Origin of the sequence: Janthinobacterium aestuarii, assembly GCF_046113285.1 — a bacterium.
Lineage (GTDB): Bacteria > Pseudomonadota > Gammaproteobacteria > Burkholderiales > Burkholderiaceae_D > Janthinobacterium.
Genome location: NZ_CP142524.1, coordinates 402,371 through 460,041 on the forward strand (window position 1 = coordinate 402,371; position 57,671 = coordinate 460,041).

Genomic DNA, 57,671 nt, shown 5'->3' on the forward strand with positions numbered 1-57,671 from the left:
GGTGCGCTTCCACGGTGGCTGCGGCGGCCGCCGTGGTGGCGTGCAGCAGGTCGTGCGCCACGTCGCGGGCCTGGTCTACCAGCCATTGGTCCGTTTCCAGGTCGGCGAAGCGCAGCATGGCCTGGCCGGACTGGCGCGCGCCGAGAAATTCCCCGGGACCGCGGATTTCCAGGTCGCGGCGGGCGATTTCAAAACCGTCCGTCGTCTCGCGCATGGTCATCAAGCGCTGGCGCGCCACGCCGCCCAGCGGTCCCTGGTACAGCAGCAGGCAGACGCTGGCTGCCGAGCCGCGGCCCACGCGGCCGCGCAGCTGGTGCAGCTGCGACAGGCCGAAGCGCTCGGCGTGCTCGATCACCATCAGCGAAGCGTTCGGCACGTCGACGCCCACCTCGATGACGGTGGTGGCCACCAGCACGTGGATATGGCCGGCGATGAAAGCGTCCATCACTTCCTGCTTTTCCGCCGGTTTCAGGCGGCCGTGCACGAGGCCCACCTGCAGTGCGGGCAGGGCTTCGGCCAGCATCATGTAGGTGTCGGTGGCCGTCTGCAGCTGCAGCGCTTCCGATTCCTCGATCAGCGGGCAGACCCAGTACACCTGCCGGCCTTCCAGCGCGGCCGCGTAGACGCGGGCGATGACTTCGTCGCGCCGGTTCTGGTCGATGGCGCGCGTGACGATGGGGCTGCGGCCGGGCGGCAGCTCGTCGATCACCGACACTTCCAGGTCGGCGTAATACGTCATGGCCAGGGTGCGCGGGATGGGCGTGGCCGACATCATCAGCTGGTGCGGCACGGCCGCGCTGTCGCCCTTGTTGCGCAGGGTCAGGCGCTGGCCCACGCCGAAGCGGTGCTGCTCGTCGACGATCACCAGGCCCAGTTTCGCAAACAGCACGTTATCCTGGATCAGCGCATGCGTGCCGATCACCAGCTGCGCTTCGCCTGATTCGATCAGGGCCAGCGCCGCCGTCTTTTCCTTTTTCTTCAGGCTGCCCGTCAGCCACGCCACCTTCACGCCCAGCGGTTCCATCCAGGCGGCGATCTTGCGGAAGTGCTGCTCGGCCAGAATCTCCGTGGGCGCCATCAGCGCGGCCTGGTAGCCGCTGTCGATCGCCTGCGTGGCGGACAGGGCCGCCACGACCGTCTTGCCGCTGCCGACGTCGCCCTGCAGCAAGCGCTGCATCGGATAGGGCTGGCGCAGGTCGGCGCGGATTTCCTCGAGCACGCGCGCCTGCGCGCCCGTCAGCTTGAAGGGCAGGGCGGCGCCGAAGGCTTCCGACAGGGGGCCGACGATGGGCAGGGACGCCGCGCCTTTCGAGCGGCGCGCGCGCTGGGCGCGTTTGAGCGACAGTTGCTGCGCCAGCAGTTCATCGAACTTCATGCGCACCCAGGCCGGGTGCGAGCGGTCCATCAAGGCGCTTTCATCGATGTCCTGCGGCGGATAGTGCAGCAGGTGCACGGCGGCGCGGAATGGCGACAGCTGCATCTCGCGCAGCAACTGGTCCGGTAAGGTGTCCTGCCAGTCGATGCGGCGCATGGCGTCGGCGATCTCGCGGCGCAGCACGTGCTGCGACAGGCCTTCGCCGGACGGATACACGGGCGTGAGCGCCGTGGGCAGGGGCGCGCCCTCGTTGACCACCTTATACGTCGGGTGCACCATCTCGGCGCCGAAAAAGCCGTGTTTGAGTTCGGCGCGCGCGCGCACCCGCGTGCCTTCGGCCAGCTGCTTGACCTGGCTGCCGTAGAAATTCATGAAGCGCAGCAGCAAATTGCCCGTTTCGTCGGCGATCGTCACCAGCAGCTGCTTGCGCGGCTTGAAATTGACTTCGCACTTGGTGACGATGCCTTCCACTTGCCACGACTCGCCGCCGCGCAGGCAGGCGTCGCGTATCGTGTAGACCTTGGTTTCGTCCTCGTAGCGCATCGGCAGGTGCAGCACCAGGTCCATATCCGTGCGCAAGCCCAGTTTGGCCAGCCGGCTTTCCGTGCTGACCACTTTTTTGGCGGCTTTCTGCTTCGCGGCAGGCTTGGCTGAGGGCGGAAGATCGGGCTTGGGATCGGACATATGCAAGGTTTTGGTGCCGCTAGCGTAAAATAGAGGGTTGTCCGGCACACCCTGTGCGTACCGCAGTCGTAGTTGTTGCGGCGGATTATTGTAATGCCTGTATAGGCGCACAGTATAGTGCCAGATGTTCCATTGCGCACTCCTAATCATTTTTGACGTACTTTTGAAGCAAAACGCATGTATTCGCTTTCCGATTTCGATTTTAATTTGCCGCAAGAAAACATTGCGCAAACTCCGTTGGCCGAGCGCAGCGCCTCGCGCCTGTTGCATCTGGACGGCGAGACCGTGGTCGACCGCCAGTTCGCCGACATCGTAGGACAGCTAGCCGCGGGCGACCTGCTGGTAATGAACGATACGCGCGTGCTCAAGGCGCGCTTTTTTGGCGTCAAGGAAAGCGGCGGCAAGATCGAGGCGCTGGTCGAGCGCGTGCTCGACGACCGCACCGTGCTGGCCCAGGTGCGCGCGTCGAAGTCGCCGCCGCCCGGTTGCCGCATCCGCCTGGCCGACGCCTTCGACGTGACGGTCGGCCAGCGCGCCGGCGAATTCTTTACCTTGCACTTCGAGGCCGACGTGTTCGAACTGATCGAGGCGCATGGCCGTTTGCCGCTGCCGCCCTACATCGAGCACGATGCGGACGAATTCGACGAAACGCGCTACCAGACGGTCTTCAACAAGGTGCCGGGCGCTGTCGCCGCGCCGACGGCGGGCCTGCATTTCGACCAGGCCCTGCTCGACCAGTTGAAGGCCAAGGGCGTCAACTTTGCCTATGTGACCCTGCACGTGGGCGCCGGCACCTTCCAGCCCGTGCGCACGGAAGTGCTGGCCGAACACAAGATGCATACCGAGTGGTACACCATGCCGCAGGAAACCGTCGACGCCGTGCGCGCCGCACAGCAGGCCGGGCGCGACGTGGTCGCCGTCGGCACGACCAGCCTGCGCGCGCTGGAATCGGCCTCGCAAAGCGGCCAGCTGGTGGCGGGCAGCGCCGATACGGCCCTGTTCATCACGCCCGGCTATGCCTTTAAAACGGTGACGCGCCTGATCACCAACTTCCATTTGCCGAAGTCGACCCTGCTGATGCTGGTGTCGGCCTTTGCCGGCTATGAGCCGATCCGCAACGCCTACGCGCATGCGATCGCGCAGAACTACCGTTTCTTCAGCTATGGCGATGCGATGCTGCTCACCACGCAATCGCGCGCCGCACTGAACCTTGATACTCCCGTGAAAGACTGACCATGCTGGAATTTACATTACTCAAGACCGACACGAGCGGCCTGACCAAGGCACGCCGCGGCACCTTGAAACTCAACCATGGTGTCGTGCAGACGCCGATCTTCATGCCAGTGGGCACTTACGGCTCGGTGAAAGCCATGTCGCCGCTGGAACTCAACGAGATCGACGCGCAGATTATCCTGGGCAACACTTTTCATCTGTGGTTGCGTCCAGGAAACACCGTCATGGAAAAATTCGGCGGCTTGCACGGTTTCATGGGCTGGAACAAGCCCATCCTGACGGACTCGGGCGGCTTCCAGGTGTTTTCGCTGGGCGCCATGCGCAAGATCACGGAAGAGGGCGTGCATTTCAATTCGCCCATCAACGGCGATAAGCTGTTCCTCTCGCCGGAAGTGTCGATGCAGGTGCAGCGCGTCCTGAATTCCGACATCGTCATGCAGTTCGACGAATGCACGCCGTACGAAATTCAGGGCCGCCCGGCCACCATCGAGGAAGCGGCCAAGTCCATGCGCATGTCCTTGCGCTGGGCGCAGCGCTCGAAGGATGAGTTCCACCGCGGCGAAAACCCGAATGCGCTGTTCGGCATCGTGCAGGGCGGCATGTTCGAAATGCTGCGCGACGAGTCGCTGGCCAAGCTCGAAGAGATCGACTTCCCCGGCATCGCCATCGGCGGCCTGTCCGTCGGCGAGCCGAAGGAAGACATGATGCGCATGCTGGCCCACGTGGGTCCGCGCCTGCCGGCCAACAAGCCCCATTACCTGATGGGCGTGGGCACGCCGGAAGACCTGGTGGCGGGCGTGTCGAACGGCATCGACATGTTCGACTGCGTCATGCCGACGCGTAACGCCCGCAATGGCTGGCTGTTCACCCGTTTTGGCGACATCAAGATCAAGAATGCCAAGTACAAGGAAGACCAGGCGCCGCTGGACGAAACGTGCAGCTGCTACGCTTGCCGCAACTTCTCGCGCGCCTACCTGCACCATCTGCACCGCTCCAAGGAAATCCTCGGCGCGCGCCTCAATACCATCCACAACCTGCATTACTACCTGGACCTGATGCGCCAGATGCGCGAAGCGCTGGACGAAGACCGTTTCCACGCGTTTACGCTGCAATTCCATGCGGAACGCGCACGCGGAACTTAAGAAAACCTTAGCTTGCGCTCTGGCGGCAGCATGGCCGGAAGTTTTGTGTATTGGTGCTTGGACGGGGGCGAGAAAGCATTGCATAATGCCTTTTTAGCCCCATTTGAAGCTGCCATGCCTGCAATTGGGGGCTTGGCGGATTGCCAATGCTAGAATACAGCGCTATTTTTTCAAACTGATTAGAACTGGAGTCACCGTGTTTTTCATTTCCAACGCTTATGCGCAAGCCCCAACCGAAGCCCTGGGCCTCGGCGGCAACCTGACCAGCTTCCTGCCGCTGGTATTGATGTTCGTGGTCATGTATTTCCTGATGATCCGTCCACAGCAAAAACGCGCCAAAGAACAACGGGCGATGATGGACGCGCTGGCCAAGGGTGACGAAGTCGTCACCGCTGGCGGCATGCTGGGCCGTGTTGTCAAGGTAGTGGACGCTTACGTCACCATCGAAGTGGCGACCGGCACCGAAATCACGGTGCAAAAGAGCTCCATTACCACCTTGCTGCCTAAAGGCACCCTGAAGGCGCTGTAATTCCTCGCTGTCATTGCCCCGGCAATGATTGAACGGGGCGGCTATCGGCCGCCCCTCGCGACGCCTCCGACGCTCAACACTGAACGCTGAATCAATATGAATCGCTATCCTGCCTGGAAATACATCATCATCGTCGTCGCCTTATTGCTGGGCGCACTTTATACGGCACCCAATTATTTCGGTGAGTCACCGGCGCTGCAAGTAACCAGCGGCAAGTCGACCGTCAAGGTGACGGGCGAGCTGATGACGCAAGTCGAGCAAATATTGACGAAAGAGAACGTCAAGTCGGAAGGTGTCACCATGGATGGCGCCGGCAACCTCGCCTCCGTGCGCGTGCGTTTCGCCGATCCCGATACCCAGTTCAAGGCGAAACTGGTGCTGGAAAAGGACCTGAATCCCGATGCCAGCGATCCCGCGTACATCGTGACGGTCAACCTGCAAGCCAATACCCCGATGTGGATGCAAAAATTGCATGCCTTGCCCATGTTCCTGGGCCTGGACTTGCGCGGCGGCGTGCACTTCCTGATGCAGGTCGATGCAAAAGCAGTATTGAACAAGAAAGTCCAGGGCGTCCAGTCCGCCGCGCGTAGCGTGTTGCGCGACAAAAATATCCGCCATGCGGGCATCGAGCGCGTGGGCGACAGCGTGCAGATCAACTTCCGCGACGCGGAAACGCGCTTGAAGGCAAAAAATGTGCTGTCCGACCAGATGTCGGAACTGGCGTTCGCCGATGCGGGCGAAGGCAGCGATTTGAAATTGAACATCACCCTGAAGCCGGCCGCCCTGAAAGCGACCATCGACGAAGGCGTAAAACAGAATATCTCCACCCTGTCCAAGCGCGTCAACGAGCTGGGCGTGGCCGAGCCGCTGATCCAGCAGCAAGGTCCCGACCGCATCGTGGTGCAATTGCCTGGCGTGCAGGACGTGGCCCGCGCGAAAGCCATCATCGGCCGCACGGCGACGCTGGAAGTGCGCCTGGTCGATGAAACCATCGTGCCTGGCACCGAACTGTCGAGCGCCATCCCGTTCAACTCGGAACTGTTCACCGTCGGCAAGGGCGTCCCTGTCGTGCTGGCGAAAGACGTGATCCTGACGGGCGACTATATCTCCAGCGCCACGGCCAGCTTCGACCAGAACCAGCAAGCGGCCGTGTCGATCGACCTGAACGGCGACGGCGGACGCAAGATGCGCGAAGCGACGCGCGAACGCGTGGGCAAGCGCATGGCCATCGTGCTGTTTGAAAAGGGCAAGCCGGAAGTGCTGTCGGTGGCGACCATCCAGCAGGAACTCGGTTCGCGCTTCCAGATCACGGGCATGGGCGGCGCGGAAAACGCGAATGAACTGGCGCTGCTGCTGCGCTCGGGAGCCCTGTCCGCACCGATGACCGTCATCGAAGAACGCACGATCGGACCGCAGCTGGGCGCGGAAAACATCGCCAAGGGCTTCCACTCGACCTTGTACGGCTTCATCGCCATCGCCATCTTCATGATCGCCTACTACATGCTGTTCGGCGCCTTCAGCGTGCTGGCCCTGGCCACCAACCTGCTGTTGCTGGTCGGCTTGCTGTCGATGATCCAGGTGACCTTGACACTGCCAGGTATCGCCGCTATCGCGCTGGCGCTGGGCATGGCGATCGACGCCAACGTGCTGATCAATGAACGTATCCGCGAAGAGCTGCGTGCCGGCAATACGCCGCAAGCGGCGATCGCCGCCGGCTTCGACCGTGCCTGGGCCACGATTCTGGACTCGAACGTGACCACCCTGATCGTCGGCCTGGCACTGCTGGCTTTCGGCAGCGGTCCCGTGCGCGGCTTCGCTGTCGTGCATTGCCTGGGCATCCTGACCTCGATGTTCTCCTCCGTGTTCGTGTCGCGCGGCGTGGTCAACCTCTGGTATGGCCGCAAGAAAAAGCTGACGACCTTGTCGATCGGCACGGTGTGGGTGCCGGGCACCAGCAAATAAGCGACGGCCCAGCCTTACCCAATAGCGACAACAGCGATCGCGTCCGGTGGCACAGCCGCCGGACGCACAGAATAGAACTCAGAGGATTTCATGGAATTTTTCCGGATCAAAAAAGATATTCCCTTCATGCGCCATGCGTTGATTTTCAACGTGATTTCGGCCGTGACCTTCCTTGCCGCCGTCTTCTTCCTGGTGCACAAGGGCTTGCACCTGTCCGTCGAATTCAAGGGCGGCACGCTGATGGAGGTGAAATACCCGAAGGCGGCCAATCTTGAAGGCATACGCGGCACCCTGATCGCCATGGGCTATGAAGAGCCGGGCGTGACCAGCTTCGATACGGCGCGCGACGTGATGATCCGCCTGCCGGTGGAAAATGGCGTCAGCGCCGCGAACACCTCGCAGCGCGTGTTCGAATCGCTGTGCAAGGCCGAGCAAGGCACGACCAAGGCCATCGACACCGTCACCGCCAAGGGCGAACATGTGCTCAAGAGCGCGTGCATGGACACCGCCGGCAATGAAGCGGTGGTACTGCAGAAGGTTGAATTCGTCGGCCCGCAAGTGGGCGAGGAACTGGCGCAGAACGGCTTGAACGCGCTGGTGGTGGTGATTATCGGCGTGATGATCTACCTGGCCATCCGCTTCGAATGGAAATACGCTGTCTCGGCCATTATCGCCAACTTGCATGACGTGGTGATCATCCTGGGTTTCTTCGCCTTCTTTGAATGGGAATTCTCGCTGACGGTGCTGGCGGCGATCCTGGCGGTGCTCGGCTATTCCGTCAACGAATCGGTGGTGATCTTTGACCGTATCCGCGAAAACTTCCGCAAGCAGCGCAAGGCTTCCGTGCATGAAGTGATCGACAACGCGATCACCAGCACCATTTCGCGTACCATCATCACCCACGGCTCGACCCAGATGATGGTGCTGTCGATGCTGGTCTTCGGCGGCCAGACCCTGCACCACTTCGCCCTGGCGCTGACCATCGGTATCTGCTTCGGTATTTACTCGTCCGTGTTCGTCGCTGCCTCGATCGCCATGTGGCTGGGCGTCAAGCGCGAAGACTTGATCAAGCCGATCAAGGAAAAAGACGAAACCGACGGCGCCGTGGTGTAAGCGCAGGTTTTTTGCTGGTCGAATGAGGAACGATCACCGTTTGCGGTGGTCGTTTTTTTTATGGTGGATGACAATGAAGCGTTTGATAGTGATGGGCATCATGGCAGGCATCGGCACCTTGGCCAGTGCCGCGCAATTGAGCCGCGCGGATAGCGGCGCCATCGCCCTGCGCGGCCCGATTGCCGAGGGCGACGTGGACAAGCTGCGGCTGCTGGCCGTGCCGGGGACGACGCTGTTGCGCGTCAATAGCGACGCAGGCGAGCCGCGGTCGGCCATGCTGCTGGGACGCCTGGTGCGCCAGCTACGGCTCGATATCGCCATCGACACGGTGTGCGCGGGCAGCTGCGCCCTGTATGTCTTCCCGGCCGCGCGGCACAAGCGCATTCCCGCCGATGCCGTGCTGGCGCTGCAGGAATCGGCATTCCAGCGCGCGCAGGCGAGCCCGGTGCAATTGCGCCGCACCCTGGCCGAGGCTGGCGTGGCGGCCGAGGACCTGGAGCGCGAAACGGCGGCACTGGCGGCCCGATTGGCCGACACGGCGGCGCAGGAAGCGGCGTTTGCCGCGGAACTGGGCATTGCTCCCGCCTTTTACCGCGATTTTCCGCAAGTGGCGGCGCAGGCCGAGAGCGTGCGCCGGCGCTTTCCCGACCAGGAGGCCGCCGTCCACTGGTGGCCGGCCGCCGCCCGCCTGCAGCGCTGCTACGGCATCGCCGGCGTGGACGAGGGGCCGCGCGCGGTTCGCCTGGCGCCCGACGGTTATCTGTACGTGCCGGCCCTGTCGGCCCTCGTCATGGGCGACCAGGCCTTGCAGGACTGTCCATGAGCCGCAGCGGCCGCTTGTTCCTGCTGATGGACGCCATGCGCGCCAGGCGCGTGCCCGTCACGGCGGCCCAGCTGGCGCAGCAGCTGGGCGTATCCGAGCGCACGATCTACCGCGATATCCAGACCCTGGCCGAACTGGGCGCGCCCCTGCAGGGCGAAGCTGGCATCGGCTATGTGCTGCGCCGCGGCGCCTTCCTGCCGCCGCTGATGTTCGGGCCCGATGAACTGGAAGCGCTGGTGCTGGGCGCGCGCTGGGTGCGCCGGCAGGGCGACGCGGGCCTGGCGCAGGCGGCCAGCAATGCCCTGGCGAAGATCGCGGCCGCCTCGCCGCGCGATTTGCGCGACAGCATGGCCGAGACCAGCCTGTGGGTGCCGCTGGGCCGTCCCGCCGATGGCACGCAGCCGGCCGACCCGGCCGACCGGTATGTGCAGCCGGTGCGCGAGGCGATCCGCTACGAACAGAAACTCACGCTCGCCTATCAGGATGAGTATGGCAGCGCCACCTCGCGCACGGTGTGGCCGTTTGCCCTGGCCTTTTTCGAAGGCAAGCGTCTGCTGGCCGCCTGGTGCGAGCTGCGCGGCGATTACCGGCATTTCCGCATCGACCGCATCGCCAGCGTGCAGCAGCATGAGGAGCGCTATCCCACGCGCCGCCACGCCTTGCTCGACACCTGGCGCAAGGCCCACGATATCGATCCCGAATCCTGATATTCGCTCCTGACAAAAACTGTCAGTGCCCGGCTCTACGATGGTGGCTTCTTCACTCACCGGAGCCATTTATCATGCGCCTGTACCACCACCCCATGTCCTCGAATGCCCGCCGTGCCCTGATGACGGCGATCCACCTCGGCCTGTCTCTGGAGCTGGCCGAAGTCGACCTGATGAATGCGGACGACCGCCGCCGCCTGGCCGAACTGAACCCCAACGGCAAGGTGCCCGTGCTGGCCGACGGCGCTTTCCTGCTGTGGGAATCGTGCGCCATCATGCAATACCTGGCCGAGCAGGTGCCGGGCCAGACGCTTTATCCGCAGGCGCCGCAAGCGCGCGCCGACGTCAACCGCTGGCTGTTCTGGGCCGCGCAGCACTTCGCGCCCGCCATCAGCGTGCTGGCCTGGGAGCGCGCCTGGAAAGGCATGACGGGCAATGGTCCGGCGGACCCGCTGGAAGAGGCGCGCGGCGAGCGTGATCTGCATGAATGCGCCGTCGTGCTGGACGCGCATCTGGCGGCGCGCAATTGGCTCAGCGGAGACGACGTGACCCTGGCCGATTTCGCCGTGGCCGCGCCCCTGATGTACAGCGAGGCCGTGCGGCTGCCGCTGGCGCAGTACCGGCATATCGAGGCGTGGTTCGCCCGCGTGCGGCAGCTGCGCGCCTGGCAGGAAACGGAGGTGGAACTGGTGCCGGGATAATGTGCGCGCTAAGTGTGTCAACGCACGGAGCCGGCGCGGCATACCGCATAAGATAGGGCTGTCTCTTTCAGGACATCCCTAGCTTTGGACTTTACCCGCTTTCGAGCGGGTTTTTTTTTTTGAATAGCGGCTTGATAAATTGATAATCGCTGCACAGATGGGACACATCCCACTTCCAGCAGGTACGCCATGTTCATGCCACGCCATCCGAAACCCCTGTTGAGTACGAAGGCGGTTGCCACGCAGGTCGTCCAGCAGAAGCAGGGGACGCAGCCCATGGACAAGCATGTGCTGATCGTCGAGACGGTCAAGCCGGCGGCACCGCCGCCAGCGGGCAAGAAGCCTGCAGGCTAGTGCACGAGCACCTTCAGCAGCGACTGCACTTCATCGTCCGATTCTTCCATGATGCTCGACAAGGTCGCATCGTCGCCGATCAGGCAATCGATGCTGCGCGCGGCGCGCGCTGCCCGTACGGCAATGGCGGCCGGGCTTTCGTTGAGGGGCGACGAGACGGGCGCCAGATCATTTGCCAGCAGCAGGGTGTCGCCCAATGATTCGGGCGGGATGGCGCGCAAGCCCTCCCACAGCGCATCGATGGCGCCCCGCACCGCTTCCGGCACCTTCAGTTTGGCCAGGACGCCGTGGCCGATGGCCTGTTCGCCATGTTCGACCCAGTCCTCGGGTTCGCCATCGAGGATGCCGGGGAATTCGGCCGCGCGCGACAGCAGATAAAACCCGCCCACTTCATGCATGATGCCGGCAAACAGGGCCGTATCGGGATCGACCCTGGTGACGCGGCGGGCCAGCACCTGCGACAGGGCCGCCACATGGGCCGTATGTTCCCATAGCTGGTTGGCCTTCGCCTGCAGCGCGGGATCGGTGATGGTGCTGCCCAGCTGGCGCACGATCAGCGATGCCACCACCGATTGCAAGGTACGCACGCCGAGCCGCTGCACGGCGTTGCGCACGCTGGTGATTTCATTGCCGGAACGGTTGAACGCCGCCGAATTGGCAATGGCCACCGTGCGCGCGGCCAGCAGCGGGTCTGCCTGCACCAGCTTGGCGGCGGCCTCGATATGGCAGTCGGGATCGGACAGCGCCTCTTGCAGCTTGAGCGAAGCGTCCACATTGGCAGGAAAGGTCAGCTCGCCACGAGCGGCTTGTGCGGCGATGCTTTTAAAGGCGTCGAGTCTGTTCATTGAAAAAATTATACTCGCAATATTTCCGTACGGAACTTTTTAACCATGATCTTTTCGCAAACAGCTTAGCAAAAGGCAAGCAAAGCCCCGTAAACGGAAAAAGGCATGCCTATATTGTTGACATGCCTTTTTTTAACGACAGCGATCGTCACAGCGCTGGACAGGATCATTGCGAGCGGATGGGATTTGTGGCTAAGAAGCGCAACCGTACTTTAGTACGGGGGCGCCGAGCCGGTGAGCATCGCAGGCCGCAAAGCGCACCGCGCAGCAGGTCCTGTTCAGCGCTACTACAGAGCTTCGCTGAAGATCGCGTCGCAGCCTTCCACCAGTTCGTCGCTGTCTTCCAGTTCATCGGTCAAGCCCAGGTCGAACAGTTCTTCGACGGCATTCATGAAGCTGTTGTGCTTGGTGGCGCCGATCAGGCGGTAGATTTCGCCGTCTTCGTTGCGCACGCCGATGATCAGTTTTTCCTGGCGCACCAGTTCCGGCGTGCTGGCGTTGAGCAGCAGGTTGCCGATGATGTGTTTATCGAAATGTGCGGGCTTTTTGCCTTCGAGCAGTGTGGTTTTCAACTTGGTTTCCTTTGTCTTGTTTGAATGTCTGTGCTTGGTGAATGGTCAGCCGTGGCCGTTGGCGATGGCGTGCTTCAAGCCCGCCAGGGTAGTTTCCAACTGCATGAAATCGTCTTCGGTATAGCCGTCGAACAGCTGTTGGCCCTGCTTGGTCAGCTTGGGGAACACGTCATGGAACACCTGTTCGCCCTCGCAGCTCAGGCGCACATAATAGGAACGCTTGTCGCGTGGACAACGTTCGCGTATCACCAGCCCCTTTTGTTCCAGCCGGTCCACCACGCCCGTCAAAGTCCCCTTGGTAATCAGGGTTTTCTGGCCCAGTTCCTTATAGGACATGCCGCAGGTGTTGCCGAGCGTGGCAATGATGTCGAATTGCGCATGCGTCAAGCCGTACTGGCGCACGAAGTCGCTAGAAAACCGCTCGAAGCCTTGCATGCATTCGGCCAGCAGCCGGATACTTTTTAAATATCGTTCACCCATGGCAGTGATTATATCCTTCCGCTCCGCTTTTTTCCGCCGCGCCAGGATCGCCCTTGCATGAGGGGCTCGATGGGGCGGAAGTCCGGTATCATGTGGGCAACTCAGCCCTTGCCCCGATCCCGCCCGCCGATGTCCTTCGCTAATCTTTCCCGTATCGGCCTCGACAAACCGTTGCGTTTGCTGCTGGTGCATGCCGGCGATGCCGAGTCGATCACCTGGGCCGGCCTGGTGCAGCCGCTGCGCCTGTGCGCGCGGGCGCTGGGGCCGCAGGCGTTCCAGCTGGACGTGCGCACGCCGGAACAGGTGGCCGCGCAGGGCGGCCACTGGCATATCGCGCTGCTGGTGGCCGATGAAACGCAGGCGCCGCTGCGCAACGAGCTGTGCCGGGCCGTGATCGAGCGCTGCCGCTCGGCGCCGTTCTGGGGCGGCGTGGGGGCGGCCGTGCTGTGGCTGGCCGACGCGGGCGTCATGGATGGCGTGCGCATCGCCTTGCCGTGGGCCTTGTATGCCGATGCGGAAGCGAAGGCGGAACGGGCCATCCTGACGCCGCATTTGTTCGACATCGACGGCCCGCACCTCACCTGCTGCGGCGGCGCGGCCAGCATCGACTTTTCGCTGACCCTGATCGAAACCATCTTTGGCGCCGACGTGCAGGCGCTCGTCAAGGAAGCCTTGTGCGTGGACAAGGTGCGCGGCAAGGAAGAACGCCAGCGCGTTGCCCTGCAGGCGCGCTTCGGCGTGTTGCAGCCGAAACTGTCCGAAGCGGTGACCTTGATGGAAGCCAATATCGAGGAGCCGCTGTCGACGGACGACATCGCCAGCCTGGTGGGCCTGTCGCGGCGCCAGCTGGAGCGGCTGTTCAAGCAATACCTGGGCAGCCTGCCGTCGCGCTACTACCTGGAACTGCGCCTGCAGCGCTCACGGCAACTGTTGCTTGATACACATTATTCCATCGTGCAAGTAGGCCTGATGTGCGGCTTTTCCTCCGGTTCGCACTTTTCCACGGCGTTCGGCACCCTGTTTGGCAATACACCGCGCGAAGAGCGGCAAAGAAAGCTCATGCCCCCGGTTTGATTAAGGCAAGCCCGGCTGTGATGAATTGTGAAAATCCTTGTCGCAGATTCAAAAGAGTTTTAGCATCCCGCTTTTTATAATGCAGTACACACGTAGCTGTCGTAGCTGCGGAGTACCTAACATATTGATGGGGAAATGCTATGAATGCCAAGCTTGATTCGACCGTAACGGCTCGTCCAGTCACCCGGGAAACCTTTGACCAGGTCCTCGTTCCTACCTACGCTCCTGCAGCCATGGTGCCCGTGCGCGGTTCCGGACTGGATCTGTGGGACCAGTCAGGCAAGCATTACCTCGATTTCACCTCCGGCATCGCCGTCAACAGCCTGGGCCACTGCCATCCGGCCCTGGTCGACGTGCTGACCAAGCAAATCAATAATTTGTGGCATTTGGGCAACGGCTATACGAACGAGCCTGTGCTGCGCCTGGCGCTGGCCCTGACGGAAGCGACCTTCGCCGACCGCGCCTTCTTCTGTAACTCGGGCGCGGAAGCCAACGAAGCGGCCCTGAAACTGGCGCGCAAGTACGCGCACACCAAGTTCGGCGCGCACAAGTCGCGCATCATCTCGTGCTTCAGCTCTTTCCACGGCCGCACCCTGTTTACGGTGTCCGTCGGCGGCCAGGCCAAGTACACGGAAGGCTTCGAGCCGCTGCCGCCGTCGATCGACCACATCGCCTACAACGACATCGAAGCGGCGCGCGCCGCCATCGGCGATGACGTGTGCGCCGTGATCGTCGAGCCGGTACAAGGCGAAGGCGGCGTGGTGCCTGGCAATCCGGAATTCCTCAAGGAGCTGCGCGCCCTGTGCGACAAGACCGGCGCCCTCTTGATTTTCGACGAAGTCCAGAGCGGCATGGGCCGCACTGGCGCGTTGTTCGCCTACATGGGCTACGGCGTCACGCCGGATATTCTGACGGCCGCCAAGGCGCTGGGCAACGGCTATCCGATCGGCGCCATGCTGACCACGAATGAACTGGCGCAAACGCTGGCCGTCGGCACCCACGGCACCACCTACGGCGGCAATCCGCTGGCCGCCACCGTGGCACTGACCGTGCTCGACACGATCAACACGCCAGCGTTCCTGGCGCGCGTGAAAGAAGCGAGCGTCAACACCATCGCCATGCTGCAAGGCTTGATTACGGATTACCCGCAAGTGTTCTCCATCGTGCGCGGCAGCGGCTTGCTGCTGGGCCTGGTCGTCAGCGATGCCTTCAAGGGCCGCGCGAAAGACATCCAGAAAGCGGCCGAAGCGCAAGGCTTGATGGTGCTGATCGCCGGCATGGACGTGGTGCGCCTGGCACCGGCCCTGATCGTCTCGGACGAGCAGATTGCCGAAGCGGGCCGCTTGCTGCGCGCCGCCATCGACGGCATGCTGAAAGCCTGAGGCTAGCCTCGCTCCCTGTTTGATCACCGGCCCGCCGCTTTGCTGCGGGCCGGCTTGGTTCTGCCCCCAGCATCGTCAGCATTGAAGGAGTACCCATGTATGTTGTCCGTCCGGTAGAAATTGCGGATATTGCAGCCCTCGAAGCGCTGGCCGCGGTAACCATGCCGGGTGTCCATACCCTGCCGAAGACGCGCGAGAAAATCGCCGCCTCCGTCGAGCGCTCCATCGCCTCGTTTGCCGCCCATGTCGACATCCCCAGCGAAGAGTCGTACCTCTTCGTGCTTGAATCCCTGCTCGACAAGAGCATAGCCGGCACGGCCGCCATCTTCGCCTCGGCCGGCTCGAACGGCACCTATTTTTCCTTTCGCAACGACGTCATCCAGCAAGTCTCGCGCGACCTGAACATCAGCCACAGCGTGCATGCGCTGACCCTGTGTTCCGAGTTGACGGCGTACTCGCAGCTGTCCGGCTTCTTTGTGCGCAATATGGAGCAGGCGGGCCTGGAAGCGGCCCTGCTGTCGCGCGCGCGGCTGCTGTTCGCCGTGCTGGCGCCGCACCGCTTCGGCGACCGCTTCTTCGTGCCGCTGGCCGGCATCACCGACGCCAACGGCCAGTCGCCGTTCTGGGATGCGCTGGGCCGCAAGTTCTTCCAGATGGATTTCCTCGATGCCGAAAAAGTCATCGGCGGTGCACGCAACCGCACCCTGATCGTCGAACTGATGCCGCACTACCCCGTGTACGTGCCGCTGCTGCCCGGCGACGCGCAGGCGGCCATGGGCCAGATCCACCCGAGCGGCGAACTGGCGTTCAATCTGCTGACGGAAGAAGGCTTTGAAGCCGACGATTACATCGACATCTTCGATGGTGGCCCGATCCTGCAGGCGCACAAGCATGCGCTGCGCTCGTTTACGGGCTCGCTCACGCGCCGCGTCGTCGCAGGCGTCACGCCCAGCCGCACGGGCCTGAAAGTCAATTACGCGGTCGCCTCCGGCGCCGAGCGCAATTTCCGCGCCGTGACCTTTGCCTGCGATGCGCTCGAAGCGCAGGACAGCATCGGCTTGCCGGCCGACCTGCTCGAGGCGCTGGCCGTGGCCGAAGGCGACAGCGTCATTTGCGTGCGTATCTAAGGGAGTTAATTTTATGCTAGTAGTACGCGCCATCAACGCCAATGACCTCGATGCCCTGTATGGCCTGGCCAGCCAGGTCGGCACGGGCATGACCACCCTCAAGCCGGACATGAAAATGCTGGGCGACCGCCTGGCGATTGCCTGCGCCTCGTTCGCCGAAACCATCGCGCCCGAAAAGCGCGACTACATGTTCGTCATGGAGGATACGGACACGGGCCGCCTGGCCGGCGTATGCGCCATCAAGGGCGCCGTGGGCCTGGACGAACCGTTCTATAACTACCGCATCGGCACCCTGGTCCATTCCAGCCGCGAGCTCGACGTGTTTACGCGCATGGAAACGCTGTACCTGTCGAACGACCTGACGGGCAGCACGGAACTGTGCTCGCTGTTTTTGCACCCGGACTACCGCAGCGGGAACAACGGCAAGCTGCTGTCGAAAAGCCGCTTTTTGTTCATCGCCCAGTTCCCGCACCTGTTCACGGAAAAGCTGATCGCGGAGATGCGCGGCTACCAGGCGCCGGACGGCAGCTCGCCGTTTTATGAGGGCCTGGGCCGCCACTTCTTCAAGATGGATTTCCACCACGTCGACGACCTGACGAGCCTGGGCAAGAAATCGTTCATCGCCGAACTGATGCCGCGCCAGCCCATGTACGTGGCCTACTTGCCCGACGAGGCGCAGGAAGTCATCGGCAAGGTGCATCTGAGCACGGCGCCCGCGCGCCGTTTGCTGGAACAGGAAGGCTTGCACTTCGAGGGCTATGTCGACATTTTCGACGCCGGTCCCGTGCTGCAGGCGCGCGTCTCCGAACTGCGCGCCATGCGCGACAGCATGCCGGCTGTGCTCGACGCCGGGGCTGCGCCGGAAGCGTGCGGCGACGCCGCCCAGGCTGAACCTTACCTGGTGTCGAACACCGACCTGAAAGATTTCCGCATGATCGTCACCAGCGCCAATCCGCACAGCGGCAAGCTCGCGCTGGACGACGATGAACTGCATCTGCTGCGCTGCCATCAAGGCGATACCGTGCGCACCTTGTCACTCAACCCGAGGAAGCATCCCCATGTCTAATGTGAATACCACGCAATCGAACTTCATCAACGGCGCCTGGCTGCCGGGCACGGGCCGCGAACTAGTTACCATCGATCCGTCGAACGGCAAGCAGACCTGGGCCAGCCTGGAAGCGACGGAAAAAGAAGTCGGGCAAGCTTGCCAGGCCGCCCGCGCCGCCTTTGAAGCATGGGCCGATACGCCCGTCGACGAACGCATCGCCATCTGCGTGCGCTTTCGCGAGCTGCTCAAGGAACATGCGGAAGCGCTGGCGCTCTTGATCTCGGAAGAAGTGGGTAAACCGCTGTGGGAGTCGCGCACGGAAGTGGCCACCATGGCCAACAAGATCGATATCTCGGTGCAGTCGTACCACGCGCGCACGGGCATCACGCAAAGCAGGATCGCCGACGGCGACGCCGTGCTGCGCCACCGTCCGCATGGCGTGTTCGGCGTCTTCGGTCCGTATAACTTCCCGGGCCACCTGCCGAACGGCCACATCGTGCCAGCCCTGATCGCCGGTAACACCATCGTCTTCAAGCCCAGCGAATATGCGCCGCGCACGGCCATCAAAACCGTGCAGCTGTGGCAGCAGGCAGGCTTGCCGGACGGCGTCGTCAACCTCGTCAACGGCGGACGCGACACAGGTGTGGCGCTGGGCGCGAATGCCTTGCTCGACGGCGTACTGTTTACGGGTTCCTGCCAGACGGGCATCAGCCTGCACCGCCAGTTCGGCGGCCAGCCGGGCAAGATGCTGGCGCTGGAAATGGGCGGCAACAACGCCCTGGTCGTATGGGACGTGAAGGACGTGGACGCCGCCGTGCACCACGTGATCTTCTCCGCCTTTGTCTCGGCCGGCCAGCGCTGCACCTGTGCGCGCCGCCTGGTGGTGCAGGATAATGCCGCCGGTGTTGCCTTCGTGGCGCGCCTGGTGGAAGTGGCGGCGAAATTGGGCATCGGCGCGTCCGATGCGCAGCCGCAGCCGTTCATGGGTCCAGTGGTGTCCAGTGCCGTGGCCGCGCGCCTGGTGCAGGCGCAGGCCGACATGGTGGCCAAGGGCGGCACGGCCCTGCTGCAGATGCGCCAGTTGAATCCCGAGGCGGGCTTTGTCACGGCCGGCATCGTCGACGTCACCGCTGCCGTCGGCATCCCCGACGAGGAATGGTTCGGCCCGCTGCTGCAGGTGATCCGCGTGGCCGATTTCGATGCGGCCCTGAAGGTTGCCAACGCCACCGAATTCGGCCTGGCTGCGGCGCTCCTGTCCGACGATGCGGCCCTGTGGCAAACCTTCCAGACGCGCGCGCGCGCCGGCATCATCAACTGGAACCGTCCCACCACGGGCGCGGCCAGCACGGCGCCGTTCGGCGGCATCGGCAAGTCGGGCAACCATCGTCCGAGCGCCTATTACGCGGCCGATTACTGCGCCTATCCGGTCGCGTCGATCGAGAACAGCGTATTGGAACTGCCGGCGAAGCTGTCGCCCGGCCTGAATTTTTAAGGAAATCCCATGCACAGCACGCGCGAATACAATTTTGACGGCCTGGTCGGGCCATCGCATAACTATGCCGGACTCTCGTTCGGCAACGTGGCCTCGTTCAGCAATGTGAAAAGCGCCTCGAATCCGAAGCAGGCCGCCTTGCAGGGCCTGGCCAAGATGCGTGCGCTGGCCGCGCGCGGCTTTGCGCAAGCCTTGCTGCCGCCGCAGGACCGGCCCAATTTCCGCCTGCTGCGCTCCATCGGTTTCACGGGCACGGACGCCGAGGTGCTGGCGCGCGCCTACCAGGAGTCGCCCGTCATCCTGGCCTGCGCGTACTCCGCCTCGCCCATGTGGACGGCGAACGCCGCCACGGTCAGCCCGTCGGCGGACACGCACGATGGCCGCGTGCATTTCACGGCCGCCAACCTGAATAACAAGCTGCATCGCGCCTTCGAGCACGCGCAGTCGGCGCGCAGCCTGCGCGCCATTTTCAGCGACGAGCAGCACTTCGCCGTGCACGACGCGCTACCGTCGACGCCCGCCTTCGGCGACGAGGGCGCGGCCAACCACACGCGTTTGGGCGCGAACCACGGCGCGCCGTCCGTTGAATTGTTCGTGTATGGTCGCGTGGAGTTCGATCCTTCCGCGCCGTCGCCGAAGCGCTATCCGGCACGCCAGACCCTGGAAGCGTCGCAAGCCGTGGCGCGATTGCACGGCCTCGACGCGAAGCGCACCGTGTACGTGCAGCAGAATCCGGAAGTGATCGACCAGGGCGTGTTCCATAACGACGTCATCGCCGTCGGCAATGGCAATGTGCTGTTCTATCACGAACAGGCGTTTGCCGATGAAGAGGAAAGCCTGTCGCAGCTGCGCCGTGCCGTTGCCGCCACGGGGGCGGAACTGCAAGCCTTGCGCGTGGACACGGGGCAGGTACCGATCCAGGATGCGGTGACCAGCTATCTGTTTAACAGCCAGTTGCTGACGAAAGAGGGCGGCAAGATGGCGCTGGTGATCCCGCAGGAATGCCAGGAAAACCGCGCCGTGTCGCGCTACCTGGAAGGCCTGGTGGCGAGCGGTGGACCGATCGATGAACTGATCCATTTCGACCTGCGCCAGAGCATGCGCAACGGCGGCGGGCCCGCCTGCCTGCGTTTGCGCGTGGCCCTGACGCAAACCGAGGCGCGCGCCATGCACCAGGGCGTGATCATGACGGAAACGCTGTACCATCGGCTGGTGCAGTGGGTGGAAAAGCACTACCGCGACCATCTGGAGCCGGGCGACCTGGCCGACCCGCAGCTGGCGCTGGAAGTGCACGCGGCGCTTGAAGAATTGACGATCATCCTCAACTTACCTGGATTGTACGACTTGTAGGCGATAGAAAAACACACAGAAAAAATCCGAGACAGACTATCCGTAGCACAGAATTGGACGGGCGACCCCCGTCTCTTGACACCGCTGCCGCCCAGCCACAAGCCCGAACGACAGCGTTGGACATTCACATTACCGTAATGGAGATGCAAGATGAATCACACGCCACAAGATTTGCGTACACAAACGCTGGAGCTGATTAACGCGGCTGGCAATGCGGGCAAGGCGGCAGCGCCTGTCGTGCAGCTGGTGCAGGCATGGCTCGACTCGCTCGACGCCGAAGACCTGGCCGACATCGCGCCCGGCAGCCTGGCGCCCGTGCTGGTCGACGGCTTCACGCAAGCGGCCAAGCGCACCGGCAGCGGCTGTCAAATCGCCACCCTGCGTTACGCGGATGGCCGTGGCGGCATGGCGAGCGCCTTGCTGATCCTGAACGAAGACATGCCTTACCTGGTCGACTCCATCGTCATGGCCATGCGCCGCCAGCACCTGGCCGTGCGCGGCGTGATGAACACCGTTCTGCCCGTGCGCCGCGCTCTTGATGGCAGCGTCGAAGCGGTGCGCCAGCCGGGCGATCCGCTCGAATCGTATGTGCTGGTGCTGCTCGACGAAGAGCTGGCGCCGGAAGCCCTGGCCGCGCTGGTCGCCGCCCTGGAAACGGTCGCGCGTGACGCTGCCGTCGTGCGCCGCGATGCCGCCGCCATGAGCGAGCGCCTGGCCGCCGTCGCCACGGCTGCAGCGCAGCATGGCGAAGAGGGCGCGGAAGTGGCCGCCTTCCTGGAATGGGCGCGCAGCGGCGGCTTTGAAGTGTTCGGCTATGCCTACTACCGCGTCAAGCCGGGCGTGCGCGAACTGGAACGCGACATCCCGAGCCGTATCGGCGTGCTGCAGGATACGGCGCATCCGGTCTACGGCACCTGCCTGGCGAATATCCCGGGCGACTTCGACACCCTGGCCAAGCGCGACTCGGCGCTGTCCATCGTCAAGGCCGACGTGGCGGGCACTTTGCACCGCGACCAGCAGCTCGACTTCATCGGCGTGCGCGACATGGATGCGCAAGGCGCGATCCTGGGCGAGCATTGCTTCGTCGGCCTGTTCACCCGCGCCGGCAATTCCACCCCGCTGGCGGCGCTGCCATTTGCGCGCGGCCGCGTGGCCAAGGTACTGAGCCTGGCCGGCGTGCGCCAGCAAGGCTTCCGTGCCGAGAAATTCCGCGAAATCCTCGAATCCCTGCCGCGCACGGAAGCGCTGGAAGCGGACCTCGACTGGCTGGCGCAAGTGTGCGGTTCCGTCGTTTCGCTGTACAAGCAGCCGCGCACCAAGGTCTTCGCGCGCCGCGACGTGTACGCGCGCCACCTGAACGTGCTGGTCTACCTGCCGCGCGAGCGCTACAGCGCCAGCGTCGCATCGAGCCTGGCAAAAGCCCTGCAAGCCAGTTCCGGCGCCACGCACGTGAGCACGCAGACCCTGGTGGCCGACGGCCCGCTGGCGCGCGTCTACCTGATCGCCCACGCCGCGCGCTACCCGCTGGACCTGGAAACGGATATCGAACAGCCGCTGCTGGGCGTGCTCGATGGCTGGCATAACGGCTTTGCCGCCGTGGCCGACGCCGTGCCCGACGTGGCCCTGCGCACCAGCCTGCGCAAACTCTGCGCCACGTTACCGCTCGATTACGTGGCCGCCACCGCGCCGGCCGTCGCCTTCCGCGACCTCGACACCATCCTGCGCAATACCGATCCGGCGCACGTGGCGGTGCGCATCGAGACGGGCTTTGTGACCACGATTCGCCTGTACTCGGCCAACAAGGTGCCGCCGCTGTCGACCATCCTGCCGGCACTGCACAATGCGGGCGTGGCCATCGACCGCGAACAGGCGTATTCGGTTTCGCTGTCCGACGGCACGCGCTATTTCGTCACCAGCCTGACGGTCGATGCCGCCAGCGCGGCGAAACTGGCGCAGCCATCCGTCGTCGCCGTGGCGCAGGAACTGTTTGCCGCCCTGTTCAACGACACGGCCGAAGATGGCCGCCTGAATGGCCTCGTCATCGAAGGCGGCTTGTCGACGCGCGAAGTGCAGCTGGTGCGCGCCTACACCAGCTACTGGCGCCAGACGGGCAGCCGCTTCTCGGTGCGCTACATCGCCGAGAGCCTGCGCAAACAGCCGGCCCAGGTCAAAGCCCTGGTCGAAGCCTTCCTGCAGCGCTTCGACCCAGCGCTGTCCGATGCGCAGCACGCGGCCGCCCTGGAGGCAATCGCCGCCATCAAGGCGGGCCTGCCATCCGTGAACCATGCCGATACAGAGGAAATCCTCGGCGCGCTGGCCGACCTGATGGCAGCCACCCTGCGCACCAGCTACTTCCAGAACAACCAACAAGGCGACAAGATCATCTTCAAGTTCGACACCAGCAGCCTGGCGCTGGTGCCGGAACCGCGTCCTTACCGCGAGATCTTTGTGTTCTCGCGCCGCTTCGAAGGCGTGCACCTGCGCGGCGGCCCTGTCGCCCGCGGCGGCTTGCGCTGGTCCGACCGCATGGAAGACTACCGCACCGAAGTGCTGGGCCTCGTCAAGGCGCAGATGGTCAAGAACGCCGTCATCGTGCCGGCCGGCGCGAAGGGCGGTTTTGTCTGCAAGATGATGCCGAAGGACGCCGTGCGCGAAACCATCGCGGCCGAAGGCGAAGCCGTCTACCGCCTGTTCATTTCCAGCCTGCTGGAAGTGACGGACAACCGTTCGCTGGGCAATATCGTCCCGCCAGTCGATACCGTCTGCTTCGACGACGCCGACCCGTACCTGGTGGTCGCTGCCGACAAGGGCACGGCCACGTTCTCGGACATTGCCAACGGCATCGCCGTGCAGCGCGGTTTCTGGCTCGGCGACGCGTTCGCCTCGGGCGGCTCGAACGGCTACGACCACAAGAAACTGGGCATCACGGCCAAGGGCGCATTCGAAGCCGTGAAGCGCCACTTCTATGAAATGGACCACGACCTGAACACCACCCCGATCACCATGGTCGGCGTGGGCGACATGTCGGGCGACGTGTTCGGCAACGGCGTATTGTTGTCGCGCCAGCTGAAACTGGTGGCCGCATTCGACCACCGTCATATCTTCCTCGACCCGACACCGGACGTCGCCGTCTCGTTCGAGGAACGCGCGCGCCTGTTCGCCTTGCCGCGCTCGTCGTGGGACGACTACAACAAGGACTTGATCTCGGCAGGCGGCGGCGTGTATCCGCGTTCCGCCCGCACGATCGAACTGTCGCCGCAGATCCGCGCCGCGCTCGATATCGCCGAGACCTCGCTGGCGCCGGAAGAACTGATGCACCGCATCCTGAAATCCCCGGTGGACCTGTTCTACAACGGCGGCATCGGCACCTACATCAAGGCCTCGACCGAGACGCACGCACAGGTGAAGGACCGCGCGAATGACCATATCCGCGTCAATGGCAACGAGCTGCGTGTCAAGGTCGTGGCCGAAGGCGGCAACCTCGGTGCGACGCAAGCGGGCCGCATCGAGTTCGCGCTGGCGGGCGGACGCATCTTCACCGATGCGATCGACAATTCGGCCGGCGTCGATTGCTCGGACCATGAAGTGAACGTGAAAATCTGGCTGGACGTGGAAGTCAACGCAGGCAAGCTGACGGAAGCGGAACGCAACCGCGAGCTGTATGCGATGACGGACGACGTCGAGCGCCTTGTCTTGCGCGACAACACGCAGCAGACGCATTTGCTGGTGCGCGAATTGCAGGCGCAAGGCGAGAGCGCCGTGCAGGATGGCTATGCCGCCCTGATCGCCAGCCTGGAAGAAGAAGGCGCCCTGTCGCGCGAACTGGAGCAACTGCCGTCGGTGGCCGAACTGGCGCGTCGCAAGGCCGATGGCCGGGGCCTGACCACGCCGGAACTGGCGGTGGTGATCGCCAACGTGAAGAACCGTTTCAAGCGCATTCTGTCCGCCCTGCCGCTGACGGACGAAACGTGGGCCGAGCCGGTGCTCAAACCCTACTTCCCATCCTTGCTGGTGGCAACCCGTTCGGCGCTCGACCACCCGCTGGCCAACGCCATCCTGGCGACCGTGCTGGCCAATGAAGTGATCAACCGCTGCGGCCCGCTGATGATCCGCAACCTGGCGGCGGAACACGGCGTGGCCGAGTCGGCCGTGATCCTGGCCTGGGGCCAGGCATGGGTGGCGCTGAACCTGGCGCCCGTGTTCGACGCGCTCGACGCGGATGCCCTGACGGTGCCGCGCGACGTGTCGATCAAGGTCGACGCGCAAACGCGCGTGCTGCAGCAAACGATGATCGCCGGCGTGCTGTCCGTGCCGGCCGAGCAATTGCGCGGCGCCGGACTGGCCGAACTCACGCGTTTATTCGGCGCGGAATCGAAGCGCGAGCTGCTCAAAGCCGTCGGCATCAAGTCGGAAGCGGCGCTGGTGCCGGGCTTGACGCCGGCCTTCGTGCAAGCGTGGGATGCGGTCGAAGCGCTGGACGTCGTCGCCGGCTTCCTGTTCCCGGCCCTGTCCGTGCCGCGTCCTGCCTCGATGGACCTGGCCGCGTTCCTGCAAGTGGGCCTTGCTCTGCGCAGCCAGGCGGGCATCGACACCCTGGAGCGTGGCCTGAAGCTGGCCGCGCAAGGCAAGTCGCAGGAACAGTTGCGCAACTACGCGCAGCAAGCCCTGCGCCGCACGCAACAGCGTCTGCTGACGCAGGTGCTGGCGCGTGCCGAGCAAGGCAATGCAGGCCAGGCCGTCGATGCGGTGACGGGCGCGCTGGGCCTGTCGGCCTATGTGGCGGCGACGGAACTGGAGCAAGCCATGCTGGACGTGTGGACCTTGTCGGAAGCTGTGAATAAAATCACGGTAAAAACCCCAGCGGAAGCGGCGGTGTAATGACGCAAGAAGCAACGCAAGTAGTAACCCAGGTAGTACAGGGCGCTGGCGGCTTGCCGCCGGCCGTGCAGGCGCTGGCGCAGGCCGATTTCAGCGGTGTGGCCCAGCTGTTCGCCGACGCCGGTTTCACGGTGGCCTTGCCGGCGCCCGGCATGCTGCAAGTGGTCAAACCGGGAGCAGGCCGCGCCAGCGTGGCCGTCTCGGTGGGCGTGCATGGCGACGAGACGGGGCCGATCGAAGTGCTCGCGCATCTGCTCGACGCCCTGTCGCGCGATGCGTCGCAGCTGGCCGTCGATTTGCTCGTCTGCGTGGGCAATGTCGACGCGATCCGGGCCGGCAAGCGTTTCATCGACGCCGACCTCAATCGCATGTTTCGCCCCGTGCGGGGCAGCCTGGCGCAAGCGGCGGAAAGCGCGCGCGCCGATGAAATGATCGCCGCGACCAAAGCGTTCTTTGACGCGGCCGGTCCCGCACGCTGGCACCTGGATTTGCACACGGCCATCCGGCCTTCCGTGTACCCCACGTTTGCCATCGTGCCGGACCTGGTGGCCGAAGACGCCAAGGCGCACCTGATCGATTGGCTGGGCCAGGCGGCCATCGGCGCCATCATCATGAACCCGCAGTCGGCCGGCACCTACAGTTATTATTCGGCCGAGCATTGCGGCGCGGCCGCCAGCACGGTGGAACTGGGCCGCGTGGGCACCCTGGGGCAGAACGATTTATCGCTGTTCGACGATGTGTCGCGGGCGCTGGACGGCCTGTTGCGCGGCCTGCCTGCGCAGCCCGTCAAGGCGCAACCGCACGTGTTCAAGGTGGCGCAGGAAATCATCAAGCACAGCGAGGAGTTCCGCATGGCCTTCGATCGCGGCACGCAGAATTTCACCTCCCTGCCGCAGCACGCCGTGATCGCCAGCGATGGCGACCACGTCTACACGGTGCAGCACGCGGAAGAGCTGGTGGTGTTCCCGAATCCCGATGTGCGCGTGGGCTTGCGCGCCGGTTTGATGGTGGTGCGCGTGGCTTGATCGTCCAGTCCTCACACAGCATTTGGCGCCAGCCGGGGAAACCCGCCTGGCGCTTTTTTCATAAAAAATGCCGCACAGAAATAATTATCCATTAAGCAATTGATTGGTTTAAAATATTTACCCTTTGCAATTTTTTGGACCAATCATGTTGAAACGCCTGCTGACAGCCTTGCTGTGCCTGACCCTCTCCGGCCTCACGGCTGCCGCCCCTGCCGATGAGAAGGCGGCCGCACCGGAAATGACGGCCGAGCAATTCCTTGCCCAGCTGCACCTGCAGCGCGGCAAGATCACCTTGCCGGGCGGCATCGCCACCCTGGATTTGCCCGCCAACTTCCGTTATTTGTCGCCGACGGACGCCGAGCGCGTGCTGGTCGATGCCTGGGGTAATCCACCGGGCATGGAATCGCTGGGCATGATCGTGCCCGCCAAGACCAGCGTGCTCGAGCGCGATAGCTGGGGCGTGATCGTCACGTATGAAAAGGAAGGGCACATCAAGGATGACGATGCGGACAGCATCAAATACGACGAATTGCTCAAGGATATGCAGGCATCCGTGCTGGAAAACAATGCGGAGCGCAAGAAGCAGGGTTATCCGGGCATCCATTTGATGGGCTGGGCGGAAAAACCCAGCTATGCCAAGGATACGCACAAGCTGTACTGGGCCAAGGATTTGATGGTCGATGGCGGCGAACACTCGCTGAACTACAACGTGCGCGTGCTGGGGCGCGAAGGCGTACTGAACCTGAATGCGATTGCCAGCATGCAGCAAATCGAAGCGATCAAGAAAGAGATGCAGCAAGTGACGGCGTTCACGGAATTTACCGACGGTAACCGCTACACGGATTTCGACAGCAAAACGGACAAGGTAGCGGAATACGGCCTGGCGGCGCTGGTGGCCGGTGGCGTGGCCAGCAAGCTGGGCCTGTTCGGCAAACTGCTGGCGCTGCTGCTGGCCTTCAAGAAAGTGCTGATCCTGGCCGTGGTCGGCGCCGGTGCGGCCATCGTCAAGTTTTTCGGCGGCAAGCGCAAGGACAAGCTGCAGCCGCAGCCAGCACCGCAGCCGGAACCTGCGGAACAGCCCGGTCATGCGCCCGATGGCAAGGTAAATCTGGAAAAGTAGGATGAACTGAGCCGCTCGGTGCGCCGGCGCACATGCGCGCCCTGTCCGAAAACAGCGCCTCGGGTACACTGACTCATCGTTCACTATCAGGAGTCAGTCATGTCCGTGTCCATGTATCAGGCAACCATCCCCGTCTTCATCCGCGGCTTGCGGGTCGTCTCGGCCCTGCTGGAAAAAGCGCAAGCGCATGTCGAGGAAGACGGCATCGTGCCCGAGATTTTGCTGGGCGCGCAGCTGGCGCCCGACATGCTGGACCTGACGGCGCAGGTGCAGCGCGCCAGCGATACGTCGAAGATGTCGGTCGAGCGCCTGAGCGGCGTGCCGGCGCCGAAGTTCGAGGATAATGAAGCGTCGTTCGAGCAGTTACAGGAACGCATCGCCAACACCATCGCCTATATCGACAGCGTCAATGCGGGCCAGATGGCGGGCAGCGCGCAGAAGGAAGTGGTGCTGAACTGGACGGACGAGGGGACAAAATTCTCGGGCGACGATTACCTGCTCAGCTTTGCCTTGCCGAATTTCTATTTCCACGTCTCCATGGTCCACGCCATCCTGCGCAACAATGGCGTGGCCGTGGGCAAGCTCGATTATCTTGGCCCGTACGACTGAGACTGATTATTGCTGCGGTTGCTGCTGAACCTGGTTTTGCACCGCATTGCCCAGCATGCCGCCGCCGATCACGCCAGCCACCGTCGCCAGCGCCTTGCCGCGGCCGCCACCGACCTGATTGCCGATCAAGCCGCCGATGACGGCGCCCGTGCCGATGCCCACGTAGTTGGGCTGGGCGGGCGCAGGCACCGGTTGCGGCTGGCGGACCGGTTCGCGGTAGGCCGTGTCGCGGTAGCCGTCATTGTTGTCACGGTAGGCAGGACGGGCCTGCGCCACTTGCGTGTGGTGCACGACGCGCTTGTGCACGACGGGGGCCGGGGCTGGTGCCGGAGCAGCTTGCGCCACCACGGGAGCGGCCAGCGGTGCGGTTACGGGAGCAGTCGCGGGCGCTGCCAGCGCAGCGGCGTTCGCCGGCGTCATGGCGGCCACGTCGGCACGTACGGCAGGTACATTCGCCCGCGAATTGGGCAGGATGCCGGCGATGGACGCCGCGCCCACCAGGCACAGGACCGTCACGGAAATGGCGGCGCCGGCCATCAAGGGGTGGATGCGGCTGGCGGTAGTCGTCGTGTTCATGTGTTCTCCTGGAGTGGTATTGCGGGTGTTGTTGATGTGTCCAGATTAGCGGCCCCGCCTGCCCAAGGCTAGCCCTTGCGCTGTATCAAACGTAAGCAGGTGTAAGCCGCACTTTCCAAAGCACAGTAGAATCGGTGCTTCCCCTTTTCCGAAAGTCCGCCATGAGCCAGCTATTCACGCCGTTTGCATTGGGGCCGCTGCACGTGGCCAACCGCATCGCCATTGCGCCCATGTGCCAGTACTCGGCCGACAACGGCAACGCCACCGACTGGCACATGATCCACCTGGGCCATTTGGCCCTGTCCGGCGCGGGGCTGCTGATGACGGAAGCGACGGCCGTCTCGCCCGAGGGACGTATCTCGGCCGACGACCTGGGCCTGTGGTCGGACGCGAATCAAACGGCGCTGGCCAAGGTGGTGCAGGCGATCCGCCGCCACGCGCCGATCCCGCTGGTGGTGCAGCTGGGCCATGCGGGACGCAAGGCATCGAGCCGTGCGCCATGGCAGGGCGGCACCTGCGTGCATCTGGCCGACGGCGGCTGGCAAACGGTGGCGCCGTCGGCCATCGCCCACGCGCCGGGTGAAACCGTGCCGCTCGCCCTCGACGAGATGGGCTTGCTGCAAATCAAGGGAGCGTTTGTCGCCGCGGCCCAGCGCGTGCATGCGCTCGGCATCGAGGGCATCGAATTGCATGCGGCGCACGGCTATCTGCTGCACCAATTCCTGTCGCCCCTGTCCAACCAGCGCAGCGATGCGTATGGCGGCAGCCTGGACAACCGCATGCGCTTTCCGCTGGAAGTCTATGAAGCCGTGCGCGCCGCCGTGCCGGCCAGCATGGCCGTGGGCGTGCGCCTTTCCGCCACCGATTGGGTCGAGGGCGGCTGGGAAATCGAACAAAGCGTGCGTTTCGCGCAGGAACTCAAGCAGTTGGGCGCCGATTTCATCCATGTCTCCAGCGGCGGCATTTCGCCGCAGCAGCAGATTCCCGTGGGACCCGGCTACCAGGTGGCGTTTGCCGAACGCATCAAGCGCGACAGCGGCTTGCCGACAATCAGCGTGGGTTTGATTACGGAAGCGCAGCAGGCCGAAGACATCATCGCCAATGGCCAGTCCGATATGGTGGCGCTGGCGCGCGCCATTCTGTTCGATCCCCGCTGGCCCTGGCATGCGGCGGCCCAGCTGGGCGCGCAAGTGTCGGCGCCGCCGCAGTACTGGCGCTCGCAGCCGCGTGAGTTCAAGAACCTGTTCGGCGACACGACTCTGGGCCAGCGCTAACGTGTCTCGTCTGCTACACTGACGCTTCTTTCCCATTTCTCCAGGACGCTTCGACATGCGCCATTGATACTGCCGTGCTGTGCACGGCCTCGCCCATCCCGCCAGCGCGCCATTGCGCCGCGCGGGTTCGCCAGCCTTGCTCAAGGAGTATCCATGCCCGCATTACTACAACTCGACCGTCTTTCCTTTGTGCTGCCCGATGGCCGCGCCCTGTTTTCCGATCTGCAATTTTCTTTTGCCCCGCAACGTATCGGCCTCGTCGGCGATAACGGCGTGGGCAAGAGCGTGCTCGCGCGCCTGCTGGCAGGCCGGACGCAGCCGTCTTCTGGCGCCGTGCGTTGTGACGGCAGCGTGCATTACGTGGCGCAGGAGCTCGATCCGGACCGCTATCGCACGGTGGCGGCGCTGGCCGGCATGGACGACTTGCTGGCCGCGCTGGCGCGCATCGCCGCCGGCAGCGTCGACGAAGCCGACTATGCCCTGGTGGGCGAACGCTGGGATGCCCAGGCCCGATTGCGCCAGGCGCTCGATGCGCTCGATTTGCGCCATGTCGATGCCGATACGCCAACGAGTACCCTGAGCGGCGGCGAGCGCCAGCGCATCGCCCTGCAGGGCGCCTGGCTGTCGCAGGCGGACTGGCTGGTGCTCGATGAACCGAGCAACCACCTTGACGCACATCAACGCGCCCGCCTGGTGGCGCAGATGGCTCGCTGGCCGGGCGGCTTGCTGCTGATCAGCCATGACCGCGGCTTGCTCGAGCACGTCGATGCAATCGCCGAGCTGTCGCCGCAGGGCTTGCGCAGCTATGGCGGCAATTACGCGCTGTATGCGCAGCAGCGCGCGCTGGAACAGGCCGGTTTTGCTGCGGCCCTGCAGGCGGAAAAGGCTGGTGCCCGACGCGAGCAGCGTGAAGCGCAGCAGCACGCCGAGCGCCAGCAGCGCCGAGTCGGACGCGGCGAGAAGGAAGGGCGCGAAGGCAACCAGAGCAAGCTGCTGCTCGACGCGAAAAAGGAGAAAAGCCAGGATAGCCAGGGCAAGCTGCGCGTGCGAGCGCAAGAGGCGCAGCAGGCGCGCCAGCAGCGCGTGATGGATGCCAGCGCCCGCTGTGCGCCCGAGGCCGAACGGCTGCTGCTGGCGCCCGAGAGCGCCGTGCCGAACGGCAAGCTGATCCTGGGGCTGCGCGAGCTGATCTTGCCGCATGGCCAGGCGCGCGCGATCAACCTGGTGCTGGCCGGGCCGCGCCGCCTGGCTGTGACGGGCGACAATGGCAGCGGCAAGTCGACTCTGCTGCGCGTGATCGCCGGACAACTGGCGCCCGCCAGCGGCGAGCCGCGCTGCCATGCGCAGGTGGCCTGGCTGGACCAGCATGCGGGATTGCAAGACGGCGAGTGTAGCGCCGTGCAACGCTTGCAGGCACGCAACAGCATCTTGCCGGAAGGCGAGCTGCGCACGCGGCTGGCGCTGCTGGGCATTGCCGGCGCGCGCGCCACCATGCCCAGCCGTTTGCTCAGCGGCGGCGAGCGCATGAAGGTGGCGCTGGTGGCCGAGCTGTATGCGCAGGCGCCGCCGCAACTGCTGCTGCTCGACGAACCGGACAATCATCTGGACCTGGTCAGCCTGCAGGCGCTGGAGCAGATGCTGCTGCAATACCAGGGGGCGTTACTTGTGGTTTCGCACGACCAGGCATTTTTGGAGGCAATAAATCTTGACCCCGAGGGCTTGACATTGCACAAGTGACAATTTAATGAAAAAAGTCACGCTCGATGCCTGTAGAGCATGCTTCATGAACCGATGCTGAATTTTGTTTGATTGTCGGTATAATCCACTGAATAACCGGGCCTATTTGTGAACTAAAACTGCTGGTTCACCAATATGATGACGTTTAATCTGGCACTGTTGTCGGTCACTACCGCGCTGCCAGGGCGTCATCCTGCGTGCCCTGCCGTGCATGAATTTTGGTTTCGCTTATATTGTTTTCTTGGAGAAATAGCATGTCGTTTTACGAAAAAATCAAAGCCCTCAACATTGAATTGCCAGTCGTCGCCGCCCCAGCTGCCGCCTACGTGATGCATGCCCGCACGGGCAACACCGTCTTCCTGTCCGGCCACCTGGCCAAGAAGGATGGCAAGGTCTGGGTTGGCCAACTGGGCAAGGACGTCACCACGGAAGAAGGCAAGATCGCTGCGCGCGGCATCGCCATCGAACTGATCGCCACCCTGCAAGATGCATGCGGCGGCGACTTGAACAAGGTCAAGCGCATCGTCAAGGTCATGAGCCTGGTCAATTCCACCTCCGAATTCACGGAACAGCACCTGGTGACCAATGGCGCCTCGGAACTGTTCGTCGAAGTCTTCGGCGATAGCGGCAAGCACGCCCGCTCCGCCTTTGGCGTGGCGCAAATCCCGCTGGGTGCTTGCGTCGAGATCGAGCTGATCGCCGAACTGGCCTGACGCAGTAGCCTGAACACATGAGCATGCCGGCGATTGCCGCCGGCTAGCCCTTTCCTCCTTTCCAGCAAGAGCGGAACCGCCATTGGGGTGGAGGGATCGGTGTATTCAAGAAAAAAACGGAGACACGTAATGAAAACGAGTGAACAAGGCTTGCACCGCGGCCTGGGCGAGCGGCAAATCCGCCTGATGGCGCTGGGCGCCGCGATTGGCGTGGGCCTGTTTTTGGGTTCCGGCAACGCCATCAAGATGGCCGGTCCCGGCATCATGCTGTCGTACATCATCGGTGGCGCGGTCATCTTCATGATCATGCGCGCGCTGGGCGAAATGGCCGTGCACAACCCGGTTGCCGGTTCCTTCAGCCGCTATGCCCAGGATTACCTGGGCCCCCTGCAAGGCTATATGACGGGCTGGAACTACTGGTTCCTGTGGCTGGTCACGTGTGTGGCGGAAATTACCGCCGTCGCCATTTACATGGGCATCTGGTTCCCCGACGTGCCGCGCTGGATCTGGGCCCTGGCGGCCCTCGGTTCCATGGGCGCCATCAACCTGCTGGCCGTGAAAGCCTACGGCGAGTTCGAATTCTGGTTCGCCCTGATCAAGGTCGTCACCATCATCCTGATGATTGTCGGCGGCACGGGCATGATCGTCTTCGGTCTCGGCAACGGCGGCGTGGCCATCGGCATCTCGAACCTGTGGACGCATGGCGGCTTCTTCCCGAATGGCGCGCAAGGCGTGCTGATGTCCTTGCAGATGGTGATGTTTGCCTACCTGGGCGTGGAAATGATCGGCCTGACGGCCGGCGAAGCGGCAAACCCGAAGAAATCGATTCCCGACGCCATCAATTCGGTGTTCTGGCGCATCCTGATTTTCTATGTCGGCGCGCTGTTCGTCATCCTGTCGATCTACCCATGGAATGAAATCGGCACCACCGGCAGTCCCTTCGTCATGACGTTCGAACGCCTGGGCATCAAAACGGCCGCCGGCATCATCAACTTCGTCGTGCTGACGGCAGCCTTGTCGTCGTGCAATGGCGGTATCTTCAGCACGGGCCGCATGCTGTACAACCTGGCGCTGCAAGGCCAGGCCCCGAAGGCGTTTGCGGAAACGACGGCCAGCGGCGTGCCGCGCCGCGCCATCCTCGTGTCCGTCGTGGCGCTGTTGCTGGGCGTGCTGTTGAACTACATGGTGCCGGAAAAAGTGTTTATCTGGGTCACTTCGATCTCCACCTTCGGCGCCGTCTGGACCTGGGGCGTGATCCTGGTCACGCAGATCCAGTTCCGCAAGACCTTGACGCCGCTGGAAATCAAGAACCTGGCCTTCCGCATGCCGTTCGCGCCGTATGGTTCCTGGATTTCGCTGGCGTTCCTGGCGCTGGTGATCGGCCTGATGGCGTATTTCCCCGATACGCGCATCGCCCTGATGGTGGGACCGGCCTGGCTGATCCTGCTGACGGTGCTGTACTACGCGCTGGGCCTGGCGCCCAAGGACAAGCGCGATGACGTGCCGCAAGGCTACGAAGCGGGTTGGCCAGCGGCCGATGCGCCACACATCAAGAAGTAAGCCAGCGTCGTTGAGCTGAGCCAGAAGCGCGCCCCTGCCCCCGCAGCGGCGCGCTTTTTATTTCATATTGACAATCCCAGGCCCCGCTAGCGTCCATGCGCGTTTCGCGGCGCACGCCTGGCGTTGTTTCCTTACATCAAAGTTCTGTTTAGCTGAGCCGGTGAAAGCCCTATAATCGCTTAGTTTTGAAAATGGACGCGATCTTTCCGGTTTTTTGCCAGGTAAGTAATCGCCAGGAAATTATTGTGAATTTATAGCAAACAGAAGTGGATGTGATGCAAGGCGCCCGGCGCGACGCAGTGCGAGCACTGCTAGCGATGGGTAACGCAGCAGCGCGCCACTTATGGAAGCTAGAAAACACAAGAATTTATTGGGGGTTACTCAAGGCCGGAGCGCTATTTGTTTTTACCCGTCGTACGAAAATACGTATGCCTCATAAAGGAAGTCTAGTGAGCCAAACCCTGGTCCAGAAACTCTGCCGCACCAAGCCGATCGATACCACGGTCGAATATGGTGAAGGCCTCAGCAGCAGCGGCTTGAGCCGCTCCATCGGCCTGTTTTCCCTCACCATGATCGGCGTCGGCGCCACCATCGGCACGGGCATCTTCTTTACCATGGTCGAAGCCGTGCCCAAGGCGGGCCCCTCGGTCGTCCTGTCCTTCCTGATCGCCGCCATCACGGCCGGCTTGACGGCCTTGTGCTATGCGGAATTGTCGTTCCGCATCCCCGCCTCCGGCTCCTCGTATTCGTTTGCCTACGCCACCGTGGGTGAGTTTCTTGCCTTCATCATGGCCGCCTGTCTGCTGCTCGAATACGGCTTGGCGGGCAGTGCCGTGGCCATCGGCTGGTCGTCCTACCTGAATAACTTCCTGGAAAACGCGTTTGGCTGGCATATTCCCGAGATGCTGCGCACGCCGATGATCGTTTCCGGCCCGCATGGCATGGAGTTTCACTCTGGCCACATCAACCTGCCGCCCATCTTTTTGATCTGCATGTGCGGCTTTTTGCTGCTGCGCGGCGCCAAGGAATCGGCGCTGATGAACGCCATCATGGTCATCATCAAGCTGTCTATCCTCGTGTTCTTCATTGCCATTGCCTTTTCCGGTTTTAATGCCGACAACTTCGTACCGTTCTTTAATACCGACAATAGCAAGGGCTTTGCCGGCATGACGGGCGTCACCGCTGCTGCCGGCACCGTCTTCTTCTCCTTCATCGGCCTCGATACGGTGGCGACGGCGGGCGATGAAGTGAAAGATCCCAAGCGCAATGTGCCGCGCGGCATCCTGTATGGCTTGCTGATCGTTACCGTGTTTTATTTGCTGGTCGCCGTGGCCGCCCTCGGTGCGCAACAGGCGAAATTGTTCGAAGGCCAGGAAGCGGGCCTGGCGGTGATCCTGCAAAACGTGACGGGCAAGACCTGGCCCGCGCTGGTGCTGTCGGCCGGTGCCGTCATTTCCGTCTTCAGCGTAACCCTGGTGACGATCTACGGCCAGACGCGCATCCTGTTTGCCGTCAGCCGCGACGGTCTGATCCCGAAATCGTTTCAGAAGATCCACCCGCGCACCCTGGTGCCGGTCAGCAATACCATCATCGTCTGCCTGGTGGTGGCTCTGGTGGCCGGTTCCGTCGATGCGACCTATTTGTGGGACATGGTCAGCATCGGCACCCTGACAGCGTTCATGGTGGTCTCGATCGCCGTGCCCGTACTGCGCCACAAGCAGGGCGCGAACCGCATCGAAGGCTTCAGCGTGCCGTTCGGGCCGTACGTGATTCCGGGCCTGAGCGTACTGGCTTGCCTGTACATCATGCGCGATTTGCCGCATACCACGTTTGTCGTGTTCAGCGTGTGGATGGCGGTCACGGTGGCCATTTATTTCCTGTACAGCATGCGCCATTCGCACCTGGGCAAGAAGGCCCGCTGATGCAGCCTGTTCCATCCAAAACCGCCGCGCTTGCCGGCGGTTTTTTTTATTTCTAACCGGAATTTACATGATGAAAATAACTGATCTGGCCGCCTGCGGCTTGCTGGCAAGCAGCTTTCTGGGAACCATGGCGCAAGCCGCGCCTGCCAGCGGGCCGGCATTGCGCGATTACCGCGCCGTGGCCCTGTCGGCCAATGGCCAGCGCATCGCCGCCATCGAGTCGAGCAAGGTGGGTGAACCGCCGCAGCGTCCGCATTCGGCCATCGTTGTGCGCGACGCCGCCAACGGCGCCATCGTGCAGCAATTCGACCCGTGCGCCGTGTGTTCCTACGACAAGCCCAGCTGGTCGCCCGATGGCCGGCAACTGGCCTTTGTCGGCTACGATGCCAAGGCGGGCACGGCGCAGCTGTACCTGGCCACGATGACGCAGGCACAGGCGCGCATGTTGACCAGCATCAAGGGCGTGGCCAGCACGGCGCGCTGGTCGCCGGACGGCAAGCAACTGGCGCTGCTGGCCACGGTGGGCGCGCGCAAGCTGGCCGGCGCCGTGGAGGCGGGCGCGCGTCAGGTGGGCGAAGTGGGCAGCGAAGACGATGCCCAGCGCATCGCCGTCGTGCCGGCCAGCGGCGGCGAACCGCGCCTGCTGTCACCCGCCGATACCTATGTGTATGAATACAACTGGACGCCCGATGGCCGCGGCTTTGTTGCTACCAGCGCGCAGGGCAATGGCGACAGCAACTGGTGGGTTGCCAAACTCAGCCATATTGACGGGGACACGGGCGCCCTGCGCGTGATTGCGTCGCCGGCCATGCAGCTGAACCTGCCGTCCGTCTCGCCGGATGGCAAGACGGTGGCCTTCATTGGCGGCCTGATGAGCGATTTCGGCTCCATCGGCGGCGATATCTATACCGTGCCGCTGGCCGGCGGCACGCCGCGCAATCTCACGCCCGATTACCGCGGCACCTTCAATGGCGTCGTCTGGCGCGGCGCCGGCTTGCTGGCGACGGCCCTGATCGATTCGCAGCTGGCGCTGGTGCCCGTCGATGCGCAAACGGGGCCGGCCCAGCCCGTGCTGCTCGGTGAGATCAGCAGCGGCGGCAGCGATGGCCGTCTGTCCTTCAGCGCCGATGGTTTGCAGGCCGCTGCCGCGCAGGAAGACTTTACCCATGCCAGCTACCTGGTGGCGGGGCCGGTGGGCCAGCTGAAAAAGATAACGCGCGACAATGACGGCTTTGCGCCGCAGTTGACGGTGCAGAACGTGGGCTGGAACAACGAGCAATACAAGGTGCAAGGCTGGCTGCTGGGGCCGTTGAAGACGGACGCAGGCAAGCGCTACCCGATGATCGTCAACGTGCATGGCGGGCCCGGCGCGGCCGCCTCGCCCCGTTACGTGGCGGCGAGCACCCTGATCCACGAATTGACGCAAAAAGGCTATTTCGTCTTCCTGCCCAATCCGCGCGGCAGCTTTGGCCAGGGCCAGGCTTTTACACGCGCCAACATGGCCGACTTTGGTGGCGGCGACTGGCGCGACATCCTGGCCGGCATCGACGCCGTGGAAAAAGTGGCGCCCATCGACGGCCAGCGCCTGGGCCTGATCGGCCATTCGTATGGCGGCTTCATGACCATGTGGGGCGTCACGCACAGCGACCGCTTCAAGGCGGCGGTGGCGGGGGCGGGCGTGTCGAACTGGATCAGTTACTACGGCCAGAATGGCATCAACCAGTGGATGATCCCGTTCTTCGGCGCTTCCGCGTATGACGATCCGGCCGTGTACCGCAAGGCTTCGCCTATCGAATCGATCAAGGCGGCGAAGACGCCAACCCTGATCTACGTGGGCGAGCGCGACGTGGAAACGCCGGCCGCCCAGTCGCTGGAATTCTGGCACGGCTTGCGCGCCATGGGCGTGCCGTCCAGCCTGTTCATCTACGACGGCGAAGGCCATTCCTTCCGCAAGCCCGAGCACCAGCGCGATTTGCAGAAACGTACTATCGGCTGGTTTGAGCGGTACTTGAAGTAAGTCGCGCAGGCTTAGCGCGGGGCCGCAATATGCACGATCGCCGCGCTATGTACCACGATCTTGTCCGCATCCGCCTGCAACAGGCGAATACGGCGCTGCACCAGCGGCCAGCCCGACCAGGCCACGTCGCTGACGGGCGGTGCGGCAGGGGCGGCCAGCGGCGCGCTGATGGCGGCCTTGTCATCGAGCTGCTCCAGCGCGCGCGACAGGGTCAGGCACACTTGCGTGTGGCTATGGCCGAGTAGGGCGTTGACGGGCGTGACGGGCAGCTGGCTGGCGTGGCGCCCGAGGATCGAGCGCAGGGCCGCCACGTGGGCCACCAATAAGTAGTTTTGCACGATGAACAGGTTGATGTCTTCCACGGCCCGCTGCTTGCTGGCCGGTTCATCGAGCATGCGCACCAGCGCCGAGCTGAGCGCGGCCAGGCTGTCCATCAAGCGCTTGCGTTCGATGCGGTAGGCGAAATCATCGAAGCATTTTCCCTGCAGCAGCGCGAAGCTGGCTTGCATATAGCTGAGGTTCACATTCAGTACCTGGCGCACGAGGCGCGGCAGGCTCTGGTATTCCCAGTTGGCCAGCACAAAGCTGAACACGGTGGCCACCGCCGCGCCGATCAGGGTGTCGATCAGGCGCTCGCTGACGAGGTTCGGGTTGCTGGGCGCCACCAGGTGCATTTGCAGCAAGATCATCAGGCTCACGGCAATCGCCGTGTAGCGGTAACGCAGATAGATGAAGGTGGGCGTGGCCACGATGGAGAGGAATAAAATGGCCATCAGCACGATATTGCTGTGCACGAAGCGGATCACGATGGCCGTGATGATGCAGCCGATGATGGTGCCGATGATGCGGTCGGCGCGGCGCTGGCGCGTCATGCTGAAGGTGGGGCGCAGGATGATGACGATGGTCAGGACGATCCAGTAGCTGTGCGCCGCATACGGCAGCCAGTGGCCGATCAGTAATCCCACGGAGATGGCCATGGACACGCGCAGGGCGAAGCGGAACACGGGCGAATCCAGGCGCAAGTTAGCCAGCAGGGTCTTCAGTTCGTATTTCTGCTGCGACAAAAACGGCGCCATGTCCGCACCGCTCCAGAATGGCACGTCGGCATAGACTTTTTGCGTGGCCAGATGCAGCTCGGCGATCATTTTCAAAATGGCGCGGATCTTGTTGCGCTGCGCGCGCAGGGTGGCCAGCGCTTCCTGCGCACCGTCGCCTTTTGCATGCAGGCGAGCGATTTCCGCTTCGATCTCGGCCCATTCCCTGTCGTAGCTGATCTGCGCATACGAGGCGCGCTTGCGCGTGACGGCATACGCCACGGCTTCGATGTCGCGCGCAGCCTTGTAGGCCAGGTCATGCAAGGATTTCAAGACGTCGGAGTCGGCCAGGTGCTGGCGCAGCAGCGCGTAATCCGTGTGCGTGGAGAGGATCAGTTCATACAAATCGAGCATGCACACGTGCACCTGTACGACGATGGCGTCCTTGCTGTTCTTGTGGCTGCGCAGAATCAGGTCGCGCGACGCCTGCTGGCGGTCGGCCAGAATGCTTTGATGGCGCACCAGCTTGTTGAACTGTTCCGTCAAATTGAAACGCGTGTCGTAGAAATCGGCCTTGATGTCGATGTAGGCGGCTAATTCGAACAGGGCTTCGGCCAGTACTTGCTGCTTGATGCGGTGGCGCAAGACCCAGGCGATGGCCATGGCATAGGCCAGATAGATCAAGCCGCCCAGCATGAACAGGCCCGCATGGTGAAACGATTGCTGCCACGTCATCTGGTGTTCCATCGACATGGTCATGATGAACAGGGCGGCCAGTTGCAAGGGCATGGATTTCTTGCCGTACACCACCATCATGCTGGCAAGAAAGCTGACCACCACGAGCACCGTCATCAGCAGCCACTGCACGGGACCGCACAGGCTGATCAACAAGGTGACGGCGCTGCACAGCAGCACCGAGGCCAGCATTTCGTTGAACTTGTGGCGCAGGGGGCTGGGCATGTCCATCAGGGTCGTGCACAGGGCGCCGATGCACACTGTCATGGCGGTGGCGCTGTCGCTGATTTCCAGGGTCAGCAAGGTCAGGCCGACCAGGCCGATGGCCACGCGCAAGCCCAGGTAAAAATAATGGCTGTAGATAAAGGTGCGCAGGTTCAGTGCGTAGTGCATGGGATTACCTTGTGGGCAGGGCACAGAAAGAGGCGCCGCACCGGGGTCTCCGATGCGGCGCCAGGATGTTGCATTCGCTACGGTCCCCAGTTACATGAGGGCGATGACGGGATAGCGCCGCCATTCCGGCTCGGCAAAGCGCTGGCAGTGTTCAAAAATGAAGTCCAGCACGGCTTCCTGATTGCTCAGCAAGGCCGGATTCGCAGCCTTCCACTCGGCAAACTTGGACGCCAGCGCAGGCTCATCGCGCAGCAGTTCCGACGCCATGTCTTCAAAGACGTAATCGGAAAACGCCTCTTTCTTCTCCAGCACGCTGTTGAAGAAGCCCCAGCGGAAGAAGCTGTCGTGTGCCTGCGGTTCCAGCGTTTCCACGGCGTAGCGGGCGTTGTCCTGGTCCAGGCTGATCACATAGTCGCCCGCCTGCACGGTGAATTGGCCCGTGCGCGCTTCCAGTTCCACCGTGTCGTGGAACATGTGGCCTTCGTAGGCGGTGGCGCGCGTGCCGACGTTGGCGATGTGGTAGTAGCGCGCCGTTACCGTCTGTTCGGTGGTGATGCGTGTCATGTCGACGCCGTTCCAGCGCAGACGCTCGATGACTTCGCGCCACGCTTGCGGCACGACATAGGCTTTCGGCGCGGCCACGGTGACGTCCGCATCGAAGCGGTTGTAGTAGGCGATGTCGCGTTCCCACGGCTGCGAGCGGTCGTACGACAGGCGCTGGTAGTCGCCCAGCACGCTAGCCGTGTATTTGGCCGCGTAGCCCTTGAAAGGGAAGGTCGACGGTTGTTCCTCGTTCATGCTCCAGTGGATCGGCCACTCGGCTTGCGTGCGTCCCGCTGCCTTGGCTTGCGCGCGCAGTTGCCTGATCTGTTCGCCATGTTCGATGGTAAAGGCCATGCAGATGTCGAGCAGGGCGCGCATGGACGCGTAGCGGTCGGCAAAGGGCTTGAGCATGTGCGTTTCCGGCATGAAACCGATGACGTGATGCAAGGCCGCAAAACCCGTCGAGAAACGGGGCACTTCGAGGAATTCGGCGATGCCGTGGTCCGGGCTGTCCTTGACGGGGTTCACATAAGGGCAGGTGGGCCAGCCGGCTTGTTCCATCTGCGCAAAGATGTGCGGCAGCATGGTGTCTTGCAGGAAGGGGCCGAGGCCATTGCCCAGCTTATCCGTCTGCGTGTGGATCAGGGTCATCGTGTACGGGTAGTCGGCGCCGTTCGACGTGTGCGTGTCGACCATCACGTCCGGGTCCCAGCTGGACAGCAGGCGGTTGAACACTTGCGCGTTCAGGCTGTCGCACTTGATGAAATCGCGGTTCAAGTCCAGGTGGCGGCTATTGCCGCGGAAACCGAATTGCTCCGGGCCATCCTGGTTTACGCGCGACGTGTTGGCGCGGTTCAGGCTGCCATCGACGTTGTAGATCGGAATGAACAGCAGCACGGTGCTGCCCAGCGCCGCCAGGCGTTCCGGCTGCGTGCACAGGTCGCGCACGATGGCCATGCAGGCGTCGATGCCTTCCGGTTCGCCCGGGTGGATGCCGTTATTGTTGAAGAACACGGTGCGGCCCGCGCGCTTGATCTGTTCGCGGTCGAATACGCCGTCTGCGCTAATGACGCCAGCATGGATGGGCACGCCCGAATCGGACAGGCCGATCTGTTCGAAGTGCAGCACTTGCGGGTAGCGTGCGGCGAGATCTTGATAGAAGGTGATGCATTCCAGCCAGGTCGTGGTCTGGTTGTGGTTACCGAGTTCGTAGGTCGTGCGCAAGTCTGGTGGCATAGCGGTCTGAGTCTGGGAGGGGGAAGGCGCGCTGGGTAAGTACGCCCGCTAGGGGCCAATTGTAGCACCGGCGTCGGCGCCTTGAGGCGCGGCAGATGGGCCGGGCCGCACTTGTGTTATGAATACGTTTCACGCGCAAGGGAGGCGGCATGGGCAAGGCAGTGTTGGCAGCGCTGGTGTGGTGGGCTTGCCTGGCGGCACAGGCGGCGCCGTTGCGCTTGCCTGCGAGCAAGGAACCGGTGGCGCAGGGCGGCTCCGTGACCGCCGCCGCACAGGGCGCGCTGATACGCTACCGGGGCTGGCTGCTGGCCGTCGATGGCGCCGTATCGGAGGAGCGGCCCGACGTCTTGCTGACGTCGGCGGAGGCGGGGCAGGCGCCGCAGTTGCGGGTCGGCGCGACGCAGCGTGTCTTGCCCGTATGGTCGGCTTTCGAGCTCGTCAAGGGCAGCACGCGCCTGCGCATCACGGCGCTGCCGGGGCCGGATGAGGTGGCCGCGCTGCTGCTGGACTTTGGCGACGGCGATTACCGCATCGTGATTCCCGCCGCGCGCATCGCCCGGCAAGCCTATCCGCTGCTGGCGCAGCGCTTTCCCGGCGCCGACCTGGCCTTGCTGCTGCAGGAGGGCCGGAGGGTCATGCTGCCGCTGGGAAGCGGCAGCGCGCAAGTATTTGGCGAGGAGCAAGCCGTGCCTTACCGCTTTAGCAAAGTAAAACGTTAGGCAAAAAAAAAAGCCACTCCCGCAGGAGTGGCTCAGGGAACAACCGCCCGTTGCCGGGCTTATTAGTTGTTGTTATCCGCGAATTACTCGGCGCCCATTTCTTTCAGCAGGTTGTCTGCGTGGTCGATGTGTTTCATGTTCCACAGCATGTAGCGCAGGTCGACCTGGATCGAACGGGTGTTGGCCTTGTTGTAGTCCCAGTCGGAAATGATCGAGTCCAAGGTGCCGTCGAATGCCAGGCCGATGAATTCGCCTTTTGCGTTCAGGGCAGCCGAACCGGAGTTGCCGCCGGTGATGTCCAGGGTGGCCAGGTAGTCGACCGGCACGGTTTTCAGCTTCGGATCGACGAATTTGCCGAAGTCCTTGGCCTTGATCGCGGCCAGTTGCTTCGCCGGCGCATTGAACTCGCCTTCGCCCGTGGCTTTGGCGGCGACGCCATTGACGGTGGTGAAAGCGGTCCAGGTGGTGCCGTCGGCGCCATGGTCACGGCCGGCAACACGGCCGAACGTCACACGCAGGGTGCTGTTGGCGTCAGGATAGACGGCTTGGCCCTTGCTCTTCATGAAGGCGATTTTTGCTTTCATGTAGTTGGCGTAGGCTTGCTGGATCTTGCCGGCCAGTTCTTCGTCTTCCGCTTCGTTTTTCAGCGAATCCGGGTACATGGCGACGGCGGCCTGAATGAAGCTGTCCTTGCTGGCCTGGAATTCGGCTGGCGTGCGTTTCAACCATGCCGCGCGTTCTTCCTTGTCGGCCAGCTTGCTGCCCGCATACAGTTTGTCCAGGGCGGCGGCCAGGTCGGCTTGCGACATGCCGTCCTTGATGCCGATGGCGGCGTCGAAGCTGGCACGGCGTTGTGCGGCCGGTTGCGCGGCGTACTTGGTCAGGCTGTTCAGTACCAGCGCCTTGTCGACTTTTTCATCGTAGGTGCGCTCGACCGACGTGATGCTCGACGACAGACGTGGCAAATCGCGCGTCTGGTAGCCGGACTTGCGTTCCGTATCGGCCTTGGTGCCTTCGTTCGACAAACGGTACAGGCTGCGTGCCGTGCTCAGCAGGCGTGGCTGCGCATAGCTGAGGAAGAAATCGCGCTTGGTGTCGGCATCGCGCTCGGCGATCAGCTTTTCCACTTGCTCGATGTCGCCGGCAAATTCCGCCTTGCGGGCAGGATTGGCGTTGACCCAGGTTTTCAGGGCTTCGTGTTCCGTTGTCTTGCGCGCCAGGAAGTCGCTGCCCGCGTAGGAATCGAGCATGCCTTGGCGGTTCTTGTAGTAATTGTTCACGCCGGCAACCTGACCCGCGTATTTCAGGGCAACGTCCTTGTTGTCCTTGGTTTCGCGCGCGATGATGGCCAGGGTTTCGCCCGACGCTTTCACGAAGGCCGGGTAGTTCCAGTCAAACGTGAACGCCACTTCCGATGGCAGGCGGTGACGGTTGGTGCGGCCCGGGTAGCCCAGCGCCATGACGAAATCGCCTTCTTTCAAGCCATCCTTGGCCAGTTTCAGTACGTGTTTTGGCTGGTACGGCACGTTGTCCTTGCTGAAGTCGGCAGCTTTGCCGTCTTTGCTGACGTAGGCGCGGTAGAAACCGTAGTCGCCCGTGTGGCGTGGCCACATCCAGTTGTCGGTGTCGCCGCCGAATTTACCCACGCCCGCTGGTGGCGCGTGCACCAGGCGCACGTCGCGGATTTCCAGTTGCTTGATCAGGTAAAACTCGAGGCCGCCGTAGTAGCTCGACACGGTGCAGCGGAAACCCGCTTCTTTTTCGCATTCTGCAACCAGTTTCTTCTGGTTTTTCTCGATCGCGTCGATGCGTGCCTTGCCTTGCAGCTTGGCCACGTCGGCGCTGATGATCTTGTCGCTGACATTGGTCACGGCCGAGGTGACGAAGATGCGGCTGCCCGGGGCGGCCGGCAATTCTTCAGCGAAGGTCTTGGCCAGGAAACCGTTGGCCAGCAAATCGCGCTCCTTGGTCGAATTGACCGCCACGCTGTTGTAGACGCAATGGTGGTTGGTGGCAACCAGGCCTTGCGGCGAGACGAACGACGCCGAGCAGCCGCCCAGGCTGACGATGGCGCCCATCGGGAATTCGGTCAGTTTGGTCAGGGTGGTCGGATCGAGTTTCAGTCCGGCGGCTTTCAGTTCCTTGGCTACTTGTGGCAGCTGTTGGGGCATCCACATGCCTTCGTCGGCGTGTGCGAAGTTGCTCAGGATGGCGAGCGCGATGAGAGATTTTTTCATTCGAGTTCTGTTCTTTTACATTGTAGGGAAGTCGGAATCAGCGGAGTACCCGCTGATTGTGCAGCGGGCGACATAGAGTATCCGTATCGAACCCGCACTAGTCAATCACATTTTCCGGAGGGTATGTTCATACGTGGTTGCTTGAATGACATGATTTTAGGTGGCGCAGGGGCAGGAACCGGCCGCCAACGCGCATTTTTCCGTGCGGCCGCTGTGGTATTGTCCATACGTGTCCTAGCGGCAATGAAAAGTGGCCGGGCGCTTGCGCGGCCCGGCCATTTGCTGATGCGCAGCTGTTTGCCTGCTTAGCGTATTTTGCCGCGGCGTAAAAGATTGACGATGCCCAGCAGGATGACGGCGCCGAGGAATGAGACCAGCAGCGAAGCCAGACTGAAATTGTCGCTATTGATGGTGCCCGTGCCGAACAGGGGCGCCAGCAGCCAGCCGCCCAGGAAGGCGCCAACGATGCCGACGACGATATTGAGGAAGATGCCCTGTTGTGCATTGGTTTTCATGACCATGCTGGCCAGCCAGCCGATGACGCCGCCAATAACGATCCAGATAATGAAATTCATGTGGTCCTCCGCGGTGGATAAGTGGGTGTGTCATGTCAGAACAACATCATGCCAATCGATAGTGATGCCGCACGATAGAAAAGTCCAGCGGATTCTCGTCGTGCATGCAAAAGCCCGCCTGGCTGCGGGCAACGAGGCGGGCTTGTCCTGCGGAAAGGCGGTGTTTAATCGGCCTTGATCGCTTCGACCTGGATGGCCAGCTTGACTTCCGGCGAGAACGCCGGCATGCCGTAGTTCAAGCCAAAGTCGCTGCGCTTGAATTCCGCCGTGGCGTCGGCGCCGCACACTTCGCGCTTGTAGCGCGGGTGCATGATGCACTTGAACTTGCTCACATTCAGCTTGACGGGCTTGGTCACGCCCAGCAAGGTCAGTTCGCCATCGACTTCCACCAGCTGCTCGCCGTTGAACTTGAGCGAGGTACTTTTGTAGGTGATTTGCGGAAATTTCTCGACGTTGAACATGTCCGCTTTTTTCGCGTGCGTGTTCATGGCATCGAGGCCGAAATCGATCGAATCGGCATCGATGACCAGGTCCAGGCTGCCCGTCTTGGCGGCGCGGTCCAGGGCGACCGTCCCCTTGGTCTTGTTGAACTTGCCGCGCCACACCGACATGCCCATGTGATCGGCTTCAAAGCTGGGGAAGGTGTGCGTCGGGTCGAGGTTGTAGGTGTCGGTAGCGGCCATGGCCGAACCCGCGCCGGCAGCTGCCAGCACGGCGATCATCAAGTGCGAAAGTTTCATGCAGATCCTAAAGTTGAACAGGTTGTGGAGTTGTTTTTGGTAACGCCTGAAAAACGTTCAGGACAAGGCGCCTTGCCGAAGGCAGTACGAATAGTACGACGAGGCAAGAGCAACGCAGCCATGGACGTTTTCTCAGGTGTTACTGAGCAGCGACGTGGAATTTGATCGTGACCTCGTCGGCAACCATGCTCGTGTCTTTCCACTCGCCTTCGCCGATGTTGTAGGTCAGGCGCTTGATCGGCAGGGCGCCGTCAAACGCGTATTTGCCGCCGTCGGCTTTTACCGCCAGGGGGAAGGTCACGTCGGTGGTCTTGCCTTTGATGCTCAGCTTGCCGGTGACCGTCAGCTTGCCCGCGCCGGCGGCCTTGATGCTGCTCGAGACAAAGGTGGCTTTCGGGAACTGGGCCGAGTTGAACCATTCTTTCTTCGCCACTTCCTTGTTGTACTCGGGGTCGCCGATATCGATGCTGGCGGTCTCGATTTCCACCGACGCTTTCGAGGCATCCGGCGTGGCCGGGTTGTAATCGATGGCGATATTGAATTTCTTGAACTTCGCTTCCACGGGCACGTTCATTTGCTTGAACACGGCCGACACGCTGGTCTTGGCGGGGTCGACTTTCAGCAGGGTGGCGGCGGTGGCGGCCACGGACAGGCCCAGCAGGGAAGCGAGGACGATGCGTTGGGTGGTTTTCATCTTGTTTTTTTCCTGTAGTTTCAGTGAGCAAGGGGACGTCGATGTCAGGGCAGCATGCGCTTGAGGACGCCATCACGGTCGATGAACTGGTGCTTCAGCGCCGCCAGCACATGGGCGGCCACGGCGGCTGCCATCGTCATGTTCAGAACATAATGAATCTCTTTTAAAAGCGGCTTAAGTTCCGGATTCGGCGCCATGAGGACGGGCAGCTGGAACAGGCCCAGGTAGACCACCGGCACGCCGGCGGCCAGGGTGTACAGGTAACCGGAGATGGGTACGGCGAAGATCAGGATGTACAGCAGCACGTGCATGGCGTCGGCCGCCTTCTTTTGCCAGGCAACCATGCTGGCCGGGTGCGGCGGCGGCACGTTGGCCTTGCGCCACAGCAGGCGGATGGCGGCGATGGCCAGCACGGTCACGCCCAGCCATTTGTGCCAGGAGAAATATTTGAGCTTGGTGGGCGTCAGGCCGGGAATATCCGTCATGACCAGGCCCATGACGAAGGCGCTGATGATCAGCAGGGCGGTCAGCCAGTGCAGGATGATGGCGGTGGTGGTGTAGCGTTGCATCGATGGCTTTCTTGAATGTAGTACGTATTAGGACTAATTCGGCCTAATATACCAAAGAAAATCAAATTGCGCTGCGTGCTGGAGATTCTACAAGAAAGATTGCCGGAAAAACCGCGGGGCGGGCAGCATTTGTGTGCTGGCCGCCCCGCGGGAGTGGGATCGGACGATCCCCATGTGAAAACTGCTTAGATGGCTTTGGCCAATTGCGCCGCGATACCGATGTAGTTGCCCGGCGTCATGGTCAGCAGCACGTCCTTGGCATCCTGCGGAATGGCCAGGCCATTGACGAAGGTTTGCAGCGCTTCCTTCGAGATGCCCTTGCCGCGCGTCAGCTCTTTCAGCTGCTCGTACGGGTTTTCGATGCCATAGCGGCGCATCACGGTTTGTACGGGTTCGGCCAGCACTTCCCAGGTCGCGTCCAGGTCTTGCGCCAGGCGCGCGTGGTTCACTTCCAGCTTGTTCAGGCCGCGCAGGCAGCTGTCATACGCCAGCAAGGTGTAGCCGAGGCCCACGCCAATGTTGCGCAGCACGGTCGAATCGGTCAAATCGCGCTGCATGCGCGAGACGGGCAGTTTTTCCGACAGGTGCTTGAGCACGGCGTTGGCCAGGCCCAGGTTGCCTTCCGAGTTTTCGAAGTCGATGGGGTTGACCTTGTGCGGCATCGTCGACGAGCCGATTTCGCCCGCTTTCAGTTTCTGCTTGAAGTAGCCCAGCGAGACGTACGTCCAGATGTCGCGGTTCAGGTCCAGCAGGATCGTGTTGGCGCGCGCGAAGGCGTCGAACAGTTCGGCCATGTAGTCGTGCGGTTCGATCTGGATCGTGTATGGGTTGAAGACCAGGCCCAGGCGCTGTTCGATGACGGCCTGCGAGAATGCGGGCCAGTCGAAGCCGGGATAGGCCGACAGGTGGGCGTTGTAGTTGCCGACGGCGCCATTCATCTTGCCGAGGATTTCCACTTGCGCGATGCGCTTCACGGCGCGCTGCAGGCGGGCCACGACGTTGGCGAATTCCTTGCCCAGGGTGGTCGGGCTGGCCGTCTGGCCGTGCGTGCGCGACAGCATCGGCACATCGGCGTTATCGTGCGCGATCTGCGTCAGCTTGGCTACCAGGCCGTTCAATGCCGGTAGCATCACGCCGTCGCGCGCGGCCTTGAGCATCATGCCGTGCGAGGTGTTGTTGATGTCTTCCGAGGTGCAGGCGAAATGGATGAATTCCGACGCCGCCACCAGTTCCGGCACGTCCGCCACTTGTTCCTTCAGCCAGTACTCGACGGCCTTGACGTCATGGTTGGTGACCGCTTCGATGGCCTTGATGCGAGCCGCGTCGGCTTCCGAGAAGTCGGCCGCCATCTTGTCGAGCAGGGCGCTCGCTTCGGCCGAGAACGGCTTGATTTCGGCGAAACCGGCTTGCGACAGCGCCTGCAGCCAGGAGATTTCCACTTTCACGCGGTGGTGCATGAAACCGGCTTCGGACAGGATCGGGCGCAGCAGATCGGTCTTGCTGGCGTAGCGGCCATCGAGCGGAGACAGGGCCGACAGCGTGGAATACGGAGTAGTAGAAGTCATGAGAGCGGACGCAAGTTAAAGAAACGGTTGGCGTGTGGCGCGCGGGGAGGGCAGGGCTATTGCAATACAGCAATACTGACGGCGCCACAGTAAAGGACGATTTTACCACCGCTGGCCGCTGGCCAGCCGTCCATCGGGCGCCGGCGCACCGCAATTTGGCTGAATCCGGCCCCGATGCGGCATGCCTGCCACACCATGGAGACGGCTGGGCGCGTGCCGCCAAACACCGCTGCCGCCGATGCTATACTGCTTGCTGATCCTTTACCTTAAAGTAGCTATGAAACTGATCGGTTCCCTCGCCAGCCCGTATGTCCGCAAAGCCCGTATCGTGCTGGCGGAAAAAAAGCTCGACTATGTCTTCGAGCTGGAAAACGTGTGGGTGCCGGAAACCCGCATCGCCCAGGCCAATCCCCTGGGCAAGGTGCCCTGCCTGGTGATGGAAGATGGCAGCACCTTGATCGACTCGAAAGTCATCGTCGAATACCTCGACACGCTCACGCCCGTCTGTAAACTGCTGCCGGCCGGCGGCAATGGCCGCGAACGGGCCGATATCAAGAACTGGGAAGCGCTGGCCGACGGCATCCTCGACGCGGGCGTGCTGGTGCGCCTGGAGCGCACGCAGCGCCCGCCCGAGCAGCAAAGCGCCGCCTGGATCGCGCGCCAGCTGGACAAAGTCACGCTGGGCCTGGCGGCGCTCGAGGCGCGCCTGGGCGAGAGCGCGTATTGCGCCGGCAAGAACTACACCCTGGCCGACGTGGCCGTGGGTTGTACCCTGGGCTGGCTCAGCTTCCGCTTCCCGGAAATCGACTGGCGCGCGGATCACCCGGCGCTGGCGCGCCTGTTCGACAAACTGTCCGAGCGCCCATCGTTCAAGGACACCGCGCCGCAGTGAGCGCACGATGACCGGTTCCGACTCGAAGGCGCAGCAACGCCTGCAGATGGCCGATATCGCACGCCTGGCCGGCGTGTCCACGTCGACCGTGTCGCGCGCGCTAAGCGGCAGTTCGCTGGTCAATGAAGAGACGCGCGCGCGCGTCATCGCGCTGGCCCGTTCGCTCAAGTATTCCATCAATATCGGCGCGCAAAACCTGCGCCTGAAACAGAACCGCACGGTGGGCGTGGTGGTGCCGTATGACGCTGCCACGCGCCAGCACCTGTCCGATCCTTTTTTCCTCAGCATGCTGGGCAGCCTGGCCGATGCGCTGACGGAGCAGGGCTTCGATATGCTCATTTCACGCGTCGATGCCGAAACGCTCGACGCGGCGGCCCAGTCCTTCGATAGCGGCCGCGTGATCGGCATCATCCTGATCGGCCAGTGGCGCCACCATGAACAACTGAACCAGCTGGCCGCGCGCCAGGTGCCCATCGTCGTGTGGGGCGCGCAATTGCCGCAGCAGCTGTATTGCACCGTCGGCGGCGATAACGTCGCCGGCGGCAGACTGGCCACGGAACACTTGCTGGCGGCGGGGCGCCGGCGCATCGCCTTCTTTGGCGACGCCAAGCTGCCCGAAGTGGCGCAGCGCCACCAGGGCTATGCGCAGGCACTGGCCGCGCAAGGGCTGGCGCCCGACCCGCAACTGTACGTGGCCGGCTCCTTCCTGCCGCAGGGCGGCGCGACGGACGTGCAGGAACTGCTGGACCGCCAGTTGCCGTTCGACGCCATCTTTGCCTGCAGCGACTTGCTGGCCATGAGCGCCATCAACGCCCTGCGCGCGCGCGGCGTGGCCGTACCGGAACAGGTGGCCGTGGTCGGCTACGACGATATCGAACTGGCCGCGTATTTCCATCCGCCGCTGACCACCGTGCGCCAGCCGATCCGCACCGCCGGGCGCGCGCTGGTGGCTTCGCTGCTGGCGCTGGTCGAGGGCGCGCCTGCGCCATCCCGCCAATTGCCAACTGAGCTGATCGTACGCGCCTCGGGCCGCTGAAGCGTGCCGCAAGTGATTGCAACCGATTGCAATAATTTCAAATTTCTCCCTTTATTTTCATGCTGCGCCGCAGCATGAAAACCGCTGCATTCACGTCAAATACCGCTAGATTTCCTCTGTGTCGCCCGTAGTTTTCTCTTAAAAACAACAACATTTCCATGTTGCAGCGCTCGATTGCAATCGATTGCAATAAATTCTTATTCGTTGAATAATGACGTACCGGCCCAGGCAGCGCGCCACGGCATGCGGCAGCCAGGACTCATAACAAGCCGATACCTCGACGTATCGGCATACAACACTGGAGACAAGATGAAGACACGTACTGCTCAACGCGGCGGCATGGCCGCAGCCGTCGCCCTGGCCATGCTGCAACTGGGCGCCGCCCAGGCGCAATCGGCAAGCGACATCGCCAGCGCCGCCACTGCCGATGGCCTGAACCTGGAACGCATCGTGGTCACGGGCACCACCGGCGGCACGTCCAAAATGAAATCGAGCAATTCCGTCAGCAGCATGGAACTCGACACCATCCTGCACAATGCACCGACCAGCGCCGCCGAAGTCCTGCGCTCGGTGCCGGGCTTGCGGGCCGAGTCCTCGGGCGGCGAAGGCAATGCCAACATCACCGTGCGCGGCCTGCCCATTTCCGCCGGCGGCGCGCGCTATGTGCAGATCCAGGAAGACGGCTTGCCCGTGCTGCAGTTCGGCGACTTCAACTTCACCACGCCCGACAGCTTCGTCAAGATCGATTCCACGCTCGACCACCTGGAAGTGGTGCGCGGCGGTTCGGCCTCCACCCTGGCCACCAATTCGCCGGGCGGCATCATCAATTTCATCAGCAAGAACGGCAAGGAGAAGGGCGGCAGCGTGGCCATCAGCCGCGGCCTGGGCTACGACCAGACGAGGGTCGACTTCGATTATGGCGCGCCGGTGTCGGAGCGCACGCGCTTCTTCATCGGCGGCTCCTGGCGCACGGGCGAAGGCATCCGCCACAGCGGCGTCAACAGCGAAAAGGGCGGTCAGATCCGCGGCAATGTCACGCATGAATTCGACAGCGGCTTTGTGCGCCTGTCGTTCAAGCACCTCGACGACCAGTCGCCCACGGCCTTGCCGGTGCCGGTCAGCGTGCGCGATGGCCGCATCGGGGAAATCGCCGGCATCGATCCGCGCAAGGCCAGCTTCTATTCGCCGTACTGGGTGCCCGACATGGTGCTGAACAAGGATAACCAGCGCGTGGCCACCCGCGTCAACGACGGCTTGCACGTCAAAAGCGATACCGTGGGCCTGGAGGCATCGTTCAAGCTGGGGCAGGGCTGGAGCGTGAGCGAAAACTTCCGCTACGCCGACAATTCGGGGCGCTTCATCGGCGTGTTCCCGTCGAATAACGGCAGCGACGGCAGCTATGTGTTTGCCAGCGGCCCGAACCAGGGCAAGCCCTACACGGGCCGCGCGTTTTCCGCCGTGGTGTTCAATACCTCGATCGACGACGCCAGCAATACTCTGAGCGATACCAAGCTGGCCAGGACGTTCATGCTCGACAGCGGCAAGCTGACCACCACGGCCGGCCTGTACCTGTCGCAGCAAAAGCTGGGCCTGACCTGGAACTTCAATGAATACCTGATGCAGGCCACGGGCGACCAGCCCGCGCTGCTGCAAACGGCCAGCAGCACGCCAGGCTACCTCGGCCCGGCCTTCGGCGCCTGCTGTTCGCGCGCCGTCGACATGGAGTACCGCACGACCTCGCCCTACCTGAATCTGGCCTGGGAAAGCGGCGCGCTGAACCTCGACGGCGGCCTGCGGCGCGACCGTCAGCATGCCAGCGGCACGGCCAATATCGCCACCGGCGCGCAAGCTTATCTGCCGTCGACGGTGCAGCAGGTCGACTACACCCTGGGCCACACGTCGTACTCGCTGGGCGCGAACTACAAGCTGCAAGCCAGCCTGGCCGTGTTTGCCCGCGTCAGCGAAGGCGTGGCTTTCAATGCCGACCGCATCCTGTTCGGCACACCGCTCGATGGCAGCGTGCCGGTGGCCATCAACACCGTGCGCCAGCTTGAAGGCGGCGTGAAATGGCGCCAGGGTCCCCTGAGCACCTTTGTCACCGTATTCCAGGCCAAGACCAGGGAAAGCAATTACGAAGCGACCACCCAGCTGCGCACGGCCAACAGCTATGAAGCGAAGGGCGTGGAACTGGAAGCGGCCTACAGCGCCGGCGACTTCCGCATCAATGGCGGAGTGACGTTCACGGATGCCGAGATCACGGGCACGGCGGCGGCCGACGTGGCGCTGATCGGCAATACGCCGCGGCGCCAGGCGCGCGTCGTGTACCAGATCGCGCCCACCTATGAGTGGGGCGCGGCCACTCTGGGCGCGAGCCTGGTCGGCACGGGCAAGTCGTGGGGCGACGATGCGCACACGATCACCTTGCCTGCCTACCAGGTGCTCAACGCCTTCGTCAATTACCAGCTCACGCCGCAAATGCAGGTGGCGCTGACGGCGAACAATCTGCTCAACAAGATCGGCTATACGGAAGTCGAGGGCGATGGCCATGCGGCCCGCTCGATCACGGGGCGCGCCGTCAAGGTCAGCCTGAAATACGCATTTTAAGCAAGGATAGGATTCATGATGTCGATACGCAGCCCCCTGGCGCGCCTGCTGGCGCCGCTCCCCACGCACTTGCGCGCCGATGCGGCGCGCCGCTATGCGCGCCAGGAGGCGGTCTTGCTCGACCGCCTGGGCAGCCTGTATGGCCAGCGGCCCGATTTCCTGCCCTGGCTGGGCGATCTGATGGAAAGCGTGGGGCGGCTGTATGCGGCGCGCGCGCCGGCGCTGCTGCGCCAGGATGCGCAGCGCGAAGAACAGCCGGACTGGTTTGCCAGCCAGTCCATGCTGGGTTACAGCGCCTACGTGCAGCGCTTCGGCGGCAACCTGCAGGGCGTGGCGGCGCGCATCGGCCATCTGCGCGAACTGGGCGTGACGTATCTGCACCTGCTGCCGTTCTTGCGTGCGCGGGCCGGCGAAAGCGATGGCGGTTTTGCCGTCGCCAGCTTCGAGGAAGTCGACCCCGCCCTGGGCAGCAATGCCGACTTGCTGGCATTGACGGCGCAACTGCGCGCGGCCGGCATCAGCCTGTGCTCGGACCTGATCCTCAATCATGTGGCCGACGACCATGCGTGGGCGCTGGGCGCCAAGGCGGGCGACCCGCTGCTGTGCGATTTTTTCCACACCTATCCCGACCGCGTGCAGCCGGACCGCTACGAGCGCACCGTGGGCCAGGTCTTTCCGCAGGCGGCGCCCGGTAATTTCACGTTCGTGCCGGAGCTGCAGCGCTGGGTCTGGACCACGTTTTACCCGTACCAGTGGGATTTGAATTACGCCAATCCGGCCGTCTTCGCGGCCATGGCCGGCGCCATGCTGGGCCTGGCCAACAAGGGCATCGAAGTGTTCCGCCTCGATTCGACGGCCTTCCTGTGGAAGCGCGACGGCACGGACTGCATGAATCAGCCCGAAGCCCACAGCCTGCTGCAAGCCCTGCGGGCGATTGCCGCCATCGTCGCGCCCGGTATGCTGCTCAAGGCCGAAGCCATCGTGCCCACGCCCAAGCTGCCCGCCTACTTTGGCAGCGATGCGGCGCCCGAGTGCCATATCGCCTATCACAGCAGCCTGATGGCCGCCGGCTGGGGCGCGCTGGCGGAGGAAAGCACGGACTTGCTGCAGCAGGTGATCGCCGCCACGCCGCCGCTGCCGCCGGCCGCAAGCTGGCTCAGTTATGTGCGCTGCCACGACGACATCGGCTGGAACGTGCTGCTCAATGAGGCGGGCGCGGACGGACCGGCGCGCCTGGCGCGCATCGCGCAGTTCTTTGCCGGCGCCACCGGCAGCTATGCGCGCGGCGCCGCCTTCCAGAGCAGCAGCGCCGACAAGGCGCATGGCAGCAACGGCATGGCCGCCTCGCTGGCCGGCCTGGAAAGCGCCGCCACGGTGCAGGAGCAGGAATACGCGTTGCGGCGCCTGCTGCTGCTGCATGGCCTGGCCTTGAGCTTTGGCGCCTTGCCCGTGCTGTACATGGGCGATGAACTGGGCATGACCAACGATCGCAGCTACACGCAGCGGGCCGACAGGGCGATGGACAGCCGCTGGCTGCAGCGTCCCGCGTTCGACGACAGCCTGCTGGCATGGCGCCACGATGGCGTGAGCGCCAGCGGCCGGCTGTACCTGGCGCTGCGCCAGCTGATCGACGTACGCGGGCGCTTGCCGGCCCTGGCTGCCGCCGCGCCGCGCAGCGTGCTGCCGGCCGATACGCCGGCCGTGCTGGCGCTGCTGCGCGGCGACGGATTTCTCAACCTGAGCAACTTCAGCGGCGCCAGCCAGCGTTTCACGTTGCCCGCGGGCGAATGGCGCAACAGCCTCGATGGCAGCGTGCTGGCCGGCACGGTAGGCCTGCAGCCATGGCATATGCTGTGGCTGGAGCGGGAGCAAGATCGGGAGCCAGCATGAGCGACGCCAGCGCGCACCGTCCGCATCTGTCGTTTTGGCAGATCGTCAACATGAACGTCGGATTTTTCGGCATCCAGTTCAGTTTTGGGCTGCAGCAAAGCAGCATGAGCCCCATCTATAAATACCTGGGCGCCGACGAGGCGAGCCTGCCGTACCTGTGGCTGGCCGGGCCCATGACGGGGCTGCTCGTGCAACCGCTGATCGGCGCGATGAGCGACCGCACGGTGACGCGCTGGGGCCGCCGCACGCCGTACTTTCTGATCGGCGCCATCCTGTGCAGCCTGGGCCTGCTGGCCATGCCGTTCAGTCCCACCCTGTGGATGGCCGCCAGCCTGCTGTGGATACTCGATGCGGCCAACAATGTGACGATGGAGCCGTACCGCGCCTTTGTCAGCGACAAGCTCGACAAGAAGCAGCATTCGCTGGGTTTTCTCACGCAAAGCGCGTTTACGGGGCTGGGGCAAACGCTGGCCTATCTGACGCCGTCGCTGCTGGTCATGCTGGGCATGAACAAGGATGCCGTCAATGGCAGCCATATTCCGCACATCGTCATCGCCGCCTTCCTGATCGGCGCCGTGTTTTCGCTCGCTTCGGTGCTGTGGACCCTGAAGACGACGCCGGAAAATCCGCTTACGGCCGCCGAACTGGCGGCCATCCGCAGCCGCCCGCCGGGCTGGCGCCACACGCTGGCCGATATCGGCGCGGCCCTGCGCGACATGCCGCCGACGATGAAGCAGCTGGCCATCGTCAACCTGTTCCAGTGGTACGCCATGTTCTGCTACTGGCAGTACATCGCGCTGTCGCTGGCGGCGACCCTGTTTCACACGACGGACCCCGCGTCGCAAGGCTTTCGCGACGCGGGCCTGCTGAACGGGCAGGTGGGCGCCTTCTACAATTTCGTGGCCTTTGTCGCCGCCTTTGCGCTGGTGCCGTTCACGCGCCGCTTTGGCCCCAAGCGCATGCACAGCCTGTGCCTGTGCGCGGCCGGCGTGGGCATGCTGAGCATCCCGCTGATCCACAGTCCGGCGCTGCTGTTGCTGCCCATGCTGGGCGTGGGACTGGCCTGGGCCAGCATCATGGGCAATCCCTACATCATGCTGGCCGGCTGCATTCCGCCCGAGCGCACGGGCGTCTACATGGGCATTTTTAATATGTTCATCGTCATTCCGATGATCATCCAGATCTTCACCTTGCCCCTGTATTACCGCAGCTGGCTGGGCGGCAATCCGGAGAACGTCATCCGGCTGGCCGGCGCCCTGCTGCTGTGCGCGGCGGTGGCGGTGCTGTTCGTCAAGCTGAGCCCGCCGCAGGCCACAAAGACTTGAGGACGGACGAAAAAAAACCGGCTCTGCCGGTTTTTTTATCTGCCTCGAAGAGCAATTACTCCTCAATCGCCATCTGACTTTGCAGGTAATTCTGAATGCCGACCTTGGCGATCAGGTCGATCTGCGTTTCGAGCCAGTCGATATGCTCTTCCGTGTCTTCCAGGATCATCAGGAACAGGTCGCGCGAGACGTAGTCGCCCGCTTTTTCGCTGATGGCGATGCCTTCCTTGACGGTGGCGTGCGCGGCGCGTTCCAGCTTCAGGTCGCATTCCAGCATTTCCGGCGTGTTCTCACCGATCAGCAGCTTGTGCAGCGCTTGCAGGTTCGGCAGGCCGTCGAGCATCAGGATGCGGTCGATCAGCTTGTCGGCGTGTTTCATTTCGCCGATCGATTCTTCGTATTCTTTCTTGCCCAGCTTTTCCAGGCCCCAGTGCTTGTACATGCGCGCATGCAGGAAGTACTGGTTGATGGCCGACAGTTCGTTGGTGAGCTGTGCATTGAGCATGCGGATGACTTCTTTATCGCCCTTCATGGCATTTCCTTTGTTCTGTGTCGTGTTCGATGATGAAACCGCAGGCTGCTGGCGTTCACGGCCGGGTGGCGCAGGGCTGCCTGGTGGCGCGCAGGTTGCCGGTTTCGCTATGCCCGCATGATAGCGCAAAATATGGGCGGTTTTCGGTGCTAAACGGCATTTTTCCGTCTTTTTAACGTAAATATCGTGCGAATAAAACCCATTCTCAAGTGGATTGCCCACTTGCGCCGTTTTTTATTTGTTAAGGAAAATGAAGGCCATTCTCATTCGCATTTCTGGCCCGCTTTTGGCGCTGCCGGATCGCGTGCATGACCGCGCTGAACAGGCGGGAAATGTTGGGCCATTCTTGCTTTTGTGGCTTCTTGGCCGCTGCCGGCGATGCGATAATCAGGCAGTGATATTTACTGAAAAAAGGATAGCAAGATGATGCTGCATATACCCGGCGTGCTGACGCCGGAACAGGTGACGCAGTTTCGCCAGCGCCTGGCGCAGACGGACTGGGTCGACGGGCGCGCCAGCGTCGGGGCGCAAGGCGCGCAAGTCAAGCGCAACCGCCAGCTGGCAGAGAGGTCGCCGCTGGCGCTGGAGCTGGGCGAGATCGTCAGCCGCGCGCTGATGGCCAATCCCCTGTTCTTTGCCGCCGTGCTGCCGCTGCGCATCCTGCCGCCCTTCTTCAACAGCTATGCGGGCGGCGAGCACTATGGCCTGCATATCGACGGCGCCATCCGCACGCCGAAAAACGGCATGCAGTCGATGCGCGCCGACGTCTCGTCGACCGTGTTCCTGAGCGAGCCGGACGAGTACGAGGGCGGCGAGCTGGTGGTGGTCGATGCGTATGGCACGCATGAAGTGAAACTGCCGGCCGGCGACGTGATCGTGTATCCGTCGAGCAGCGTGCATCAGGTGCTGCCCGTCACCAGCGGCGAGC

At 63.0% G+C, this 57,671-nt stretch carries 46 protein-coding genes (2 of these 46 running past the window's edge); 32 read left to right on the plus strand and 14 right to left on the minus strand.

From position 1 onward, the window contains the following. On the minus strand, positions 1-2,059 hold the 5' portion of the coding sequence (gene recG / locus OX462_RS01745; protein WP_409027637.1) for an ATP-dependent DNA helicase RecG. The gene continues 44 nt to the left of window position 1, outside the view; only the first 2,059 of its 2,103 coding nucleotides appear in the window; its start codon is at positions 2,057-2,059; its stop codon lies beyond the left edge, outside the window. 177 nt (positions 2,060-2,236) lie between these two features. On the opposite strand from recG, the gene queA reads away from it, so the two are divergent. The 9 genes from queA to OX462_RS01790 all read left to right on the plus strand — a co-directional run bounded on the left by queA (position 2,237) and on the right by OX462_RS01790 (position 10,623). Further along, positions 2,237-3,292 (plus strand): tRNA preQ1(34) S-adenosylmethionine ribosyltransferase-isomerase QueA, encoded by a 1,056-nt coding sequence (gene queA / locus OX462_RS01750; protein ID WP_070220691.1) that lies wholly within the window; start codon positions 2,237-2,239, stop codon positions 3,290-3,292. A 2-nt stretch (positions 3,293-3,294) separates the two neighbouring features. Further along, complete coding sequence (tgt, locus tag OX462_RS01755; protein WP_034745502.1) at positions 3,295-4,434, plus strand: tRNA guanosine(34) transglycosylase Tgt; 1,140 nt, start codon at positions 3,295-3,297, stop codon at positions 4,432-4,434. 196 nt (positions 4,435-4,630) lie between these two features. After that, complete coding sequence (yajC, locus tag OX462_RS01760) at positions 4,631-4,963, plus strand: preprotein translocase subunit YajC (protein WP_046684538.1); 333 nt, start codon at positions 4,631-4,633, stop codon at positions 4,961-4,963. A 96-nt stretch (positions 4,964-5,059) separates the two neighbouring features. Beyond that, entirely contained in the window at positions 5,060-6,925 is a 1,866-nt protein-coding gene (gene secD, locus OX462_RS01765) for a protein translocase subunit SecD (protein ID WP_070220688.1), read from the plus strand. Between the two features lie 90 nt (positions 6,926-7,015). Beyond that, positions 7,016-8,038: a protein translocase subunit SecF gene (gene secF, locus OX462_RS01770; RefSeq protein ID WP_070220687.1), complete on the plus strand. Its 1,023-nt coding sequence runs from the start codon at positions 7,016-7,018 to the stop codon at positions 8,036-8,038. 73 nt (positions 8,039-8,111) lie between these two features. Further along, positions 8,112-8,861, plus strand: coding sequence for a hypothetical protein (locus tag OX462_RS01775; protein WP_409027638.1), 750 nt, complete (start codon positions 8,112-8,114; stop codon positions 8,859-8,861). Continuing rightward, the gene (locus OX462_RS01780) at positions 8,858-9,568 is read left to right on the plus strand and encodes a helix-turn-helix transcriptional regulator (protein WP_230501671.1); all 711 of its coding nucleotides are present in this window, start codon (positions 8,858-8,860) and stop codon (positions 9,566-9,568) included. The genes OX462_RS01775 and OX462_RS01780 overlap by 4 nt, the downstream gene beginning before the upstream one ends. A 74-nt stretch (positions 9,569-9,642) precedes the next feature. Beyond that, positions 9,643-10,269, plus strand: a complete 627-nt coding sequence (locus tag OX462_RS01785; RefSeq protein ID WP_121670643.1) for a glutathione S-transferase family protein — start codon at positions 9,643-9,645, stop codon at positions 10,267-10,269. Positions 10,270-10,458: 189 nt separating this feature from the next. Beyond that, positions 10,459-10,623, plus strand: coding sequence for a hypothetical protein (locus OX462_RS01790; protein WP_162995790.1), 165 nt, complete (start codon positions 10,459-10,461; stop codon positions 10,621-10,623). Here OX462_RS01790 and OX462_RS01795 read toward each other — a convergent pair. The 3 genes from OX462_RS01795 to OX462_RS01805 all read right to left on the minus strand — a co-directional run bounded on the left by OX462_RS01795 (position 10,620) and on the right by OX462_RS01805 (position 12,520). Continuing rightward, positions 10,620-11,468, minus strand: a complete 849-nt coding sequence (locus tag OX462_RS01795; protein WP_070220681.1) for an HDOD domain-containing protein — start codon at positions 11,466-11,468, stop codon at positions 10,620-10,622. The genes OX462_RS01790 and OX462_RS01795 overlap by 4 nt on opposite strands. A 287-nt stretch (positions 11,469-11,755) precedes the next feature. Continuing rightward, positions 11,756-12,040 (minus strand): hypothetical protein, encoded by a 285-nt coding sequence (locus OX462_RS01800; protein ID WP_070220679.1) that lies wholly within the window; start codon positions 12,038-12,040, stop codon positions 11,756-11,758. 45 nt (positions 12,041-12,085) lie between these two features. Beyond that, positions 12,086-12,520 (minus strand): MarR family winged helix-turn-helix transcriptional regulator, encoded by a 435-nt coding sequence (locus tag OX462_RS01805; RefSeq protein WP_070220677.1) that lies wholly within the window; start codon positions 12,518-12,520, stop codon positions 12,086-12,088. 129 nt (positions 12,521-12,649) lie between these two features. Between OX462_RS01805 and OX462_RS01810 the strand changes: the two genes are divergently transcribed. The 10 genes from OX462_RS01810 (at position 12,650) to OX462_RS01855 (ending at position 27,625) form a co-directional block, all read left to right on the plus strand. Continuing rightward, entirely contained in the window at positions 12,650-13,594 is a 945-nt protein-coding gene (locus tag OX462_RS01810; protein WP_070311521.1) for a GlxA family transcriptional regulator, read from the plus strand. A 140-nt stretch (positions 13,595-13,734) separates the two neighbouring features. Further along, the gene (gene astC, locus OX462_RS01815) at positions 13,735-14,976 is read left to right on the plus strand and encodes an acetylornithine/succinylornithine family transaminase (protein WP_070220673.1); all 1,242 of its coding nucleotides are present in this window, start codon (positions 13,735-13,737) and stop codon (positions 14,974-14,976) included. A 95-nt stretch (positions 14,977-15,071) separates the two neighbouring features. Next, positions 15,072-16,103, plus strand: coding sequence for an arginine N-succinyltransferase (locus OX462_RS01820; RefSeq protein WP_070220671.1), 1,032 nt, complete (start codon positions 15,072-15,074; stop codon positions 16,101-16,103). A gap of 13 nt (positions 16,104-16,116) precedes the next feature. Beyond that, entirely contained in the window at positions 16,117-17,169 is a 1,053-nt protein-coding gene (gene astA / locus OX462_RS01825) for an arginine N-succinyltransferase (protein ID WP_409027639.1), read from the plus strand. Then, the gene (gene astD, locus OX462_RS01830; RefSeq protein WP_070220668.1) at positions 17,162-18,643 is read left to right on the plus strand and encodes a succinylglutamate-semialdehyde dehydrogenase; all 1,482 of its coding nucleotides are present in this window, start codon (positions 17,162-17,164) and stop codon (positions 18,641-18,643) included. Before astA ends, astD begins: the two co-directional genes overlap by 8 nt. Before the next feature lie 9 nt (positions 18,644-18,652). Next, positions 18,653-19,993: an N-succinylarginine dihydrolase gene (gene astB, locus OX462_RS01835; protein WP_070220666.1), complete on the plus strand. Its 1,341-nt coding sequence runs from the start codon at positions 18,653-18,655 to the stop codon at positions 19,991-19,993. Between the two features lie 150 nt (positions 19,994-20,143). Further along, on the plus strand, positions 20,144-24,871 hold the full coding sequence (locus OX462_RS01840) for an NAD-glutamate dehydrogenase domain-containing protein (RefSeq protein ID WP_409027640.1): 4,728 nt from the start codon (positions 20,144-20,146) through the stop codon (positions 24,869-24,871). Further along, entirely contained in the window at positions 24,871-25,896 is a 1,026-nt protein-coding gene (locus OX462_RS01845) for a succinylglutamate desuccinylase (protein ID WP_409027641.1), read from the plus strand. Before OX462_RS01840 ends, OX462_RS01845 begins: the two co-directional genes overlap by 1 nt. 145 nt (positions 25,897-26,041) lie before the next feature. After that, positions 26,042-27,016 carry a DUF2167 domain-containing protein gene (locus tag OX462_RS01850; protein WP_409027642.1) on the plus strand — a complete coding sequence of 325 codons (975 nt, stop codon included), beginning with the start codon at positions 26,042-26,044 and terminating at the stop codon, positions 27,014-27,016. Positions 27,017-27,115: 99 nt separating this feature from the next. Then, entirely contained in the window at positions 27,116-27,625 is a 510-nt protein-coding gene (locus OX462_RS01855) for a DUF1993 domain-containing protein (RefSeq protein WP_046684523.1), read from the plus strand. 6 nt (positions 27,626-27,631) lie between these two features. Here the strand turns inward: OX462_RS01855 and OX462_RS01860 are convergent, their stop codons facing one another. After that, positions 27,632-28,201, minus strand: a complete 570-nt coding sequence (locus tag OX462_RS01860; RefSeq protein WP_121670636.1) for a glycine zipper 2TM domain-containing protein — start codon at positions 28,199-28,201, stop codon at positions 27,632-27,634. Positions 28,202-28,362: 161 nt separating this feature from the next. Here OX462_RS01860 and OX462_RS01865 point away from each other — a divergent pair, with 161 nt between their 5' ends. The 6 genes from OX462_RS01865 (at position 28,363) to OX462_RS01890 (ending at position 37,424) form a co-directional block, all read left to right on the plus strand. Then, positions 28,363-29,475 carry an NADH:flavin oxidoreductase/NADH oxidase gene (locus tag OX462_RS01865; RefSeq protein ID WP_409027643.1) on the plus strand — a complete coding sequence of 371 codons (1,113 nt, stop codon included), beginning with the start codon at positions 28,363-28,365 and terminating at the stop codon, positions 29,473-29,475. Positions 29,476-29,628: 153 nt separating this feature from the next. Further along, positions 29,629-31,212, plus strand: coding sequence for an ABC-F family ATP-binding cassette domain-containing protein (locus OX462_RS01870; protein WP_409027644.1), 1,584 nt, complete (start codon positions 29,629-29,631; stop codon positions 31,210-31,212). 254 nt (positions 31,213-31,466) lie between these two features. Continuing rightward, on the plus strand, positions 31,467-31,925 hold the full coding sequence (locus OX462_RS01875; RefSeq protein WP_058048365.1) for a RidA family protein: 459 nt from the start codon (positions 31,467-31,469) through the stop codon (positions 31,923-31,925). 129 nt (positions 31,926-32,054) lie between these two features. Next, entirely contained in the window at positions 32,055-33,485 is a 1,431-nt protein-coding gene (locus tag OX462_RS01880; RefSeq protein ID WP_409027645.1) for an amino acid permease, read from the plus strand. 449 nt (positions 33,486-33,934) lie between these two features. After that, on the plus strand, positions 33,935-35,407 hold the full coding sequence (locus tag OX462_RS01885) for an amino acid permease (RefSeq protein ID WP_083287022.1): 1,473 nt from the start codon (positions 33,935-33,937) through the stop codon (positions 35,405-35,407). A 67-nt stretch (positions 35,408-35,474) separates the two neighbouring features. Then, complete coding sequence (locus OX462_RS01890) at positions 35,475-37,424, plus strand: S9 family peptidase (RefSeq protein WP_409027646.1); 1,950 nt, start codon at positions 35,475-35,477, stop codon at positions 37,422-37,424. Between the two features lie 11 nt (positions 37,425-37,435). On the opposite strand, the gene OX462_RS01895 is transcribed toward OX462_RS01890, so the two are convergent. Together OX462_RS01895 and OX462_RS01900 are read right to left on the minus strand one after the other, a co-directional pair. Further along, positions 37,436-39,586 (minus strand): FUSC family protein, encoded by a 2,151-nt coding sequence (locus OX462_RS01895; RefSeq protein ID WP_409027647.1) that lies wholly within the window; start codon positions 39,584-39,586, stop codon positions 37,436-37,438. A gap of 90 nt (positions 39,587-39,676) precedes the next feature. Then, entirely contained in the window at positions 39,677-41,365 is a 1,689-nt protein-coding gene (locus OX462_RS01900) for a M14 family zinc carboxypeptidase (protein WP_409027648.1), read from the minus strand. Between the two features lie 149 nt (positions 41,366-41,514). Between OX462_RS01900 and OX462_RS01905 the strand changes: the two genes are divergently transcribed. Then, complete coding sequence (locus tag OX462_RS01905; protein WP_070290825.1) at positions 41,515-42,084, plus strand: hypothetical protein; 570 nt, start codon at positions 41,515-41,517, stop codon at positions 42,082-42,084. A gap of 83 nt (positions 42,085-42,167) precedes the next feature. Here the strand turns inward: OX462_RS01905 and OX462_RS01910 are convergent, their stop codons facing one another. The 6 genes from OX462_RS01910 to purB all read right to left on the minus strand — a co-directional run bounded on the left by OX462_RS01910 (position 42,168) and on the right by purB (position 48,464). Then, positions 42,168-44,321, minus strand: coding sequence for a S46 family peptidase (locus OX462_RS01910; RefSeq protein WP_070220636.1), 2,154 nt, complete (start codon positions 44,319-44,321; stop codon positions 42,168-42,170). A gap of 305 nt (positions 44,322-44,626) precedes the next feature. Beyond that, the gene (locus OX462_RS01915; RefSeq protein WP_034778894.1) at positions 44,627-44,896 is read right to left on the minus strand and encodes a GlsB/YeaQ/YmgE family stress response membrane protein; all 270 of its coding nucleotides are present in this window, start codon (positions 44,894-44,896) and stop codon (positions 44,627-44,629) included. Between the two features lie 164 nt (positions 44,897-45,060). Beyond that, positions 45,061-45,636 carry a YceI family protein gene (locus OX462_RS01920; protein WP_070220635.1) on the minus strand — a complete coding sequence of 192 codons (576 nt, stop codon included), beginning with the start codon at positions 45,634-45,636 and terminating at the stop codon, positions 45,061-45,063. A gap of 139 nt (positions 45,637-45,775) precedes the next feature. Further along, complete coding sequence (locus tag OX462_RS01925; protein WP_070290826.1) at positions 45,776-46,330, minus strand: YceI family protein; 555 nt, start codon at positions 46,328-46,330, stop codon at positions 45,776-45,778. Between the two features lie 44 nt (positions 46,331-46,374). After that, positions 46,375-46,899: a cytochrome b gene (locus OX462_RS01930; protein ID WP_070220633.1), complete on the minus strand. Its 525-nt coding sequence runs from the start codon at positions 46,897-46,899 to the stop codon at positions 46,375-46,377. 185 nt (positions 46,900-47,084) lie between these two features. Next, entirely contained in the window at positions 47,085-48,464 is a 1,380-nt protein-coding gene (purB, locus tag OX462_RS01935; RefSeq protein WP_070220631.1) for an adenylosuccinate lyase, read from the minus strand. A 277-nt stretch (positions 48,465-48,741) separates the two neighbouring features. Here purB and OX462_RS01940 point away from each other — a divergent pair, with 277 nt between their 5' ends. The 5 genes from OX462_RS01940 (at position 48,742) to OX462_RS01960 (ending at position 56,211) form a co-directional block, all read left to right on the plus strand. Next, positions 48,742-49,356, plus strand: a complete 615-nt coding sequence (locus tag OX462_RS01940) for a glutathione S-transferase N-terminal domain-containing protein (protein WP_070220623.1) — start codon at positions 48,742-48,744, stop codon at positions 49,354-49,356. A 7-nt stretch (positions 49,357-49,363) separates the two neighbouring features. Then, entirely contained in the window at positions 49,364-50,392 is a 1,029-nt protein-coding gene (locus OX462_RS01945) for a LacI family DNA-binding transcriptional regulator (protein WP_409027649.1), read from the plus strand. 309 nt (positions 50,393-50,701) lie between these two features. Further along, positions 50,702-52,996, plus strand: a complete 2,295-nt coding sequence (locus tag OX462_RS01950) for a TonB-dependent receptor (RefSeq protein WP_409027650.1) — start codon at positions 50,702-50,704, stop codon at positions 52,994-52,996. Positions 52,997-53,011: 15 nt separating this feature from the next. After that, positions 53,012-54,886 (plus strand): alpha-amylase family glycosyl hydrolase, encoded by a 1,875-nt coding sequence (locus tag OX462_RS01955; protein ID WP_409027651.1) that lies wholly within the window; start codon positions 53,012-53,014, stop codon positions 54,884-54,886. Further along, on the plus strand, positions 54,883-56,211 hold the full coding sequence (locus tag OX462_RS01960) for an MFS transporter (RefSeq protein WP_070220618.1): 1,329 nt from the start codon (positions 54,883-54,885) through the stop codon (positions 56,209-56,211). Before OX462_RS01955 ends, OX462_RS01960 begins: the two co-directional genes overlap by 4 nt. A 55-nt stretch (positions 56,212-56,266) precedes the next feature. On the opposite strand, the gene bfr is transcribed toward OX462_RS01960, so the two are convergent. Continuing rightward, complete coding sequence (gene bfr, locus OX462_RS01965) at positions 56,267-56,743, minus strand: bacterioferritin (RefSeq protein WP_034745609.1); 477 nt, start codon at positions 56,741-56,743, stop codon at positions 56,267-56,269. Between the two features lie 423 nt (positions 56,744-57,166). Between bfr and OX462_RS01970 the strand changes: the two genes are divergently transcribed. Continuing rightward, positions 57,167-57,671 carry the 5' portion of a Fe2+-dependent dioxygenase gene (locus tag OX462_RS01970; RefSeq protein WP_409027652.1) on the plus strand. 176 nt of this gene lie beyond the right edge of the window, so only the first 505 of its 681 coding nucleotides appear in the window; its start codon is at positions 57,167-57,169; its stop codon lies beyond the right edge, outside the window.

What these genes read in the sequence shown, in the direction of transcription:
- OX462_RS01855 (WP_046684523.1), top strand. Translation starts at nt 27,116, where the DNA reads ATGTCCGTGTCCATGTATCAGGCAACCATCCCCGTCTTCATCCGCGGC.
- OX462_RS01930 (WP_070220633.1), bottom strand. Translation starts at nt 46,899, where the DNA reads ATGCAACGCTACACCACCACCGCCATCATCCTGCACTGGCTGACCGCC.
- OX462_RS01875 (WP_058048365.1), top strand. Translation starts at nt 31,467, where the DNA reads ATGTCGTTTTACGAAAAAATCAAAGCCCTCAACATTGAATTGCCAGTC.
- OX462_RS01915 (WP_034778894.1), bottom strand. Translation starts at nt 44,896, where the DNA reads ATGAATTTCATTATCTGGATCGTTATTGGCGGCGTCATCGGCTGGCTG.
- OX462_RS01810 (WP_070311521.1), top strand. Translation starts at nt 12,650, where the DNA reads ATGTCCTTCGCTAATCTTTCCCGTATCGGCCTCGACAAACCGTTGCGT.
- astB (WP_070220666.1), top strand. Translation starts at nt 18,653, where the DNA reads ATGCACAGCACGCGCGAATACAATTTTGACGGCCTGGTCGGGCCATCG.
- OX462_RS01895 (WP_409027647.1), bottom strand. Translation starts at nt 39,586, where the DNA reads ATGCACTACGCACTGAACCTGCGCACCTTTATCTACAGCCATTATTTT.
- OX462_RS01890 (WP_409027646.1), top strand. Translation starts at nt 35,475, where the DNA reads ATGATGAAAATAACTGATCTGGCCGCCTGCGGCTTGCTGGCAAGCAGC.
- OX462_RS01785 (WP_121670643.1), top strand. Translation starts at nt 9,643, where the DNA reads ATGCGCCTGTACCACCACCCCATGTCCTCGAATGCCCGCCGTGCCCTG.
- OX462_RS01920 (WP_070220635.1), bottom strand. Translation starts at nt 45,636, where the DNA reads ATGAAACTTTCGCACTTGATGATCGCCGTGCTGGCAGCTGCCGGCGCG.
- OX462_RS01775 (WP_409027638.1), top strand. Translation starts at nt 8,112, where the DNA reads ATGAAGCGTTTGATAGTGATGGGCATCATGGCAGGCATCGGCACCTTG.
- OX462_RS01865 (WP_409027643.1), top strand. Translation starts at nt 28,363, where the DNA reads ATGAGCCAGCTATTCACGCCGTTTGCATTGGGGCCGCTGCACGTGGCC.
- queA (WP_070220691.1), top strand. Translation starts at nt 2,237, where the DNA reads ATGTATTCGCTTTCCGATTTCGATTTTAATTTGCCGCAAGAAAACATT.
- tgt (WP_034745502.1), top strand. Translation starts at nt 3,295, where the DNA reads ATGCTGGAATTTACATTACTCAAGACCGACACGAGCGGCCTGACCAAG.
- OX462_RS01790 (WP_162995790.1), top strand. Translation starts at nt 10,459, where the DNA reads ATGTTCATGCCACGCCATCCGAAACCCCTGTTGAGTACGAAGGCGGTT.
- astC (WP_070220673.1), top strand. Translation starts at nt 13,735, where the DNA reads ATGAATGCCAAGCTTGATTCGACCGTAACGGCTCGTCCAGTCACCCGG.
- OX462_RS01820 (WP_070220671.1), top strand. Translation starts at nt 15,072, where the DNA reads ATGTATGTTGTCCGTCCGGTAGAAATTGCGGATATTGCAGCCCTCGAA.
- OX462_RS01945 (WP_409027649.1), top strand. Translation starts at nt 49,364, where the DNA reads ATGACCGGTTCCGACTCGAAGGCGCAGCAACGCCTGCAGATGGCCGAT.
- secF (WP_070220687.1), top strand. Translation starts at nt 7,016, where the DNA reads ATGGAATTTTTCCGGATCAAAAAAGATATTCCCTTCATGCGCCATGCG.
- OX462_RS01950 (WP_409027650.1), top strand. Translation starts at nt 50,702, where the DNA reads ATGAAGACACGTACTGCTCAACGCGGCGGCATGGCCGCAGCCGTCGCC.
- OX462_RS01845 (WP_409027641.1), top strand. Translation starts at nt 24,871, where the DNA reads ATGACGCAAGAAGCAACGCAAGTAGTAACCCAGGTAGTACAGGGCGCT.
- OX462_RS01805 (WP_070220677.1), bottom strand. Translation starts at nt 12,520, where the DNA reads ATGGGTGAACGATATTTAAAAAGTATCCGGCTGCTGGCCGAATGCATG.
- astD (WP_070220668.1), top strand. Translation starts at nt 17,162, where the DNA reads ATGTCTAATGTGAATACCACGCAATCGAACTTCATCAACGGCGCCTGG.
- purB (WP_070220631.1), bottom strand. Translation starts at nt 48,464, where the DNA reads ATGACTTCTACTACTCCGTATTCCACGCTGTCGGCCCTGTCTCCGCTC.
- bfr (WP_034745609.1), bottom strand. Translation starts at nt 56,743, where the DNA reads ATGAAGGGCGATAAAGAAGTCATCCGCATGCTCAATGCACAGCTCACC.
- OX462_RS01880 (WP_409027645.1), top strand. Translation starts at nt 32,055, where the DNA reads ATGAAAACGAGTGAACAAGGCTTGCACCGCGGCCTGGGCGAGCGGCAA.
- secD (WP_070220688.1), top strand. Translation starts at nt 5,060, where the DNA reads ATGAATCGCTATCCTGCCTGGAAATACATCATCATCGTCGTCGCCTTA.
- OX462_RS01910 (WP_070220636.1), bottom strand. Translation starts at nt 44,321, where the DNA reads ATGAAAAAATCTCTCATCGCGCTCGCCATCCTGAGCAACTTCGCACAC.
- OX462_RS01795 (WP_070220681.1), bottom strand. Translation starts at nt 11,468, where the DNA reads ATGAACAGACTCGACGCCTTTAAAAGCATCGCCGCACAAGCCGCTCGT.
- OX462_RS01925 (WP_070290826.1), bottom strand. Translation starts at nt 46,330, where the DNA reads ATGAAAACCACCCAACGCATCGTCCTCGCTTCCCTGCTGGGCCTGTCC.
- OX462_RS01940 (WP_070220623.1), top strand. Translation starts at nt 48,742, where the DNA reads ATGAAACTGATCGGTTCCCTCGCCAGCCCGTATGTCCGCAAAGCCCGT.
- OX462_RS01870 (WP_409027644.1), top strand. Translation starts at nt 29,629, where the DNA reads ATGCCCGCATTACTACAACTCGACCGTCTTTCCTTTGTGCTGCCCGAT.
- OX462_RS01955 (WP_409027651.1), top strand. Translation starts at nt 53,012, where the DNA reads ATGATGTCGATACGCAGCCCCCTGGCGCGCCTGCTGGCGCCGCTCCCC.
- OX462_RS01850 (WP_409027642.1), top strand. Translation starts at nt 26,042, where the DNA reads ATGTTGAAACGCCTGCTGACAGCCTTGCTGTGCCTGACCCTCTCCGGC.
- OX462_RS01780 (WP_230501671.1), top strand. Translation starts at nt 8,858, where the DNA reads ATGAGCCGCAGCGGCCGCTTGTTCCTGCTGATGGACGCCATGCGCGCC.
- OX462_RS01860 (WP_121670636.1), bottom strand. Translation starts at nt 28,201, where the DNA reads ATGAACACGACGACTACCGCCAGCCGCATCCACCCCTTGATGGCCGGC.
- OX462_RS01960 (WP_070220618.1), top strand. Translation starts at nt 54,883, where the DNA reads ATGAGCGACGCCAGCGCGCACCGTCCGCATCTGTCGTTTTGGCAGATC.
- astA (WP_409027639.1), top strand. Translation starts at nt 16,117, where the DNA reads ATGCTAGTAGTACGCGCCATCAACGCCAATGACCTCGATGCCCTGTAT.
- OX462_RS01900 (WP_409027648.1), bottom strand. Translation starts at nt 41,365, where the DNA reads ATGCCACCAGACTTGCGCACGACCTACGAACTCGGTAACCACAACCAG.
- OX462_RS01840 (WP_409027640.1), top strand. Translation starts at nt 20,144, where the DNA reads ATGAATCACACGCCACAAGATTTGCGTACACAAACGCTGGAGCTGATT.
- OX462_RS01905 (WP_070290825.1), top strand. Translation starts at nt 41,515, where the DNA reads ATGGGCAAGGCAGTGTTGGCAGCGCTGGTGTGGTGGGCTTGCCTGGCG.